Source organism: Streptomyces silvisoli, from assembly GCF_029269905.1.
GTDB lineage: Bacteria > Actinomycetota > Actinomycetes > Streptomycetales > Streptomycetaceae > Streptantibioticus_A > Streptantibioticus_A silvisoli_A.
This window is the reverse complement of record NZ_JARJBC010000020.1, coordinates 1-56,004: the sequence shown is the minus strand read 5'-3', so window position 1 is coordinate 56,004 and position 56,004 is coordinate 1. Positions and strand designations below refer to the sequence as shown.

57 protein-coding genes and 1 rRNA gene are annotated in these 56,004 nt (G+C 70.5%); 38 read left to right on the top strand and 20 right to left on the bottom strand.

Annotation, left to right across the window (positions count from 1 at the left end; all coding sequences use genetic code 11):
* Nucleotides 1-48: 48 nt before the first annotated feature.
* Together P3G67_RS26825 and P3G67_RS26820 are read right to left on the bottom strand one after the other, a co-directional pair.
* Nucleotides 49-1,008, bottom strand: coding sequence for an asparaginase (locus tag P3G67_RS26825; RefSeq protein WP_276095799.1), 960 nt, complete (start codon nt 1,006-1,008; stop codon nt 49-51).
* Nucleotides 1,009-1,078: 70 nt separating this feature from the next.
* Nucleotides 1,079-1,696 carry an RsiG family protein gene (locus P3G67_RS26820; protein ID WP_313881400.1) on the bottom strand — a complete coding sequence of 206 codons (618 nt, stop codon included), beginning with the start codon at nt 1,694-1,696 and terminating at the stop codon, nt 1,079-1,081.
* A gap of 354 nt (nt 1,697-2,050) precedes the next feature.
* On the opposite strand from P3G67_RS26820, the gene dtd reads away from it, so the two are divergent.
* Nucleotides 2,051-2,476, top strand: coding sequence for a D-aminoacyl-tRNA deacylase (gene dtd, locus P3G67_RS26815; protein WP_269858453.1), 426 nt, complete (start codon nt 2,051-2,053; stop codon nt 2,474-2,476).
* 56 nt (nt 2,477-2,532) lie between these two features.
* Here the strand turns inward: dtd and ygfZ are convergent, their stop codons facing one another.
* Genes ygfZ through P3G67_RS26800 form a run of 3 tightly spaced genes read right to left on the bottom strand, consistent with a single transcriptional unit; the run spans nt 2,533 to nt 4,561 of the window.
* The gene (gene ygfZ, locus P3G67_RS26810; protein WP_269858452.1) at nt 2,533-3,501 is read right to left on the bottom strand and encodes a CAF17-like 4Fe-4S cluster assembly/insertion protein YgfZ; all 969 of its coding nucleotides are present in this window, start codon (nt 3,499-3,501) and stop codon (nt 2,533-2,535) included.
* A 10-nt stretch (nt 3,502-3,511) separates the two neighbouring features.
* Nucleotides 3,512-3,964, bottom strand: a complete 453-nt coding sequence (locus P3G67_RS26805) for a Fur family transcriptional regulator (protein WP_269858451.1) — start codon at nt 3,962-3,964, stop codon at nt 3,512-3,514.
* A 33-nt stretch (nt 3,965-3,997) separates the two neighbouring features.
* The gene (locus P3G67_RS26800) at nt 3,998-4,561 is read right to left on the bottom strand and encodes an FABP family protein (protein WP_269858450.1); all 564 of its coding nucleotides are present in this window, start codon (nt 4,559-4,561) and stop codon (nt 3,998-4,000) included.
* Nucleotides 4,562-4,807: 246 nt separating this feature from the next.
* Here P3G67_RS26800 and P3G67_RS26795 point away from each other — a divergent pair, with 246 nt between their 5' ends.
* The gene (locus P3G67_RS26795; RefSeq protein WP_276095798.1) at nt 4,808-5,170 is read left to right on the top strand and encodes a DsrE family protein; all 363 of its coding nucleotides are present in this window, start codon (nt 4,808-4,810) and stop codon (nt 5,168-5,170) included.
* 60 nt (nt 5,171-5,230) lie between these two features.
* Nucleotides 5,231-5,536 carry a DUF3099 domain-containing protein gene (locus P3G67_RS26790; protein ID WP_269858448.1) on the top strand — a complete coding sequence of 102 codons (306 nt, stop codon included), beginning with the start codon at nt 5,231-5,233 and terminating at the stop codon, nt 5,534-5,536.
* 125 nt (nt 5,537-5,661) lie between these two features.
* Here P3G67_RS26790 and P3G67_RS26785 read toward each other — a convergent pair whose 3' ends face one another.
* The 6 genes from P3G67_RS26785 to P3G67_RS26760 form a co-directional block, all read right to left on the bottom strand.
* Nucleotides 5,662-5,949 (bottom strand): DUF1416 domain-containing protein, encoded by a 288-nt coding sequence (locus tag P3G67_RS26785; RefSeq protein ID WP_269858447.1) that lies wholly within the window; start codon nt 5,947-5,949, stop codon nt 5,662-5,664.
* Nucleotides 5,950-5,973: 24 nt separating this feature from the next.
* Nucleotides 5,974-6,810: a sulfurtransferase gene (locus tag P3G67_RS26780; protein ID WP_276095797.1), complete on the bottom strand. Its 837-nt coding sequence runs from the start codon at nt 6,808-6,810 to the stop codon at nt 5,974-5,976.
* A 420-nt stretch (nt 6,811-7,230) separates the two neighbouring features.
* A complete protein-coding gene (locus P3G67_RS26775; protein ID WP_276095796.1) occupies nt 7,231-7,944 on the bottom strand; it encodes an LmeA family phospholipid-binding protein in 714 nt (237 codons plus the stop codon).
* Between the two features lie 211 nt (nt 7,945-8,155).
* Complete coding sequence (locus tag P3G67_RS26770; RefSeq protein WP_276095795.1) at nt 8,156-9,118, bottom strand: hypothetical protein; 963 nt, start codon at nt 9,116-9,118, stop codon at nt 8,156-8,158.
* An 8-nt stretch (nt 9,119-9,126) separates the two neighbouring features.
* Entirely contained in the window at nt 9,127-9,423 is a 297-nt protein-coding gene (locus P3G67_RS26765; RefSeq protein WP_276095794.1) for a MoaD/ThiS family protein, read from the bottom strand.
* Nucleotides 9,424-9,638: 215 nt separating this feature from the next.
* The gene (locus P3G67_RS26760; RefSeq protein ID WP_391858356.1) at nt 9,639-10,481 is read right to left on the bottom strand and encodes an alpha/beta hydrolase family protein; all 843 of its coding nucleotides are present in this window, start codon (nt 10,479-10,481) and stop codon (nt 9,639-9,641) included.
* A gap of 274 nt (nt 10,482-10,755) precedes the next feature.
* On the opposite strand from P3G67_RS26760, the gene P3G67_RS26755 reads away from it, so the two are divergent.
* The 11 genes from P3G67_RS26755 to P3G67_RS26705 all read left to right on the top strand — a co-directional run bounded on the left by P3G67_RS26755 (nt 10,756) and on the right by P3G67_RS26705 (nt 21,125).
* Nucleotides 10,756-11,571, top strand: a complete 816-nt coding sequence (locus tag P3G67_RS26755; RefSeq protein WP_276095793.1) for a response regulator transcription factor — start codon at nt 10,756-10,758, stop codon at nt 11,569-11,571.
* 31 nt (nt 11,572-11,602) lie between these two features.
* On the top strand, nt 11,603-12,628 hold the full coding sequence (locus P3G67_RS26750) for a LacI family DNA-binding transcriptional regulator (protein ID WP_269858441.1): 1,026 nt from the start codon (nt 11,603-11,605) through the stop codon (nt 12,626-12,628).
* A 103-nt stretch (nt 12,629-12,731) separates the two neighbouring features.
* Entirely contained in the window at nt 12,732-13,772 is a 1,041-nt protein-coding gene (locus P3G67_RS26745) for a S1C family serine protease (RefSeq protein WP_276095792.1), read from the top strand.
* Nucleotides 13,773-13,782: 10 nt separating this feature from the next.
* A complete protein-coding gene (locus P3G67_RS26740; RefSeq protein ID WP_276095791.1) occupies nt 13,783-14,061 on the top strand; it encodes a hypothetical protein in 279 nt (92 codons plus the stop codon).
* Nucleotides 14,062-14,129: 68 nt separating this feature from the next.
* Nucleotides 14,130-14,876 (top strand): response regulator transcription factor, encoded by a 747-nt coding sequence (locus P3G67_RS26735; RefSeq protein WP_269858438.1) that lies wholly within the window; start codon nt 14,130-14,132, stop codon nt 14,874-14,876.
* Nucleotides 14,873-16,321 (top strand): sensor histidine kinase, encoded by a 1,449-nt coding sequence (locus P3G67_RS26730; protein ID WP_276095790.1) that lies wholly within the window; start codon nt 14,873-14,875, stop codon nt 16,319-16,321. Before P3G67_RS26735 ends, P3G67_RS26730 begins: the two co-directional genes overlap by 4 nt.
* Nucleotides 16,322-16,440: 119 nt before the next feature.
* On the top strand, nt 16,441-16,773 hold the full coding sequence (locus tag P3G67_RS26725; protein WP_269858436.1) for a hypothetical protein: 333 nt from the start codon (nt 16,441-16,443) through the stop codon (nt 16,771-16,773).
* 20 nt (nt 16,774-16,793) lie between these two features.
* The gene (locus P3G67_RS26720; RefSeq protein WP_269858435.1) at nt 16,794-17,102 is read left to right on the top strand and encodes a pore-forming ESAT-6 family protein; all 309 of its coding nucleotides are present in this window, start codon (nt 16,794-16,796) and stop codon (nt 17,100-17,102) included.
* A gap of 87 nt (nt 17,103-17,189) precedes the next feature.
* Nucleotides 17,190-17,600 (top strand): DUF6507 family protein, encoded by a 411-nt coding sequence (locus P3G67_RS26715; RefSeq protein ID WP_276095789.1) that lies wholly within the window; start codon nt 17,190-17,192, stop codon nt 17,598-17,600.
* The gene (locus P3G67_RS26710) at nt 17,597-20,254 is read left to right on the top strand and encodes a hypothetical protein (protein ID WP_276095788.1); all 2,658 of its coding nucleotides are present in this window, start codon (nt 17,597-17,599) and stop codon (nt 20,252-20,254) included. The genes P3G67_RS26715 and P3G67_RS26710 overlap by 4 nt, the downstream gene beginning before the upstream one ends.
* Nucleotides 20,255-20,267: 13 nt before the next feature.
* A complete protein-coding gene (locus P3G67_RS26705; RefSeq protein ID WP_276095787.1) occupies nt 20,268-21,125 on the top strand; it encodes an immunity 49 family protein in 858 nt (285 codons plus the stop codon).
* Nucleotides 21,126-21,513: 388 nt separating this feature from the next.
* Here the strand turns inward: P3G67_RS26705 and P3G67_RS26700 are convergent, their stop codons facing one another.
* Nucleotides 21,514-22,134 (bottom strand): RDD family protein, encoded by a 621-nt coding sequence (locus tag P3G67_RS26700; protein WP_276095786.1) that lies wholly within the window; start codon nt 22,132-22,134, stop codon nt 21,514-21,516.
* A gap of 36 nt (nt 22,135-22,170) precedes the next feature.
* Complete coding sequence (locus P3G67_RS26695) at nt 22,171-22,605, bottom strand: ATP-binding protein (protein WP_276095785.1); 435 nt, start codon at nt 22,603-22,605, stop codon at nt 22,171-22,173.
* Nucleotides 22,606-22,731: 126 nt separating this feature from the next.
* Here P3G67_RS26695 and P3G67_RS26690 point away from each other — a divergent pair, with 126 nt between their 5' ends.
* From P3G67_RS26690 to pstB, 15 genes are all read left to right on the top strand, one after another.
* Complete coding sequence (locus P3G67_RS26690) at nt 22,732-23,580, top strand: helix-turn-helix domain-containing protein (protein ID WP_276095784.1); 849 nt, start codon at nt 22,732-22,734, stop codon at nt 23,578-23,580.
* Between the two features lie 11 nt (nt 23,581-23,591).
* Complete coding sequence (locus tag P3G67_RS26685) at nt 23,592-23,789, top strand: DUF397 domain-containing protein (RefSeq protein WP_276095783.1); 198 nt, start codon at nt 23,592-23,594, stop codon at nt 23,787-23,789.
* Between the two features lie 60 nt (nt 23,790-23,849).
* Nucleotides 23,850-24,119, top strand: coding sequence for a hypothetical protein (locus P3G67_RS26680; RefSeq protein WP_276095782.1), 270 nt, complete (start codon nt 23,850-23,852; stop codon nt 24,117-24,119).
* Between the two features lie 13 nt (nt 24,120-24,132).
* Nucleotides 24,133-25,497 (top strand): EsaB/YukD family protein, encoded by a 1,365-nt coding sequence (locus P3G67_RS26675; protein WP_276095781.1) that lies wholly within the window; start codon nt 24,133-24,135, stop codon nt 25,495-25,497.
* A 9-nt stretch (nt 25,498-25,506) separates the two neighbouring features.
* Nucleotides 25,507-26,586, top strand: a complete 1,080-nt coding sequence (locus P3G67_RS26670) for a hypothetical protein (RefSeq protein WP_276095780.1) — start codon at nt 25,507-25,509, stop codon at nt 26,584-26,586.
* Between the two features lie 31 nt (nt 26,587-26,617).
* Nucleotides 26,618-30,586 (top strand): type VII secretion protein EccCa, encoded by a 3,969-nt coding sequence (gene eccCa, locus P3G67_RS26665; protein ID WP_276095779.1) that lies wholly within the window; start codon nt 26,618-26,620, stop codon nt 30,584-30,586.
* Nucleotides 30,583-31,992, top strand: a complete 1,410-nt coding sequence (locus P3G67_RS26660) for a DUF6177 family protein (protein WP_276095778.1) — start codon at nt 30,583-30,585, stop codon at nt 31,990-31,992. Before eccCa ends, P3G67_RS26660 begins: the two co-directional genes overlap by 4 nt.
* Before the next feature lie 3 nt (nt 31,993-31,995).
* The gene (gene mshD, locus P3G67_RS26655) at nt 31,996-32,922 is read left to right on the top strand and encodes a mycothiol synthase (RefSeq protein ID WP_276095777.1); all 927 of its coding nucleotides are present in this window, start codon (nt 31,996-31,998) and stop codon (nt 32,920-32,922) included.
* A gap of 302 nt (nt 32,923-33,224) precedes the next feature.
* The gene (locus tag P3G67_RS26650) at nt 33,225-35,462 is read left to right on the top strand and encodes an RNA degradosome polyphosphate kinase (RefSeq protein WP_276095776.1); all 2,238 of its coding nucleotides are present in this window, start codon (nt 33,225-33,227) and stop codon (nt 35,460-35,462) included.
* Entirely contained in the window at nt 35,443-36,603 is a 1,161-nt protein-coding gene (locus P3G67_RS26645) for a CHAD domain-containing protein (protein ID WP_269858421.1), read from the top strand. Before P3G67_RS26650 ends, P3G67_RS26645 begins: the two co-directional genes overlap by 20 nt.
* 77 nt (nt 36,604-36,680) lie before the next feature.
* Complete coding sequence (locus tag P3G67_RS26640) at nt 36,681-37,133, top strand: NUDIX hydrolase (RefSeq protein WP_276095775.1); 453 nt, start codon at nt 36,681-36,683, stop codon at nt 37,131-37,133.
* 154 nt (nt 37,134-37,287) lie between these two features.
* Complete coding sequence (gene pstS, locus P3G67_RS26635; protein ID WP_276095774.1) at nt 37,288-38,418, top strand: phosphate ABC transporter substrate-binding protein PstS; 1,131 nt, start codon at nt 37,288-37,290, stop codon at nt 38,416-38,418.
* A gap of 102 nt (nt 38,419-38,520) precedes the next feature.
* Nucleotides 38,521-39,504, top strand: coding sequence for a phosphate ABC transporter permease subunit PstC (gene pstC, locus P3G67_RS26630; RefSeq protein WP_269858418.1), 984 nt, complete (start codon nt 38,521-38,523; stop codon nt 39,502-39,504).
* Nucleotides 39,501-40,574 (top strand): phosphate ABC transporter permease PstA, encoded by a 1,074-nt coding sequence (gene pstA / locus P3G67_RS26625; protein WP_276095773.1) that lies wholly within the window; start codon nt 39,501-39,503, stop codon nt 40,572-40,574. Before pstC ends, pstA begins: the two co-directional genes overlap by 4 nt.
* Nucleotides 40,575-40,602: 28 nt before the next feature.
* Nucleotides 40,603-41,382, top strand: a complete 780-nt coding sequence (pstB, locus tag P3G67_RS26620) for a phosphate ABC transporter ATP-binding protein PstB (RefSeq protein ID WP_269858416.1) — start codon at nt 40,603-40,605, stop codon at nt 41,380-41,382.
* Nucleotides 41,383-41,525: 143 nt separating this feature from the next.
* Here the strand turns inward: pstB and P3G67_RS26615 are convergent, their stop codons facing one another.
* Both P3G67_RS26615 and P3G67_RS26610 read right to left on the bottom strand, forming a co-directional pair.
* Nucleotides 41,526-42,521, bottom strand: coding sequence for an inorganic phosphate transporter (locus P3G67_RS26615; protein WP_269858415.1), 996 nt, complete (start codon nt 42,519-42,521; stop codon nt 41,526-41,528).
* Between the two features lie 5 nt (nt 42,522-42,526).
* Nucleotides 42,527-43,147: a DUF47 domain-containing protein gene (locus P3G67_RS26610; protein WP_269858414.1), complete on the bottom strand. Its 621-nt coding sequence runs from the start codon at nt 43,145-43,147 to the stop codon at nt 42,527-42,529.
* 192 nt (nt 43,148-43,339) lie between these two features.
* Here P3G67_RS26610 and P3G67_RS26605 point away from each other — a divergent pair, with 192 nt between their 5' ends.
* The gene (locus tag P3G67_RS26605) at nt 43,340-43,693 is read left to right on the top strand and encodes a metal-sensitive transcriptional regulator (protein ID WP_269858413.1); all 354 of its coding nucleotides are present in this window, start codon (nt 43,340-43,342) and stop codon (nt 43,691-43,693) included.
* A 74-nt stretch (nt 43,694-43,767) separates the two neighbouring features.
* Here P3G67_RS26605 and P3G67_RS26600 read toward each other — a convergent pair whose 3' ends face one another.
* Nucleotides 43,768-43,974 (bottom strand): hypothetical protein, encoded by a 207-nt coding sequence (locus tag P3G67_RS26600; RefSeq protein ID WP_276095772.1) that lies wholly within the window; start codon nt 43,972-43,974, stop codon nt 43,768-43,770.
* A gap of 149 nt (nt 43,975-44,123) precedes the next feature.
* Between P3G67_RS26600 and P3G67_RS26595 the strand changes: the two genes are divergently transcribed.
* Nucleotides 44,124-44,300, top strand: a complete 177-nt coding sequence (locus P3G67_RS26595) for a hypothetical protein (protein WP_276095771.1) — start codon at nt 44,124-44,126, stop codon at nt 44,298-44,300.
* A 109-nt stretch (nt 44,301-44,409) separates the two neighbouring features.
* Nucleotides 44,410-45,948, top strand: a complete 1,539-nt coding sequence (locus P3G67_RS26590) for an FAD-dependent oxidoreductase (protein WP_269858412.1) — start codon at nt 44,410-44,412, stop codon at nt 45,946-45,948.
* Nucleotides 45,949-45,976: 28 nt separating this feature from the next.
* On the opposite strand, the gene P3G67_RS26585 is transcribed toward P3G67_RS26590, so the two are convergent.
* Together P3G67_RS26585 and P3G67_RS26580 are read right to left on the bottom strand one after the other, a co-directional pair.
* Nucleotides 45,977-46,672: a phosphatase PAP2 family protein gene (locus P3G67_RS26585; protein ID WP_276095770.1), complete on the bottom strand. Its 696-nt coding sequence runs from the start codon at nt 46,670-46,672 to the stop codon at nt 45,977-45,979.
* Nucleotides 46,673-46,876: 204 nt separating this feature from the next.
* The gene (locus P3G67_RS26580; RefSeq protein WP_391858355.1) at nt 46,877-47,893 is read right to left on the bottom strand and encodes an NlpC/P60 family protein; all 1,017 of its coding nucleotides are present in this window, start codon (nt 47,891-47,893) and stop codon (nt 46,877-46,879) included.
* A 279-nt stretch (nt 47,894-48,172) separates the two neighbouring features.
* On the opposite strand from P3G67_RS26580, the gene P3G67_RS26575 reads away from it, so the two are divergent.
* The 6 genes from P3G67_RS26575 (at nt 48,173) to P3G67_RS26550 (ending at nt 55,268) form a co-directional block, all read left to right on the top strand.
* Entirely contained in the window at nt 48,173-48,481 is a 309-nt protein-coding gene (locus P3G67_RS26575) for a hypothetical protein (protein WP_255932164.1), read from the top strand.
* An 82-nt stretch (nt 48,482-48,563) separates the two neighbouring features.
* Complete coding sequence (locus P3G67_RS26570) at nt 48,564-49,391, top strand: hypothetical protein (protein ID WP_276095769.1); 828 nt, start codon at nt 48,564-48,566, stop codon at nt 49,389-49,391.
* Nucleotides 49,381-50,685: a hypothetical protein gene (locus tag P3G67_RS26565; protein WP_276095768.1), complete on the top strand. Its 1,305-nt coding sequence runs from the start codon at nt 49,381-49,383 to the stop codon at nt 50,683-50,685. Before P3G67_RS26570 ends, P3G67_RS26565 begins: the two co-directional genes overlap by 11 nt.
* Nucleotides 50,682-52,208 (top strand): SCO6880 family protein, encoded by a 1,527-nt coding sequence (locus tag P3G67_RS26560; RefSeq protein ID WP_269858408.1) that lies wholly within the window; start codon nt 50,682-50,684, stop codon nt 52,206-52,208. Before P3G67_RS26565 ends, P3G67_RS26560 begins: the two co-directional genes overlap by 4 nt.
* A 67-nt stretch (nt 52,209-52,275) precedes the next feature.
* Nucleotides 52,276-53,640, top strand: coding sequence for an ATP-binding protein (locus P3G67_RS26555; protein WP_269858509.1), 1,365 nt, complete (start codon nt 52,276-52,278; stop codon nt 53,638-53,640).
* Between the two features lie 65 nt (nt 53,641-53,705).
* On the top strand, nt 53,706-55,268 hold the full coding sequence (locus P3G67_RS26550) for a type IV secretory system conjugative DNA transfer family protein (protein ID WP_276095767.1): 1,563 nt from the start codon (nt 53,706-53,708) through the stop codon (nt 55,266-55,268).
* Nucleotides 55,269-55,276: 8 nt separating this feature from the next.
* Here the strand turns inward: P3G67_RS26550 and P3G67_RS26545 are convergent, their stop codons facing one another.
* Together P3G67_RS26545 and rrf are read right to left on the bottom strand one after the other, a co-directional pair.
* The gene (locus P3G67_RS26545; RefSeq protein WP_276095766.1) at nt 55,277-55,786 is read right to left on the bottom strand and encodes a GNAT family N-acetyltransferase; all 510 of its coding nucleotides are present in this window, start codon (nt 55,784-55,786) and stop codon (nt 55,277-55,279) included.
* A gap of 96 nt (nt 55,787-55,882) precedes the next feature.
* Nucleotides 55,883-55,999 (bottom strand): 5S ribosomal RNA (gene rrf, locus P3G67_RS26540).
* Between the last annotated feature and the right edge of the window lie 5 nt (nt 56,000-56,004).

Sequence of the window (56,004 nt, the reverse complement as noted above, 5' to 3'; positions counted from 1 at the left end):
CACCCGATTTAGCCCCGGCCCCCCGCGAAAGAACCCCGTGCCCGCGCCTCAGAAGGTCGCGCGGATCTCGCCGACCTTCTCCGGGCCGCCCATCAGCGGAGCGTCTCCGATGCGGTCCACCACCGGTGCGTCCACGCCCAGCATCCGCAGGGCGCGGGCCAGTACCGGTCCGAGAGCCCGCCCGGCGCCGTCATCGATCTTGAAGGCGAGGGCCCGGCCGTCCGCCAGCGCCACGGCCTGCACCGCCTCGGCGCCCATCTTGGACAGCGTCCCCGGAACCTCGCGCATCAGCCAGGTGTCGGGGCGCCGGGTGCCCGCCACGTACTGCGGGTGGGCGCGCATCGCGTCGGCGACCTGGCGCCGGGCGGTACCCGGCTCGGCCAGTACACAGGAGCGGAAGGCGCGGGCCAGGCCGGTCAGGCTCAGCGCCATCAGCGGCGCACCGCAGCCGTCGATACCGATGTGGTCGACGCCCTCGCCGCTCGCGTCCCGGACCACCTCCAGGACGAGCTGTTGCAGCGGGTGGGAGAGGTCGAGGTAGCTCTCCAGCGGCCAGCCGTTGCGCACACAGACGGCGAGCATCGCGGCGTGCTTGCCGGAGCAGTTCATCAGCAGCGGGTCCCGGGTGCCGCCGCCGCGCAGCCAGTGCTCCGCCTCGGTCGGGTCGAGCGGCAGGTCGGGCGGGGTCTGCAGGGCGCCCTCGTCCAGGTTGGCGCTGGCCAGGATCTTCCGTACGCCATCGAGGTGGAACGTTTCTCCGGAGTGGCTGGCAGCGGCCAGCGCCAGCAGTTCCCCGTCCAGGTCCAGCCCGGCCCGCAGCAGCGCCTCCGCCTGCATCGGCTTGTTCGCCGATCGAGGGAAGACCGGCGCGGCCACCTCACCCAGCGCGACGTCCACCGCGCCGTCGGCGTCCAGCAGCACCAGCGAGCCCCGATGACGCCCCTCGACGAAGCCGGAGCGTATGACCTCGGCGAGAACGGGCAGCTCAGTGGTGTTACGGGACGTCATCGTCGGCCTTCCGGGGGTGGGACGGCCCGCTCCCGCCAGCGGGCCGGTGGCGAGTTCTCCCGAACGCGGTCTAGCCGTCGGAGAGCAGGTCGTCTACTCGTGCTTCGCCCTCACGGTACCTGCGGGCGATCTCGGCGCTGCAACCGTCCACCGTCACCTGGAGCTGTCGGCGGCGGCGGGACACCTGCTGCTCCCGCCCGACCAGCTTGGCCATCGCGGCGTCCAGCTCCTGGTCCGTGCGGGCGGCGAGGTCGGACAGCTCGACGTCGGCGAGCATCTCCTCGGCCAGCCGCCGGTACTCCTCGCTGTGCGGGGTGCCCAGCGTCACGTGCCGGGCGGAGCGCCCCCGCGACGGGCCGTCGGCGAGGATCTCCGGCAGCCGGTCCAGCAGCGGCCGCACCAGGAGCGTGCGGCCCGGCTTGGGGTCCTTCGAGTCCCTGGCCTCCCCCGGCGCCGTGCGCCGCCCCAGTTCGGCCCGCAGGATGTCGATCCTGCCCTGGAGCAGCCGCCGCAGGTACGACAGGTCGGCCTCCTCCTGCTGGGCGTCTCGGCGCAGCGTCCGTAGTTCGGGGAGGCGGTAGGTGGCCAGGGGGGGCATGGCGGCCTCCGAGGTGTTCTCGGCAGCCTCCCGCGAACGGGGTGTGTCCGGCCGCGGAGTGCGGGAATTGACGGCGTCGGCCTGCAACATGCGGGCTTCCTCGTTACGGGTGGTACCGGCGGTACGGGCAGGACTGGTGTGGGTGTGGCGATCGGTGTCGTGCGTGACGGCTGTGAGTGCGACGTCGGAAGTCTGTCCGGTATTGGTGATGGATATGCGCATACGCCCCCTTCATCGGGCACGTCCCTCCATTGGGCGGTGCGCACCGGCATCGCCTCGGATCAGATCGTGCCACCGCGCACCGACAACTCGCAGCGCCTGTGCACCCGAACGGCCCCGGCGCCCTTGGCAGACGCGCCTACTGGCAGGCGTACGCCCCGGGGCGTTGAGATGACGAATTCACCCCTGAGAGTGGCACTGCGCCCGACGCGCCACAATGGGGCCATGCGTGCCGTAGTCCAGCGAGTGACCGAAGCAGCCGTCTCCGTCGACGGCGAGACCGTCGGCAAGATCACCGGACCCGGACTGTGCGTCCTGGTCGGGGTCACCCATGACGACACCCCGCAGCAGGCCGCCCAACTCGCCCGCAAACTGTGGACGCTACGTGTACTGCCCGAGGAGCGGTCCTGCTCGGACATCGGGGCGCCGCTGCTGGTCGTCAGCCAGTTCACGCTCTACGGCGACGCCCGCAAGGGGCGCCGGCCCACCTGGAACGCGGCGGCACCCGGTCCCGTGGCCGAGCCGCTGGTCGACGAGGTGGTGGCCCGGCTGCGGGAGTTGGGGGCGCATGTGGAGACGGGGCGCTTCGGGGCCGCCATGCAGGTCTCGCTGGTCAACGACGGCCCGTTCACGGTGCTGTTGGAGATTTGACGTACGGCCGCTCGCGGGCGGGGGCGGGCTTTCCCCACCCGCCCACCCCCTGGCAACTACGGCTCGACGACGACCTCTTGGTTGGCCGGAACCGTGTCCGCGAGCAGGACCGCGTCCACGGGGACGTTGCGCTTGACCAACGCCAGGGCGATGGGGCCGAGTTCGTGGTGCCGCGCGGAGGACGTGACGAAGCCCAGTTGGCGGCCGTCCGGGCCGTCGTCGGCCAGCCGCACCGGTGCGCCGTGCCCGGGCAGCTTGACCTCGCTGCCGTCCAGGTGCAGGAAGACCAGACGGCGCGGCGGACGGCCGAGGTTGTGCACCCGGGCCACCGTCTCCTGGCCGCGGTAGCAGCCCTTGTTCAGGTGGACGGCGGACTCCAGCCAGCCCACCTCGTGCGGGATCGTACGGTGGTCGGTCTCCAGGCCGAGCCGCGGGCGGTGCGCCTCGATCCGCAGCGCCTCTAGCGCCAGCACGCCGATCGCCGGACCGGCCTGCTCGGCGAACGACTCCAACTCGCCGCGCGGCACGAAGACATCACGCCCGTACGCGGTCTCCCGTACCGCCCAGCCGTCCGGCACCTCGACGATGGAACCGGCGGGCAGATGGACGACGGCGTAGTCGTCCGTCAGGTCCGCGGTCTCCACCTGGTAGAAGAACTTCATGCTCTCCAGGTAGGCGAGCAACTCGCCCTGGGTGCCCGGCTCGACATGGATCCAGGTCGTGGTGCCGTCGTCCACCAGGTACAGCGCGTGCTCGACGTGGCCGTGCGCGGAGAGGATCAGCGCCTCGACGGCCTGCTGCGGCGGCAGTTCGCTGACGTGCTGCGTGACCAGCAGGTGCAGCCAGCTCAGCCGGTCGGCACCGCTGACGGTGACGACACCGCGGTGCGAGAGGTCAACGAAACCGGTCCCGGCGGCGAGTGCGCGCTGCTCGCGGAACAGGTCTCCGTAGTGGGCGGCGACGCCCTCGTCCGGCGCCTCCGCGGGGACCGCGCCGGGCAGCGAGAGCAGGGGACTCTTCGTCATGCGCACCAGCCTACGACCCGCTGGGGAGCGCCTCGGGAGCAGCGGCGGCGCGGGAGCAGTTCGCACAGCGCCCGAAGATCGCGAAGTGCTTCATGTCGGTGTCGAAGCCGAACGACCGGTGCAGCTCGGCGATGAGCGGCGCCGCCACCGAGACGTCCGCCTCGATGACCTCGTCGCAGTCCCGGCAGACCAGGTGCATGTGGTGGTGCCGGTCGGCGAGGTGGTACGTGGGCGAGCCGTGCCCCAGGTGGGCATGGCTGACCAGGCCCAGCTCCTCCAGCAGCTCCAGCGTCCGGTAGACGGTGGAGATGTTGACGCCGCTGGCGGTGCGCCGGACCTCCGAGAGGATGTCGTCCGGGGTGGCGTGTTCCAGGTGGTCGACAGCCTCCAGGACGAGCTGGCGCTGCGGCGTCAGCCGGTAACCGCGCTCGCGCAGGTCCTTCTTCCAGTCGGTGCTCACCACGCCACCGATTCTAGGGAAGAAGGCGGCGAAGGATTACTTGAAGAACGCGATGCCGTCGTCCGGCAGGTCCTTCAGGTCCTTGGCCCACTCGCGCGGGTCCACGACCTTCTTCAGGTGCGCCGACATGTACGGGCGCAGCGGCACGTCGGGGGTCGACTTCTCGCCCACCCACATCAGGTCGCCCTTGACGTAGCCGTACAGCCGCTTGCCGCCGGAGTACGGGCTGGCCGAGGCCAGTCGGGCCACCGCGTCGGTCACCAGGTCGATCTGCGGCTTCTGGTCGGCCAGCTCGCCGTACCAGATCTCGACGACGCCCTCGTCGCGCGACATCACGGCCTCGACCTTGCGGTCGGCGTCGACCCGCCAGAAACCGCTCTCGCTCTCCAGCGGACGGACCTTGTTTCCCTCGGCGTCCAGCACCCAGGTGTGCGAGGTGTACTCCAGGAAGGGGCGGCCGTCGTGGGAGAACGTGACCTCCTGCCCGAAGTTGCACTTCTCGGCACCGGGGAAGTCGCAGACGCCCGCGCCCTGCCAGTTGCCGAGGAGGAAGGCGAGCGGGACGAGGTCCGGGTGGAGGTCGGACGGAATCTCGATCATGGCGTGTGGCTCAGGCGATCTGTGAGAGGTCGGTCAGGTACGCGGGGTCAGCGCTGGCCCTGGAACAGCTTCTTCACGGACAGGCCCGTGAAGGCGATGACGGCCACAACGACCAGGGCGAGAAGGGCTTCGAAAAAGACCTCAAGCACGGTTGGTGCTCCTCGGGCAGGCTGCTGACACTTACGGACCAGGCCGAGTCTAGTCGGGGCGGCGGACCGCTGGCGCGGCGGGCGTAGGGTGAGCTGCGTGACCAAGCGGTTGGTGATCAAGGTGACGGCGGGCGCCGACGCGCCCGAGCGGTGCTCGCAGGCGTTCACGGTGGCGGCGGTGGCCGCGGCCAGTGGCGTGGAGGTCTCGCTCTGGCTGACCGGGGAGTCCTCGTGGTTCGCGCTGCCGGGCCGGGCGGCCGAGTTCGAGCTGCCGCACGCCGCGCCGCTGCCGGACCTGATCGACGGCATCCTGGCGGGCGGGCGGATCACCCTGTGCACCCAGTGCGCCGCCCGCCGTGACATCACCGAGGCGGACGTCATCGACGGCGTGCGCATCGCCGGGGCCCAGATCTTCGTCCAGGAGGCGATGGCGGACGGCGTTCAGGCGCTCGTCTACTAGCCGCCGGCTCTCCCCGTCCCACCGGCTGTCCGATGGCCCATACGGACGTACCGTTGAGGTATGTACGCGCGGCGTAGGCACTGGTACTTCGCCATGATGGGCACGTGTATCGGCCTGTTCGTCCTGGCCTGGGCGGTCGTGCGGCTGTGGTCGGTCCCGGCGGCGGTCGCCATGTGCGTGGTGGCGATGGTCATCCCGCCGGTCGCGGCGATGGTGGCGAACCGGCGCGGTCCCGACGACGGATGGTGGGACGTGCCCGACGACACCTGGCTCCAGGACGATCCGAAGGACGACACCTGGCGCGAGAGCGAGAAGGCCGCCAAGGAGCGCCTCGACCGACTGGACCGCGGCGACTCCGGCCAGTAGACCGCCGCACGACGGCCCTCACCACGGCCCGGCCCCCGACGAGCGCGACGGAGGGCCGCACCCCGCCAGGCGTCCAACCCTGGGGTGCGGCCCTCCGGCCGTGGTACCGCCCTTGAGAAGCCGTCTCAGAGGGCGATGGCGACCTCCGCCAGACCGCCCCGCTGGGCGACCACGGTACGGTCCGCCTGCCCGCCCGGCACCAGCGCGCGCACGGTCCAGGTGCCCTCCGCGGCGTAGAAGCGGAACTGCCCGGTCGCCGACGTCGGCACCTCGGCGGTGAACTCGCCGGTGCTGTCCAGCAGCCGGACGTATCCGGTGACGGGCTGGCCGCCGCGGGTCACCGAGCCCTGGATCGTGGTCTCACCGGCCTTGACGGTCGACGCGTCCGGGCCGCCTGCCTTGGCTCCACACATGTATGAACTTCCTTACCTAGGGGGTCAGTTGGCGCCGAGCTCGATCGGCACGCCCACCAGCGAGCCGTACTCGGTCCAGGAGCCGTCGTAGTTCTTGACGTTCTGCTGGCCCAGCAGCTCGTGCAGTACGAACCAGGTGTGCGCGGAGCGCTCGCCGATCCGGCAGTACGCGATGGTGTCCTTGCCCAGGTCCACGCCCGCACCCTCGTACAGCTCCTTCAGCTCCTCGTCGGACTTGAAGGTGCCGTCGTCGTTGGCCGACTTCGACCACGGGATGTTGCGCGCGGTGGGGATGTGGCCGGGGCGCTGCGACTGCTCCTGCGGGAGGTGCGCCGGGGCGAGCAGCTTGCCGCTGAACTCGTCGGGGGAACGCACGTCGACCAGGTTGAGCTGACCGATCGCCTTGACGGCGTCGTCGCGGAAGGCGCGGATCGAAAGATCCTGCTCCTTGGCCTTGTACTCGGTCTGCGGCCGGGACAGCACGTCCACGACCAGGTCGCGGGAGTCCAGCTCCCACTTCTTGCGGCCGCCGTCCAGCAGCCGGACGTCCTGGTGGCCGTAGAGCTTGAAGTACCAGTAGGCGTACGCCGCGAACCAGTTGTTGTTGCCGCCGTAGAGCACGACGGTGTCGTCGTTGGCGATGCCCCGCTCCGACAGGAGCTTCTCGAAGCCGGCCTGGTCCACGAAGTCGCGGCGCACCGGGTCCTGGAGGTCCTTCTTCCAGTCGATCCGGATGGCGTTCTTGATGTGGTTCTTCTCGTACGCCGAGGTGTCCTCGTCAACTTCGACGATGACGACCTTGGGGTCGTCGAGGTGGCTCTCGACCCACTCGGCGTCGACGAGGACGTCGCTGCGGCTCATGCTGTTCTCCTCCGGGGCAGTTGCGGCGGGGCGTTTGCGGTGCGGGTGGCCCCCGTACGCGGGCGCTGCACGGCGCGCGAGGGCGCGGCGGGGTGCGGTGCGGGAAGAAGGGCGGATACGCCGGGCGGGGAGGCCTCGGGGCGGTGGGCCCTTCAGCGGACGCGACAGAGCATGGCGGCGACGCGGCACAGGTCGACTGCCCGCCGCTTCGTGAGATCCGCCTGTCGCTTCATGGCCCCGATCGTAGGGAAGCGTGCGCCGGGTGTCACCGGTGTGTCGACATTCGAGACGAGATCGTCCGGATGGCGGAACAAAACGGGCCCAGATGGGCCTGCGCGGCCGGTCCGGGGCAGCCGGGCGGCCGTCGGAGGACTAAGGGACGGACGCCCTGTCTCAGCAATCGGACCGTACGGTCCCGGGTCAGCCCAGCTTGACGTTGGACCCGGACAGCGACACCTGGAGTCCGTCAGGAGTCGCCTCGGCGCTGTCCAGCCTTATCCCACTGGGCAGCCCGGACAGCTGACCGCCGAAGTCGGTCTGCTGGCGCACCAGTTGCTCCGCGCTGACCGGCAGCGAAATCCCCATGATCGAAGGCATGCCGTCGGCGTGCAACTGCACGGCGTCGCCGTTCTTGATGACCACATGGCTCATCACGCTGACCTGCTGGGTGCCCACCAGCGGCAGGTCGACGCTGCCGGTGACCTTCAGCCGCCCCTTGCCGTTGGCGTCCTGGCCGCCGTACGAGACGGTGATGCCGTTCGACGCGCTCTTGGACAGATCGGCGTACGAGATGAGCGCGGTGCCGGTGGCGGTGTCCGCGACCGCGCTGGTGACCTGGCCGCTCATCAGGTCGCCGCCGAGGTGCACGCCGTGCCCGTCGGCGGTCAGCTTGGCGACCCGCAGCGAACCGGAGTCGGAGGTGGCCTGCAGTCCGGTGAAGGTCACCGCGACCTCGTCCAGCTTCTTGTCCATGACCTGGGTCAGGAACGGGAAGCCCTTGATGGAAACGTCGGGCTTGTCCGCCAGCCCCTGCGACCGCTGTATCTTCTCCGCCGCCTTGGACTGCGCGTACGAGAGCGCAACGCGGTCGGCGGCCACGAACAGGCCGCCGAGCACCACGACGAGTATCAGCAATATGCGTATCCCGCGCCCGCGCATCTCTCCTCTTCCCCCACTCCCCGGCGTCTCCAGGCGTGGTTGCTCGGCGTCGCGACCATACCTGGCGGACCTGTCCGCCTCCCCGGGCTGGGCACCAGGGCCGGCGGCCGGTGTCACAGATCACTACGTCCGGCGGGTGCGGGCGGTTCCCCGGGAACCTCCCCGGCCGACGGACGCGGTCCGTGCGCTACGAGCCCAGCGCGCGCCCGAGAGCGTAGACGACCGGCGCGGCGACCGTCAGCGGCAGCGCCACACCCGCGGTGAAGTGCACGAAGCGGGACGGGAAGTCATAGCTGGCCACCCGCAGGCCGATCAGCGCGCAGACCCCGGCGGCCACCGCGATCAGCACCGCGGACGTGGTGCCCATGCCGGTCAGCCGGTCGGTGGCGACCCCGCTGCCCGCCGCCGCCAGCACGGCGACCGCCACCGAGACAACCGAAGGCAGCGGCAGCGCCCGCGCCACCGCCGCCACCGCGACCGCCACCGCGCCCACCACCACGGGATGGCCGCCCACCTTGCCGTCGACCGCCAGGTACCCGGCGGCCAGCACGGTCAGTGCGGTCGAGGCGGCGGTCGCGGTCAGGCTCGCCAGCCGCTCGTCGGCGCTGCCGCGGTGCCGCATCTGCTGCACGAGGATCAGCAGGACCCACACCCCGAGGGTGCCGAGGATGACGGCCGGGGCCTGGTCGGCCGGGGCGGCCAGCAGTCCGACGTCAGCGGCCAGCCCGGCCAGGAAGGCCAGCGCGATGCCCTGGCGGGCGGGCCACATGCCGTTCAGCCGGAACCATCCGGCGGCCGTCACGGCCTGCAGCAGCACGGCCGCCACCGCCAGCGCCGGACTGCCCAGAGCCGCGCCCGCGGCGGTGAGCGCGGCGAGCACGGCGGTCAACAGCGCGGGCTGGATGCCGGGCGGGATGATCGGCGATCCGGTCCGGACGGCAGCGGGAGCGGGAGCGGGTTCCGGCTCCGGCACGGGCAGGGGTTCCGGCTCCGGCTGGTACGCGTCGTAGCCGTACGGCGGCGGGGACGGCGGCGAGTAGGCCGTCGCCGTCTGCTCCGGCATCTGCTCGTGCGCGTAGTAGTTGTACGCGGGGTCGTACTGGCCGCCGTAGCCGCCGTGACCGTTGTCGTTCCACTGTGGTGTCGTCATCGCGTCGCTCATCCTCCCGCGAACGGCGGGAGCACCTCGACGGTGCCGCCCTGGGCAAGCCGGATCGTGGCATGGTCACGGGTGCCGACCGGCGCCCCGTCGACGAGGAACGAGGACCTGGCCAGGACGCGGGCGAACTCGGGCTGGTGCGCGTGCCGGTCGCCCGCGGCGCGCAGCGCCTCGGCGAGGGTCACCGCTTCGTACGGCTCCTCCGGGGTGCCGGCGGCGGCCTTCGCGGCCGCCCAGTAGCGGATCGTGCCGGTCGCGGGCGCGGCTTCCGCGCCCGCGTGGTTCGGGGCGCCCATGGCGGCTCCTCGGCGGTACGTCGTGGGTTTTGGGGTTCAGGGTAATTGGCGGGGCCGCTCGCGCCGGCGTTCCGGGGCTCTCCCCGTTTCCCGTCAGCTTTTACGTGCCGCCGTGCTCCGCCGTCTTCGCGGGGACATGCGCAGCGCGGCAGACAGCGGACCGCCTCCCGTGCGCGACGGCGAGCGCAGGCCGACGGCAGAGGGGTGGGCGGTTGCTAGGTCTCAGCCACCGCGCACCGGTCCGTCACCCACTCCCCGATCCGCCGCAGAAGCCCCGCGGACGCGGAGTTCTCCGCGTGGCCGAAGCCCGGCTCGATCCAGAGTTCCGCGGCACCGGCGGCAGCCGCCGCCAGCGACCGGGGATGGTCCAACGGAAAGTACGCGTCACGGTCCCCGTGCACGATCAGCAACGGCGTGGGCGCGATGAGCCCCACCGCCTCGACCGGGGAGACCGGAACGGGATCCCACCCCTCCGGGTGGATCCGGGTTTTCAGGCCGTACCGGGACACCGTGCGGCCGACCGGACGCGTCACCACCCAGTGCAACCGCCGCATCGGCGCCGTCCCCCGGTAGTACCAGCGCGCGGGCGCGCTCACCGACACCACCGCGTCGACCGGGGCCTCCCGCACCGCCGCCTGCCGCAGCACCACGGAACCGCCCATGGAGAAGCCGACGGTGGCGACCCGCCGGTACCCGAGCCGACGCGCCCAGCCCACCGCCGCGTCCACGTCCAGCACCTCCCGGTCGCCGACCGTGGAGCGTCCGCCGGACCCGCCGTGCCCCCGGAAGGAGAACGTGACCACCCCGCCGAACCCCCGGAACGCCTGCGCCGCGCGCCGCACCGCGGGCCGGTCGAGCGAGCCGGTGAAGCCGTGCGCCAGCACCACCGCGAGGTCGTCGGAACCGTCCAGCGCGCCCTGGTGCCCGGCCTCGATCCGCACCCCGTCCCGTGTCAACAAGATGTGACGAGAGGGTCTCTTTCGGGTGTATTGCCGACTACGTGAAGTGATCGAGGAAACACCGAACCGTGCCAACTCGTTCTCACCCGTGGCGTCCATGTCGGCTATTCTCCTGAGGCAAGAGGATCCGGGCAGCGCCGCCCCCGGGTCCTTTCGTGCTTTCGGGCACTCCAAAAGCCGCAGGGCGCCACGTCCTCGCAGGGACCGAGGAGGGTTCGCGAATGAGCAAACCGGGCAGTACACGTACTTCAGACGGTGCGTATACGACGCCGTATACAGCCGACGGCACGGCCGGGCCACGCCGGCTGGGTGGGCACAGCGCGTCCGGCGTGCCGTGCCCCTGCCTTGACCGGACGACGGAGGGGAGCCTCCGGTGAGTTCACTGCTCCTGCTGACCAACGCCCTGCAGCCGTCCACCGAGGTGCTGCCCGCGCTCGGCCTGCTGCTGCACAGCGTGCGCGTCGCCCCCGCGGAGGGTCCCGCGCTCGTCGACACGCCCGGCGCCGACGTGATCCTCATCGACGGCCGCCGCGATCTGCCGCAGATCCGCAGCCTGTGCCAGCTGCTGCGGTCCACCGGTCCCGGCTGCCCGCTGATCCTGGTCGTCACCGAGGGCGGTCTGGCCGCGGTCACCGCCGACTGGGGCGTGGACGACGTACTGCTGGACACCGCGGGTCCGGCCGAGGTCGAGGCACGGCTACGGCTGGCCACCGGCCGCCAGCAGATCACCGCGGACGACAGCCCGCTGGAGATCCGCACCGGCGACCTGTCGGTGGACGAGGCCACGTACAGCGCCAAGCTCAAGGGCCGGGTCCTGGACCTGACGTTCAAGGAGTTCGAGCTGCTGAAGTACCTCGCCCAGCATCCGGGCCGGGTCTTCACCCGCGCCCAGCTCCTCCAGGAGGTCTGGGGGTACGACTACTTCGGCGGCACCCGCACGGTCGACGTCCACGTACGGCGGCTGCGCGCCAAGCTCGGTCCCGAGCACGAGGCGCTGATCGGCACCGTCCGCAACGTCGGCTACCGCTTCGTCGTACCGGAGAAGGTCGAGCGCGCCACCGAGGAGGCCAAGGCCGCCCAGGCCAAGCAGACCGGACGGGCCGCGCCGGAACGGAACAACGCGGCGCGGGAGGAGGCCGCCGCGGGCGCCGGGCCGACCGCCCGCACGACCGGTGAAGACGGCCGGTAAAGTCGGCGGTTCACCCGCGTAGACTACGCCCGTGCCCAAGGTGACGCGCGACGACGTGGCCAGGCTTGCGGGGACCTCGACCGCGGTCGTCAGCTACGTCATCAACAACGGACCGAGGCCGGTCGCACCGGCCACCCGCGAACGCGTGCTCGCGGCGATCAAACAGCTCGGCTATCGCCCGGACCGGGTGGCCCAGGCGATGGCCAGCCGCCGCACCGACCTGATAGGGCTGATCGTCCCTGACGCCCGCCAGCCGTTCTTCGCGGAGATGGCGCACGCCGTGGAACGGGCCGCCGCCGAGCGCGGAAAGATGGTGCTGGCCGGGAACTCCGACTACCTCGACGAGCGCGAGGTGCACTATCTGCGCGCCTTCCTCGGCATGCGGGTGGCGGGCGTGATCCTGATCAGCCAGGGTCCGAGCGAGAACGCGGCGGCCGAGATCGAGGCCTGGGACGCCCGGGTGGTACTGCTGCACGAGCGGCCCGCGGCGATCGACGACGTCGCCGTGGTGACCGACGACATCGGCGGCGCGCAGCTGGCCACCCGGCACCTGCTGGAACACGGCCACGAGTACGTGGCCTGCCTCGGCGGCATAGAGGGCACCCCCACGGTGGGCGACCCGGTCACCGACCACGTCGAGGGTTGGAGACGCGCGATGCAGGAGGCCGGGCGGTCCACGCAGGGCCGCCTCATCAACGCCCCTTACAACCGCTACGACGCCTACCGGATCGGTCTTGACCTGCTGTCCCGCCCGGACCGGCCGACCGCCGTGTTCTGCTCGACCGACGACCAGGCGATCGGCCTGCTGCGGGCGGCCCGGGAGCTGCGCATCGACGTGCCGCGCGAGCTGGCCGTCGCCGGCTTCGACGACGTGAAGGAAGCGGCACTGACCGATCCCGGGCTGACCACGGTGGCCTCGGACCGCGAGGCGATGGCCCGCTCGGCCGTGGACCTGGTGCTGGACGACGGGCTGCGGTTCGCCGGATCGCGCAGGGAGCGGCTCAAGCAGTTCCCGTCGCGTCTGGTGATCCGCCGCTCCTGCGGCTGCGCGACGTAGGCAACAGGTAGGCCGCGGCCTTTATTTCGGGCATAACTACTTCTGTCGGGCTTCTCAGCTGGCGCTCAGACGGCTCTCATGATCAGCGCCGAAAGTCATTGCCATGACGGACAGCACCCACTTCAGCAGCGGCTCGCAGCACAGTGCCGAAAGCCTCTCCGGCGGCGCGTACCCTCCCCCGCCGCCCTACCACCCGTCGCAGCCGCTGGCCGAGCCCGGCGGCCCCAGGCCCCGGCGCTCACGCCGGTCCGTCGCACTGGTCGCCGCGGTCGCCCTGGCCTCCGGTCTGATCGGCGGCGGCGCCGCGGTGCTGATAGGCAACGCGACCCGCACCGACACCGTCTCGTCGTCCGTCGTCGGTTCCCCGACCTCCGCCAAGTCCCTCGGCAGCGTGAGCGCCGTGGCCTCCGCGGTCAGCCCGAGCATCGTGGAGATCACCGCCAACACCGGCTCCGGCCAGTCGATCGGCTCCGGGGTGGTCCTCGGCTCCGACGGCACGATCCTCACCAACAACCACGTCATCGCGGGCGCGGACACCGTGAAGGTGAACTTCACCAACGGCAAGAGCGCCTCCGCCAAGGTCATCGCGACCGACGCCTCCAAGGACCTCGCGGTGATCAAGGCTCAGGGCGTCAGCGGGCTGCCGACCGCCACGCTCGGCAACTCCGACTCGCTCGCCGTCGGTGACCAGGTGGTCGCCATCGGCTCCCCCGAGGGCCTGTCCAACACCGTCACCAGCGGTGTGGTCTCCGCGCTCAACCGCGATGTGACCGTACCGGTCGAAGGCGGCGACTCCAGCGGCGGCGACTCCGGCAACGGCAACGGTTTCGGCGGCTGGGGCCGCGGGGGCGGACAGCAGTGGCCGTTCGAGTTCGGCGGCGGCCAGTACAACGGCCAGGTCGGCGGGAACACCACCACCTACAAGGCGATACAGACCGACGCCCCGCTCAACCCCGGCAACTCCGGTGGCGCGCTGATCAATCTGAGCGGCCAGGTCGTCGCCATCAACTCCGCGATGTACTCGCCGAGTTCCGGCAGCGGCAGCTCGTCCAGCGACGCGGGCAGCATCGGCCTGGGCTTCGCCATCCCGATCAACACCGTCAAGTCGTTCCTCAACAGCAACCACATCAGCTACAACAGCTGAGGAGCCGTTCATGGCCCGCCTCACCGTCGGCGCCTACCGCGCCCGCCACGCCCTGGCCGCCGCCGTAACCTGGTGCTCGGGCGGTGACCGCTCGACCGTCCCGGTCCACCGTGCCGTGCACCCCGGGCTCAGCGCGGGCCCGGCCGATCTCGACCTGGCGATCGCGCTGGCAGGCTCGGTACCCGCCACCCGCCCCGCGGAGATCGCCGCCACCGCGCCACGGCGCGGACGTACGACCAAGCACGCCACCGCGCGCCGACGCACCGCCCCCGCATCCGTGCGAGGCTGAAGCGAAAGCCGCGCAGGCCGTGAGCTGGACCCCACACCCGTTACGAGCGACAGCGAGGTACGCAGACGATGAGCCCCGCCGAGAGCGGCGAACAGCCGTCCCGGATCCTGGTCGTGGACGACGAGCCCGCGGTACGCGAGGCAATCCGTCGCAGCCTCGCGTTCGAGGGGTACGACACGGAACTGGCCGCCGACGGCTTCGCCGCGCTCGAACAGGTCGAGGCGTACCGCCCGGACGCCATCATCCTCGACGTGCTCATGCCGCGCATGGACGGTCTCACCACCGCCCGCCGACTGCGCCACAACGGCGTCACCACGCCCATCCTGATGCTCACCGCGCGGGACACCGTGGGCGACCGGGTCACCGGGCTCGACGCCGGTGCGGACGACTACCTGGTCAAGCCCTTCGAGCTGGACGAGCTGCTGGCCCGGCTGCGCGCCCTGCTGCGCCGCACCTCGTACGCGGCCGCGGCGGCCGCCAGCGCCGCCGACACCCCCCAGGACGCCGCGCTGGTCTTCGCCGACCTGCGGATGGACCCGGCCACCCGCGAGGTCACCCGCGCGGGCCGCCCGGTGGAACTGACCCGCACCGAGTACACGCTGCTCGAACTGTTCATGAGCCACCCGCGCCAGGTGCTCACCCGCGAACAGATCCTCAAGGCGGTGTGGGGCTTCGACTTCGAACCCAGCTCCAACTCCCTCGATGTGTACGTGATGTACCTGCGCCGCAAGACCGAGGCGGGTGGCCAGCCGCGACTGGTGCACACGGTGCGCGGTGTCGGCTACGTCCTGCGCTCCGCCGAGGCCAGGCCATGAGCCGTCTGCGCCTGCTCAGACGCTGGCGCTTCAAGGCACTCCCGCTGCGCTCCCGGTTGGCGCTGCTGGTCGCGGCGGCGGTGGGGTTCGCGGTCGCCGCCGTGGCGGTCGCGGCGTGGTTCACCGCGCAGCGGCAGTTGCTTAACCAGTTCGACAAGTCGCTGGCGAGCACCAACCCCCGGCTCACCACTGAGCGGTCGTTGTGCACCCCCGACTCCAAACCCGGCCCAGGACCGGTGGTGGGTCCCGAGACGTACGTACAGGTCGTGCAACCGGCCGGGCCGGCCTGCGTGGTGGAGGGCAAGGCCGTCGAAGTGACGCGGTGGGACCTGGCCGTCGCCAACACGGTCGCCCTCGGCACGTGGGAGGCCGGGTCGCGGCCCGTCTTCCACGACGCCAAGACGACCGACGGCAAAGAGGTCGTACGGGTCTACACCCGGGTGATGCCGGTGTTCCAGCCGGGTATCGGCAGGCAACCCGCCGCCGTCTCCGTGTCACGTCCACTGAAGGACATCACCAAACCCCTCGACCATCTCGCCGTCATCCTCGTCGTCGTCGCCGGAATAGGAGTCATCGGCGCCACCAGCGCCGGTCTGGGCATCGCCCGCGCGGGCCTGCGCCCGGTGGACCGACTCACCGACGCCGTCGAACACATCGCCCGCACCGAGGACCTGGCGGTCCGCATCCCCGTCGAGGGGGAGGACGAGATCGCCCGGTTGTCCACGGCGTTCAACTCGATGACCGCGCAACTGGCCTCCTCCCGTGAGCGCCAGCAGCAGCTGATCGCCGACGCGGGCCACGAACTGCGCACCCCGCTGACCTCGCTGCGCACCAACATCGAGCTGCTCGCCCGCAGCGAGGAGACCGGTCGGCCGCTGCCGCCCGAGGACCGCAAGGCGCTGCTCATCTCGGTCAAGGCGCAGATGAGCGAACTCGCCCTGCTCATCGGCGACCTACAGGAGCTGTCCCGTCCGGACGCGGTGCCCGGCAGCGCCCCGTTCCAGACCGTGGGCCTGCACGAGGTGGCCGAGCACGCCCTCGAACGCGCCCGGCTGCGCGGCCCCGACCTCACCATCAAGGCGCACCTCACGCCCTGGTACGTACGCGCCGAGCCGTCGTCCCTGGAGCGGGCGGTGGTCAACCTGCTCGACAACGCGGTGAAGTTCAGCCCGTCCGGCGGCACCATCGAAGTGATGCTGGTCAACGGCCAGTTGAGCGTACGGGATCAGGGACCTGGCATCCCCCCGGAGGACCTCCCGCACGTCTTCGAGCGCTTCTGGCGCTCCCCGTCCGCCCGCGCCCTGCCCGGATCGGGCCTGGGCCTGTCCATCGTCGCCCGCACCGTCCAACAGGCGGGCGGCGAGGTCGCGCTCCAATCCGCGCCTGGCGGCGGCACGGTGGCGGTCGTCCGCCTACCGGGCACGTCGGCGGCGCCGCCTGAGTGACCCGGGACGGTCGGCGCAACCGGGTTGACCGAGGGGGAACCGAACCGCTGGGATGGACGTGGTGATGGGAGAATGGAACTGGCCTGAAAGGCCGGGGCCGAAAAGCATCGGGGGCTGATGTGAAGTTCGACATGGGGAACACCACCCTGTCCACGTTGATCAAGCAGACCCAGGGATCGAGTGAGGATCTGGGGTCGTTGATCAAGCAGTTGATCGCTGCGGCGCAGCCGTTGGAGGGGAAGTTCAACGGTGCGGGGAAGGCGGCGTTTGACGCGTTCAAGGCACAGTCGGACCGGATCACGGCGGATTTGAACAGTTCGCTGGGTTCGATCCTGGGCGGTCAGTCGGGCATGAACAAGTCGTTCACCACGGGTGACACGCAGATGTCGGATGACGCGCGGTCGGCGATGGGTTCGGCGAACTTCGACGCGGCCCGGTTCTCCGGCCGCTGAGACACAGGGGGATTGGGTTCATGGGTAACGCTGACCGTCGTAGCTATGACACGGGTGCGTCCGCCGAGGCGCAGACGAATCTGGCGGGTGTGATCTCGCAGTTGGAGACGGTGATCAACGCGCGGGACCAGCAGGTGAAGGCGGCGATGGCCGACTTCCAGGCGGACGGTGTCTCGGACGAGTACCACGGCAAGGAACAGCGGTGGAACCGCGCGGCCAACGAGGTGCGGCAGATCATCCACCTGGTGCGCTCCACGCTGGAGAAGAACGACGGCACGGCGCAGCAGACGCTGTCGCACGCGAAGTCGGCAGTGGACGGTATCGGCTGACGTCTGGTGGCCTTGACGGCGCGCTCTGGCGTCAGCCGCTAGGTTTACCTGTTTTACGGGGATTTCACGGGGAGGGGCGGCAGCGGTATGTCGCATCCAGCGGGTAGGTGGAACATCGATCCTGCCGGTGTGAGCACGGTGGTGGGTAAGACCGGTGACATCGCCAAGGGTCTTCAGGACCAGGTCACCGCATACGGCACCCATCTGCAAAGTGCGGCCAAGGACGCGGGCACGATCAGCAAGGGCGGCTCAGGCGACTACGGCGGCAAGGACGGCATGGGCCTGGTCGCACTCGCGCTGTCCAACTTCGCCGAAGCCACCAAGGGCCAGTTGGAGTTCATGGCCGAGCGCAGCGGCAAGTCGCTGACCGGCGCGGTGGATGCCACCAAGGACTACCTCAACGGTGATCTGGAGATGGCCGCCCAGGCGCAGAGCAACGCGCTGAAGGACACCACACCGCCTCCAGTCGCCCTGCCGCCCGCTGGGGGCAAGAAGTGAGCGGCGAGCTGATAAAGCCCGAGGAGATACCCCAGTTCACCGGCAACGTCGACCAACTCGAATCCGACGTCACCGACCTGCGCAACGACGCGGGTGCGATCGCCGGGACGGGTTCGGATGTCCACTCCACCTTCCAGGGGCTGTCCGCGTTCTACGAAGCCCCCGAGGCCGAGCAGCTTTTCGCCACCACCAAACCGGTCGCGGACGCGGGCAAGACCTTCGGTGACGACCTGAAGACGGTCGCCGGGGCGCTGTCCACGTACGCCAGCGAAGTCAAGCCGATCGCGGCCAAGCTCAAGCAACTGCGCTCGGACGCCGAGGCGTTCGTCGCGGACGCCAAGAAGGACCACGACTGGCAGTACGACAGCCACAAGGTCGACCGCAACAACGATCTGCGCAAGCAGGTCGACGCCGCCGTCGCCGCCTTCTGGGACGCCGAGATCCGCTGCGCCAACGCGATCGACGCGATCTTCGGTGGCACCCGCTACGTGCACAACGACGGCAGCAACAAGTCGAACATGTACGGCTACACCGCCGACCAGCTCGACGGCGCCAAGGGCCTGCCGTGGGGTGACGCGGTCGATCTGAAGTACCACTGGTACCGCATCGACCACTGGGCCAAGTCCTTCGTGTGGGACGGCCTGATCGTCGACGGCATCTGGGGCACCCTCAAGGGCCTGGGCGGGCTGGTCGGACTGGAAGGCTGGGACACCTTCGTCAACTCCTGGAAGGGCCTCGGCGAGTTGGCCGTTGGCCTGGCCAGCTACTCCGTCCCGTTCGGCTACCTCGTCCCCGACTCCGCACTGCCCGGCTGGGTACAGGAGAGCCGCAAGACCACCCGCGCGTTCGGCAAGAGCCTGGTCGCCTGGGACGAATGGGGCAAGGACCCCGCCCGCGCCGCGGGAGGCGTCGTCTTCAACGCCCTGACCCTGCTGGCGGGCGGCGAAGGCGTGGCCGCCAAGGCCGGAACGGTCGGCAAGGTCGTCGGCGTGCTGGGCAAGGCGGGCAAGTTCATCGACCCCATGACCTACGTCGCCAAGGGCGCAGGCGTCGCGTTGAAGGGCATCGGCGACCTCCCCAAGGTAGCCGCCGCCATGGACGCGTTGAAGGGCCTGAAGGACCAGGCCGTCTTCAACGTCAAGGGCCTGATCAACGTCGACGCACTCAAGGCCCGCTTCGGCTCCCTGCCGGACGGCACCGTCCCATTGCCCGACGGCGGTCACATCGACGCCAACCTCAACTACCACGCACCGGACGGGACCGTCCACGAGCCGGTACACGAGCCGTCCGCGACGGACCGCGCCACGGCCCCGACGACCGACGTCCACGTCGAGGTACCCGCAGAACGCCAACTGGTCACGGTGGGGGGCGGCAGCCACGACCTCGCCCCCACTCTCGGCCACGACGGCGGAAACGTTCCGTCCGACATGAGCCACGGCGGCGGCAACCACGAGCCACCCAACGCGATGGCCCACACGGACCACCAGGTACACAACAGCACTGGTGGGGGCCGCGAGCCACAGAATGGTTTCACCCAAACAAGTCACGACGCGCACAACTCGGCCGGCGGAGGTCACGGCACAACCACCACTGAACACGCTCCCGGCCACTCCGGCAGCAACGTTCCATCGGGTACCGAAGGGCACCACGTGCCCTCAGGGCCGACCCACGGCCCTGATGTTCCAGGCGACCACTCAGTGCCGGGCGAGCATGACCACGGTGGTTCCGGTGGCCACCACGGCCACCGCCCGTACGACCAACTCACACAAGACGAGCAGCGCGAAGTCGTTCGGCAGCAAGTCCAAAAGGCCAACCACGATCCCGAGTGGTTCAAGAAGCATTACAACGTCGACGGCCATCGGCACAGGATTGAGAACACTGACGAGAGCGGCTACCCGCTGGCGAAGCTGAAGAAGGTCACACCCGACGCACAGCATCCCAAGGGGTGGATCGCAGCAGACGATGCCCCGCCGCCAATCCCGCCGAAGTACAAGCACGTCAATCCCATAGTCGGAGACAGGGCGACGGTATCCCCTGAACATCTCGGCCAGCTCGATGAACAAGCCGCCCGACGAGACCACGCAGTCGCGGCAGATCAGGCCGCGGAGCACCACCTGGACGCGGCCAAACAGGCACACGAGGCCGCCAAACACACGCACGACGCCAACGCCATAGAGGCAGCGCACAACCACCTGGAGCAGGCAAAGGAATCTCACAGCCCCCTGCATTCCGCGATGAACAAGGCGAGCGAGGAATTTGGGGACAACTCAGCCGAATACCACGCAATACCGCACCACTATCCGGATGCGGTCCGGGTCGACAACCGGGCGACGGGAAACAACCGCTTCGACCAGATATGGCAGCGGCACGACGGACACTACGTGGTCGTCGAGGCCAAGGGTTCGCCTAGGGCCGAACTCGGACATCGCCAAGGCCTCACCGGCCGCAGCGTCAAGCAAGGGACGCGGGAATACTTCGAGACCATCCTTAAGGAAATGCGCAAGCGGGCCGCTACCGATCCGCAGGAAGCAGCACTTGAGCGGCAGCTACGCAAGGCCCTCAAACAGGGCAAGGTCGATTACGTACTGGTCAAGGCGGTGCCCAACGGAAGCGAGTATGCTGGTTACTTGATGAAGCACTTCGACATCGGCTAGAGGAGCAATACAAGTGGCTGTTATCGTGCCACGCCACGAATTCCCCACCGCCAATGCGGCACGGGGCGTAGAGGTGCTCAGCGAGGGCACGAAGGAAGAAATCGCCGACCTGGAAGAGTCGCCCGACTTCGACAGTGCACTGGACGCCGCCCTCACCGAGGCCCAGACGCGCTGTGTCCTCGACCCCACGGCGAACGAGCTTGAGACGTGGGAAGCCTATGTCGCGGCCATGCAGATCGGTTCCGCGATGTTCGCGTCAGCGACCGCAACAGAGGACACGGTGCAGTGCCGGGTCGCGCACAAAACGAGGACGATCCCAGCCACCGGCGTCCAGTACTACACGGATGCCGGAAACTGGATCACCTCATTCTGGCTTGCCATCATCTGCCGCGAACAAGCTCGCATGACCCAGCTGTGCAACGTCCCTATCGACGTACTGCGCGAATCCGGTGCGGTGTTCGACGAGTACATCTACTCATGGGTGGACACGCTCCAGGCGTACTGGCTCGAACGGCCGGAACTGGGCGACAAGTTGGTCGCTGCCATGGAGGGAACCGACCCCGAGGTGCTGCAGGTCGCCGACCGTGAACTGATCCTGAAGATCCTGTATCCGCCGATCAACCTCTTCTACCGCTTCCTGCGCCAGGACCACGAGCAGTTCAACTCCGAGCTGGCCAAGGCCCTGCAGTGGCACAAGGAGTACTGGACCAAGGACGAGGAGCGGGCAACCAGCAGCGAGGGCCTGGTCGCGCTCGGACCGCTGGCCATTGCATGCCTCGCCTACGACGCCGGTGTGCCCATCGAGGTCGAGTCCGAATACCTGCCTAAGCATCTGCTACGGCGCAGTTGGCTGGGCGAGTTCGAAACCTGAGATCTCAACCTGACGGAACAGTAACTGCGTTGGCGCAATACGTTCAACCGCGCACTGAGTACGTCCCTGACCGCTGCGAAGTCGCGCTGCGTCCTCGACCTCACGGCGAACGTGCAGCGCGCCGTGGGTGAGGCGGGCAGGCGGTTGGAGGAGGCGCTCAGCGGGGCGAATCGGGCCCGGCGCACCTCGTGCCCCCACGCTAGTTGATCTGACCGGCAACGATGACCACCGCGCTGTCTGGCGGAGGGACTTCCTGCTGGTGACCAGTTCGCACGTTGCCGTGCTTGCTTTGAGCATCGACGACTGAGGCCCTGGCCCCCCTCTCCTGCCGACAGCCTCAGCGGCGGGTGGCGGTAGCGAAGGAGGCCGAAAGCCGTACCGAGGCCCCCTAGCCCCGCTGCCGGATGACGGCCGTCTGTACGGCCTTGTCGTGTAGGCACTGGTAGAACGGGCGGTCCCAGAGGAGCCACAGCGCGTTGAGCAGGCCCACGAACGGGATGAACGTCATCACCAGGTGGAGGAGCCAGCGGCCCAAGGCCTGGCCGAAGCCGAGGCGTTCGGTGGGGCTGGTCAGTGGGACGGCGCGAGTGCCCGCGCAGCGCTTGCCCAGTGTGCGGCCCCACAGGACGGTCTGTACCGGGTCGTACAGCACGACGAACGCGAGCATCACCACTAGGTGGCACACCAGCAGCGCGCCGCTCTCCGGCGCGCTCCCCGGGCGGCCCGTCGCCCGGCCGATGAGCAGGAACACGATGCCCACGAGCACGGCGCCCAGGAAGACGAACAGGAAGTCGAGGGCGTGACCGCCCAGCCGCTGACCGGGGTTGGCCAGCACCGGTGGGTTACGCGGATCCTGCTGCACGGCGGGCCACGCCTCCGGCGGTAGGTAGCCCATGGGCGGTGGCGGATACGCCCCGGACGGGGTTCCGCCCATGGGCGGGTACGGGGCCTGGCCCGGGTAGGGCGGAGTTGGGTAGCGGGGCGGTTCTGCGTTGTATGGGCTGCTCATCGCACGCCATTCAAACAGGCCTGCCCGCTGCGGCGGTCACGCCGCCATGTCGAACGCGTCGCGCCTCAGGATCTCGAACCACAGCAACTTGCCTCGTCTGCCGCCGAGTTCCTCGCCCATCTCGTATCCGCCGTAGTTGTCCGCCCAACGCCGTACGAGCATCAGGCCGCGGCCCTGCTCGCTGTCCGGTTCCGGCACCGGGAGCGTGCCGTTCGCGAACGGTGGCGGGATGGTGGGATTGGTGTCCCATACGCCGATGCGCAGCCGGTTAGCCATGCTGCGGACGCGGAGCAGGGACGGGCCGCTGGAGTGGCGGTAGGCGTTGGTGACCAGTTCGCTGGTCAGCAGCTCTGTCGGGTCCAGGAGTTCGCCCAGGCCGTGAGTGGTCAGTACGGTACGGAGTGTGAGGCGTGCGATGCGTACCGCACGTGCGTCGTGCGGGAGTTGGAGCGTGTACGTCCAGAGGTCCACGATGGCTCCTGAGGAGAGTGGAGTGGCTTGCGTCACAACATAGCGAGAGGTCGTGATAGATCTACCATTCATTCGGAGAGATAACTCTCAAGTGACCTCTTGTGGGTGACAGCGAGGGGGAGAACGATGCCGACCGGCAAACCACCGACTCTGAGGCAGCAGCGTCTCGGTGCCGAACTGCGCAAACTCCGCGAACGAGCGGGCTTGTCGTCCACCGACGCAGCCAGGCTTCACGGCGTCAACCAGGCACGCATGAGCATGATCGAGGCCGGTCGCTACGCCGTGAGTGCGGATCGCGTGCGGACCTTCGCAAGGAACTACAGGTGCCCTGACAGGGAACTGGTCGACGCCCTGGCCGCGATGACCGGAGGACGCACACGCGGGTGGTGGGACGAGTACCAGGAGTTGCTGCCGAACGCCCTGCTCGACCTCGCTGAACTCGAACACCACTCAACCGCCTTGCGTATCGGCCTTATCGTCCACGTCCCGGGCCTGCTCCAGACCGCAGACCACGTTCGCGCGGGTCTGCGTGAGACCGTTCCGCCGTTGCGGCCGTACGAGGTGGAGCATCTGGTCTCGTTCCGCATCAAGCGGCAGGCGGTGCTCTACCGCGACCGGATGCAGTACACAGCGATCGTCCATGAAGCCGCTCTACGGATGGAACGCGGTGGGCCGGAGGTCGCCCGCCGACAACTTGAGTACCTCATCGAGGCGAGTGAGCAGGACAACATCACGATCCGCGTGATTCCCTTTGGCGCCGCTGCGTTCACACCGTCGGGCCAATCCATCACGTACGCCTATGGCCCCGTGCCGCAGCTCGACACCGTCGAACTGGACACGGACCACGGCTGCGACTTCCTTGATTCAGAAACGCAGTTGACCAACTACCGTTCCGTACTGGATCGCATGGAGGGAAGCTCCTTGCCGCCCGAGAAGTCCCGCGACCTGATCCGCCAGATAGCACAGGACACGTGAGAGGAACGCAAGTGCTCGCGCTCGACTGGCAAAAGTCCTCCTACAGCGACAGGGCAGCCAACTGCGTCAACGTCGCCATATCCTCCGGCAGAACACCGCGGATCCACCTCCGCGAAAGCGACGCCCCGGAGGCCATCGTCACCACCACCCCCGCCCACCTCGCCAGCCTGCTGCAAAAGATCAAGGCAGGCGAGCTCGACCAGCCGTAGTTGCCGCGCCCCGGGGAGGGCTACCCTCGTCACCCCACACACCCAGCGGAGCGGAAAGCGATGGCACGCGACTTCGACAGTCAGCTTCTTGAGTCCGTGGCCGTGCGGCGGAGGCGGTTGCGGGACGCGTTGCTGCACGGGGCGATGCGGACTCGGCGGAGCACCGACGAGAACCTGCGCAAGGCGTTCGCCGGGGTGGCGTTGGCGGCGGTGATGTGTGCGGGGTGTGTGGGGTGGTCGTTCGTCTCGCATCGGCTGGCGCACCAGACGCAGCCCGGTCTGGTGCCGGTCACCTCGTCCCCGGGCCCCGCCAGCGGCTCGCCGCGATGATAGGTTCGGCGAAATGGTGAGTACGGGGGCCAAGCGTGCTACGCGGTTGAGTCGGGTCACCCTGGTGGGTGAGCGGCGACGCGTGGATCTCGTGCTGCCCTCAGAGGAGCCGATCGGACGGCTGCTCCCCGAAGTCCTGGTGCTGTTGGACGACGCGGTGAGTTCGCCGCCGGTCCCCCGCCACCTGGTCACCGCGCACGGAACCGTGCTGCCGCAGGACAGTTCGCTGGCCTCCGCCGGAGTGGCGGACGGTGCGGTGCTGCGCCTGGTGCGCACCCAGTACGCGCCCGCGGCGCCCGTCGTGCACGACGTCACCGACGAGGTGGCGGACGACCTGGACCTGCGGGCCTGGCGCTGGCGGCCCGCCGCCCGGCGGTGGACCGCCGGGGCGCTGGTCCTCGTACTGGGCCTGGTCGCCGCGCTGTTGGCCTGGGGTGATGTGGGCGCGACCGCCGTCGCCCCTTGGCTGCTGGCGATCGGCGCCGCCGCGCTGGCGGGCGGCGCGGTAACCGCCAAGGTGGGCAACCGGGGTCTGGGCACCGCCCTGATGGTGACCGGCGGCGCGCTGGGCGGCTGCGGCACCTGGGCGCTGTCCGACGCACACGGCTGGCCGGTCGCCGCGCACTGGGGCGGGCTGGTCGGCGTACTGGTGCTCACCCTCGCGCTGCTCGGGCTGTTCTCCCCGGTCGGCCGCGGCGGTCTGGTCGGCGCGGGCGCGCTGACGCTGACCGGCGCGGCGTGGGAGGCGGTCGCCGCGCTGACCGGCGCCGCGCACGGCGCGGTGGACCAGGCGCGGCTCGGCGGAGTGCTCACCGTGGCCTCGGTCGTCGCGCTGGGCGTGCTGCCGCGCTGTGCGCTGGTGGCGGCCGGGCTGACCCGGCTGGACGACCGGCGGGCGGGCGGCGCGTCGGTGAGCCGGTACGAGGTGAACACCGCGCTGGCCGCCGCGCACCGCGGGCTGTCGGTGGCGACGGTGACCGTCGCCACCTCCTGCGCGGCGGCGGGCTGGCTGCTGCTGGCCGCGCCGAACGCCTGGACCGTGCCGATGACCGTGCTGCTGGCCGTGGCGCTGCTCTCCCGTTCCCGGGCGTTCCCGCTGATCGCCGAGGTCGTGGCGTTGCAGGCGGCCACCGGGGTGCTGCTGACCCGGTTGGTCGCGGTGTGGCTGGCGCACTCGGCGCACGCCTGGCCGGTGCTGGTGATGTGTGCCGCCGCGCTGCTGCCGCTGGTGGTGCTGGCCGTCGAGCCGCCGGAGCACGTACGGGTACGGCTGCGCCGGGCGATGGACCTGGCCGAGACGCTCAGCGTGGTGGCGCTGTTCCCGCTGGTGCTCGGCGTGTTCGGGGTGTACGGGCAACTGCTCGGCGCCTTCGGGTAGGACGTTCACGTGAGTAGAGGGGAGGGGCCGCGAGTGCCCGAGGACGACTGGCAGCGTGCCGTGCTCAACGATGTCGCCACACCGGCCTCCGAGCCCACCCCGCCACCGGCGGCCCCGGCCCCCGTACCCCCGCCGCCGGAGGTGGCCGACGTACCGCCGCCCGCCCCTGAACCGCCCGCGCCCGCACCGACGTTGCCGCCGGAGGCTGCGGCGCTGCTCACGGGTAAGCCCAAGAAGGGCGACTCGGCGGGCCGCCGGATCAAGCGCGCGCTGGGCGGAGTGTTCTCCTCGGCGGCCCGCGAGACCGCCGAAGTCACCGGTGTGGCACGGCAGTTGCAGCAGCCGATCACCACCGGTCGGCAGATCGTGGTCACCAGCGTGCACGGCGGGGCGGGCAAGAGCACCGTCACCGCGCTGCTCGGCTCCGCGTACGCGCACTACCGGCCCGACCCGGTGCTGGTGATGGAGGCCAATCCGACGCTGGGCACACTGCCGGTGCGGCTGGCCGCGCCGTCGCTGCGCTGGACGATGGGCGATGTGGCCAGGGTGGTGGCTCCGTCGATGCGGTTCGACCAGGTCATCGGGTACCTGGTCGGGCTGCCCGAGGGCGGCTGGCTGCTGCCGGGCAGCAAGGGGCAGATCGGCGCGCAGGTGAGCCTGGCGGAGTACCAGACGGTGGCCGTGGCGCTGCGCCGCTACTTCGCGATCACGGTGGTGGACTGCGAGACGCTGCCGGGCGAGTTGGCCCGTAGCGCGCTGGCCGGTGCGCAGGCCCGGGTGCTGGTGGCACCGGCGACGGTGGAGGGCGTGGCGGCGGCGCGCACCGTGCTGGAGTGGATGGGCAGCGTGCCGCGTCCGATGCTGCCCGGCACCGTGGTGGCGCTCAACTCCACCTCGCCGCACACCGCGATCGACCTCGAAGCCGCCATGCGGTACCTGCGGGTCGGCGACACACCGGTGGTGCACGTGCCGTACGACCGGCATCTGGCCGCGGGCGGGGCGGTACGGCTGTCGCTGCTCGGGCAGGAGACGCGGGACGCCACCGCGCGGCTCGGCGCCGAGCTGCTGGACCGGGCCGTGCGCAGGTGACGTACCAGAACCCCGTATTCCGGAGGCGGTCATGACGATCCGGCTGGTGCACCGTCCGGCGCGGACCACACGCCATCTGGTCGGCAGCGAGCCGCGCACCGTGGAGGCGCCGCCGAACCTGCCGGAGGGCAAGACCGGTGGCGCCGCGCACACCCTGATGCCGATCGCCGGGGTGATGAGCTCGGTCGTGATGATGACGGTGCTGCGCAGCGGGCAGTACGCGGCCGTCGGCGCCATGGTGCTGGTGGTGACCGTGCTGGGCAGCATGGGGCTGCTGCTGTCGCAGCGCGGCAAGGCGCAGCGCACCCGGCGCTCCCAGCGCGAGCGGTACCTGGAGTACCTGGAGCAGTTGCGCGAGGAGTTGGCGGCCGACGAGCGGGCGCACCGCGAGGCGTCGCGGATACTCAACCCGCCGCCGGAGGCGCTCTACGACGTGGTGCGCGACCCGGCCCGGCTGTGGGAGCGGCGCCGCCTTGACCGGGACTTCCTCCAGGTGCGCATCGGCACCGGCGAGTTGGCGGTGCGCGAGTTGACGCTGGCCAAGCCGGGCAGCAGCGTGCTGACCCCGCCGGACCCGTTCATGCTCAACGAGGCCAACGCGCTGCTGCACCGCTACCGCACCGGAAGCGATCTGCCGCTGCCGGTGCCGCTGGACCGGGCGGGCAACGTCAGTGTCGTCGGCCCGCGCGAGGACGTGCTGCGTGCGGTGCGCACCCTGCTGGCGCACGCGTCGGTGTTCCACGCGCCCGACGACGTGGCGATCGCGCTGGCCTGCCCGGCCGAACGGCTCGCCGACTGGGAGTGGTTGAAGTGGCTGCCGCACGCGGTCGACGCGGAGCAGTTGGACGGTCCGGTACCGGCCCGCCGGATCGCCCCCGACCTCGGCCAGCTCGGCGTACTGCTCCGCGACGACCTGCGGCAGCGCGCCGCGTACGCCGCCGAGGTGCGGCGCGGGCTGTCCGACAAGAGCGCGCTGGCGCAGACGCCCCGACTGCTGGTGATCAGCGACGGCTACGGCGCGGTCGCGGACGAACTGCCGCGCACCGACGAGGCGGTGCCGCTGGAGGCGATGGGCGTCACCGTGCTGCACCTGGTCGCCGAGCGGGTGGCCGAGCCGGGTCAGGTGGCGGTGCGGATCACCACCGCCGACGGCCAGGCCACGGTGGAGGACCTGCGCGGTGAACGGCCCGTGATCTCCCAGGGGTTGGTGGACGAGGTCGGCATCGCCGGGGTGGAGGGGCTGGCCCGGATGCTGTCCCCACTGCGGCTCTCGGCCGACTCGGTCACCGAGGACGGGCCGGTCAGCGGTCCGCTTGACTTCCCCGCTCTGCTGGGCATCGACGATCCGGCCGCGCTGGACCTGGAGCGGCTGTGGGCGCCGCGCGGGGAGCGGGGCTTCCTGCGGGTGCCGATCGGGGTCGCGGACGACCGGCAGCCGGTGCTGCTGGACCTGAAGGAGTCCGCCGAACTCGGTATGGGGCCGCACGGGTTGTGCGTCGGCGCCACCGGCTCCGGCAAGAGCGAGCTACTGCGCACGCTGGTGCTGGCGCTGGCCGTGACCCATCCGCCGGACGCGCTGTCGATGATGCTGGTCGACTACAAGGGCGGCGCGACCTTCGCGCCGTTCGCCGAACTGCCGCACGTGGCCGGGCTGATCACCAACCTGGAGAACGACGCCGGGCTGATCGAGCGCGCGCACGCCAGCCTGGCGGGCGAGATCCAGCGCCGTCAGCAGGTGCTCAAGGACGCGGGGAACGTCGCCGACATCTCGCAGTACGCGGCGGAGCGCGCGGTGCGCCCCGAACTTCCGCCGCTGCCGCACCTGCTGGTGGTCATCGACGAGTTCGGTGAACTGCTCACGGCCAAGCCGGACTTCATCGAGCTGTTCTTGTCCATCGGCCGGATCGGCCGCAGCATCGGCGTCCATCTGCTGCTGTCCAGCCAGCGCATCGAGGGCGGCAAGCTCAAGGGCCTGGACACCTATCTGTCGTACCGGCTGGGGCTGCGCACCTTCTCGCCCGAGGAGTCCCGCACGGTGCTGGACACCCCGGACGCCTTCCATCTGCCGCCGCTGCCCGGCTTCGGCTACCTGAAGGTCGACACCAGCGCGTACGAGCGGTTCAAGGCGGGGTACGTCTCCGGCCCGTACCGCGGCCCGACCCGGCAGGAGGAGGCAGCCGAGGGGCCCAGCGCGCTGCCCTACCCCGCGTACAACACCCTCGCCGCCCCCGAGCCGGGCGCCGCCGACGCCGAGCCGGTGGTGCCGCGGCGCACCGTGGGCGCCACCGAACTGTCGGTCATGGTCGAGCAGTTGCGCCGCGCCGCCGAGCCGGTGCGGCGGATCTGGCTGCCGCCGCTGCCGGAGGCGCTCACCCTGGACTCGGTGGCCGGTCCGGTGGACCTCACCGCCCGCGGGCTGCACCTGACGCGGCGGCCGGGGCCGATGCGGGTGCCGCTGGGCCTGCTGGACGATCCGACCCGGCAGTGGCAGGGGCCCTGGCACCTGGACCTGACCAGGGCGGGCGGGCACGCGGCGATCATCGGCGGGCCGCAGTCCGGCAAGACCACGCTGCTGCGCTCCCTCGTGCTGTCGCTGGCGTTGACGCACACCCCGCAGGAGGTCGGGGTCTACGGGCTCGACCTGGTCGGCGGCGGACTCCAGGCGCTGTCCGGGCTGGCGCACGTGGGCGGTGTCGCGGGACGCTCGGACCGGGAGCGGGTGCGGCGCACCGCGGAGGAGGTGCGCGGGATGCTGGCCGCCCGCGAGGAGATCTTCCGCGAGCACGGTGTGGACTCCGTCGAGCAGTTGCGCGCGGCGCGGGCCGCCGGTCAGCTCGGCGAACTGCCGTCCACCGACATCGTTTTGGTGGTCGACGGCTTCGGCGCGCTGCGTGACGACTTCGACGACATCGACGGCCTTGTCACCGACCTGCTGCAACGCGGCGGCGGCTATGGCATCCACGTGGTCGCGGCGATGCTGCGCTGGAACGACGTGCGGATCGCCGCCCAGTCCACCTTCGGCACCCGGATGGAACTGCGGCTGAACGACCCCAGCGATTCCAGCATCGACCGCAAGCTGGCCGGGGCACTCTCCCCCGACCAGCCCGGGCGGGTGCTGACCGACGGCAAGCTGGTCGCGCAGGCAGCGCTGCCCCGCATCGACGCACTGGCCACGGCGGACGGGCTGGGCGCGGTGGTGGAGCGGACCGCCCGTGCCATCGGTGACGCCTGGCCCGGCGAGCCCGCCCAGCCGGTCAAGGTGCTGCCCACCCGGCTGTCGGCCGGCGCGCTTCCGTCGGTGGGCCGCGAGCCGCGCAGGGTGCCGATCGGCGTGGACCAGACGGCGCTCGCCCCGGTGCTGCTCGATCTGTTCGACCGCGACCAGCACCTGCTGGTGCTCGGTGACGACGAGTGCGGCAAGACCAATCTGCTGCGGTTGATCGCCCGCGGGCTGCTGGACCGCTACTCCGACGAGGAGTTGGTGTTCGCCGTGATGGATCCGCGGCGCGGCCTGCGCGAGGTGGTGCCCGAGCCGTACCGGGGCGGCTACGCGCACAACACCCGGGTCTGCGGCGGGCTGGCGACCGGCATCGCGGGAGAACTCGACAAGCGGATCCCGGAGGAGCTGACGGACGGCGCCACGTTCACCGGCCCGCGGATCGTGGTGCTCATCGACGACTACGACGTGCTGACCACCGCGGGCCAGCAGCCGCTGGCGCCGTTCCTGCCCTACGTGCCGTCCGCGCCCGACATCGGTCTGCACTTCGTGGTCACCCGCCGGGTCTCCGGCGCGGCGCGCGGGCTGTACGACCCGTTCCTGCTCGCGCTGCGGGAGAGCGGCACCACCGGGCTGCTGCTGTCCGGGGACCGGTCGGAGGGCCAGCTGTTCTCCAACCTGTACGCCACGGCCCAGCCCGCCGGACGCGGCACCCTGGTGCGTCGCGGCGAGGCCCCGCGCCTGATCCAGACCGCGCTCGTCCCGGAGGACCCCGCCACGTGACCAAGGACGCCATCGCCCTGACCCCGCGGATGCCGGACATCCGCACGATCGCCGGTGCGCTGCTCGCGGCGGGGCCCGAGCTGCGGCTCCAGTCGCTGGCGGACGGCGCGGTCGTCCAGCTGTGCGACGACGCGGGCCGCCCGCTGCTGTCCGTGGAGGCGCCGGTGCTGGTGGAGGTGCCGGGCGAGACCCGGCGGCTGCTCGGGCCGCAGGCGGACGACCGCACCCCGCTGTGGTGGACCGAGGCGCGGGCCTCCACCGCGGTGCCCGGGGGTGAGCGGCTCGCCGCCGCGTTCGCCGGGCATCTGGCCCGCCACCTCGACGGCACCACCTGGCCGCCGGACGCCGCCGACGTGCCGGACGCCCCGCTGGACGGCACCGCCACGGTGGCGCCCGCACCGGCCGCCGCGCAACCCGCCGTCGACGTGCTCACCGACCGGGTGGCCGTGGTGATCCAGGAGCGCCCGGTCATCGCCATGACCACCTGGCTCTCCGATGTGCTGCGGGCCTGTGTCGGCAGCAACCGGGCGTTGCAGATCGTCTCCCCGGCGGGCTCCCGGCTGAGCCTGCCCACCCGGCTGGCGCTGTCCGGCCCGCCGCACCGCTGGGTCATCCGCGATGAGGCGGGCGGCTACCACGACGGCCTGTCCGGTGCCCAACTGCACTGGCGGGACGGCGCGTTCCGGCCGGTCGAGGGAGCCGGGCCGGCCGAGGCGTTCCTCGGCGCCGTCGCCACCGACGAGCGGCAACTGCTGCTGTCGTTCCGCACCTGCCACCCCGCCGAGGAGCAACTGGTGCTCGGCGGCGCCCTGGAGAGCGCCTGGCGGGCGTTGACCGGTTCGCTCCCGGTGGGCTGGGGCACCGCCGAGCCGGTGGGCTCGCCCTGGTCCCGGCAGGAGATCACCGCGCTGGCCCGGGGCCGCGCGCCGGACGGCACCTGGCTGGTCGTGGTCGGCGGCCAGGACCGCCCGGCGCACGCCACGATGCGGGTGGCGCGCACGCGGGACGGGGTGGAGGAGGACATCAGCCTGGTGGTCGGCGGCACCGACGGCGGCCTTCCGCCGGCCGACCGACTGCGGTCCCTGGCGGATGAGTTGACCTCGCGGTACGGGTTGCGGAACCTGCTGGTGCAGCGTCGGTCGGCGCGCGGTGACCTCACCGTGCCCGCCCGGCTGGAGGCGCTTCCGGTTCCGCTCGCGTTCGCGGTGGGGCCCGCGGAGGTCGACGAGATCGGTCTGGACCGGGCCCGCCGTCCACCGCTCGGCCAGGCGCCGCACACCCTGGGGGCGGCGGCCCCGGGCTTCTACTACGAGCTGGGTGACGGGACTTCGGCCGCCGGTTGGGCACACCTGGAGCAGCTGATGCGGCATCTGCGGAACCCCGTGGGCGGCCCGCCTAAACTCTGAACCATGACGGACCCAGCGAAGCCTGCCGCACCGCGTCGGATCGAGACCCTGGACGAGGTGCCGCCGGACACCGCCCGCGAGGTGCTGGAACTCATCGAGCGTGCGGCGGCCCAGGACGGCCAGTCCGCGGTCTCCGAGCAGGGACGGCTGAACCTGCGCGGCGGACGGCGCCCGGGGATCCGGCATCTGCTGCTGTACGTCGGCGAACGGCTCACCGGGTACGCGCAGTTGGAGGAGAGCGACCCGGTCGAGGCGCCCGCCGCCGAGCTGGTCATCGACTCCGGTGCGCGCGGGCGCGGCCACGGGCGGGCGCTCGGGCACGCGCTGCTGGACCTGTCCGGCAAGCGGCTGCGGGTGTGGGCGCACGGCGGCCACGCCGCCGCCCGGCATCTCGCCGCGCAGCTCGGGTTGGCGCTGTTCCGGGAGCTGCGGCAGATGCGGCGCCCGCTGCCGGGTGGGGCGGCGCTGCCGGAGCCGGTGCTTCCGGAGGGCGTCAGGCTCCGGACGTTCCGGCCCGGGGAGGACGACGCGCAGTGGCTGGCGGTGAACGCGGCGGCGTTCGCACACCACCCTGAGCAGGGCTCGCTCACCCAGCGTGACCTGGACGACCGCAAGGCCGAGACGTGGTTCGACCCGTCCGGGTTCCTCCTCGCGGTGCGTGGTGAGCGGATCGTGGGCTTCCACTGGACCAAGGTGCATGCCGACGAGAAGCTCGGCGAGGTCTACGTACTGGGCGTCGCCCCCGAGGAGCAGGGCACGGGCCTCGGCAAGGCGCTGACCGCGGCGGGGTTGCGGCACCTCGCGTACGAGCGGAAGATGCCGACCGCGATGCTGTATGTCGACGCCGACAACGCTCCGGCCGTCACGGTGTACGAACGGCTTGGGTTCACCACCCACGAGGTGGATCTGATGTACCGGACGGAGACCTGATCCCGCGGGGGTGCGCCCTCGTGGCGGGGCGGTTTTCGTCAGCGGACCCGCACGTCCGCGTGGCGGAAAAATCTTTGGGATGCGCCCCGCTAAACAGGACGCCATGTTGCCGTTACCGGTGATTCAAACTGCCTTGCGAGCATCGGTGAATGCAGCCCGCTGTGCCGACCCCACGCGCGCATCGCGACGGACGCCCCCACAAGATGCGACTTCTTGGCCCCGACACGTCCGACCTGCCGGTTTCGCTCCCGAAGCGGGAGAATGGGGAACACCTACCGGAAGTGGAGGAGGCCGGCATTTTGATGCCCGCGCGAAACCCGTCCCCTACGGCCGACACACCTTCCCTGGGCTCCATCGGAGCCCGTCGCAGCCTGGGCGTACCCGACCTGGACGGCGACCCGGACGACGTTCCGGATCTCGGCCAGACAGGCGCTCCCGCCACCACCGCCGCGCCCCGTGCGGCGGAGGCAGAGCTTCCGCCAAGCCGCTTCCTGGACCGGGAGCGTAGTTGGCTGGCGTTCAACGAACGCGTTCTGGAGCTCGCGGAAGACCCCGCGACGCCGCTGCTGGAGCGCGCCAACTTCCTGGCGATCTTCGCCGGGAACCTCGACGAGTTCTTCATGGTGCGCGTCGCCGGTCTCAAGCGGCGCATCGCCACCGGTGTGGCCACCCGGTCCGCCTCCGGGCTCCAGCCGCGCGAGGTGCTGGAGCAGATCTGGAGCCGGTCCCGCGAGCTCATGGCCCGGCACGCGGCCTGCTTCCAGACCGACATCGCGCCCGAACTGGCCGGGCACGGCATCCACGTCATCCGCTGGCACGAGCTGACCGAGAAGGAGCAGGCGCGGCTGTTCACCCTGTTCCGCCAGCAGATCTTCCCGGTGCTGACCCCGCTGGCGGTGGACCCGGCGCACCCGTTCCCGTACATCTCGGGCCTGTCGCTGAACCTGGCCGTGGTGGTGCGCAACCCCGCCAGCGGGCACCAGCACTTCGCGCGGGTGAAGGTGCCGCCGCTGCTCTCGCGCTTCCTGGAGGCCGGGCCGCAGCGGTACGTCCCGCTGGAGGACGTGATCGCGGCCCACCTGGAGGAGCTGTTCCCCGGCATGGAGGTGCTCGCGCACCACATGTTCCGGGTGACCCGCAACGAGGACCTGGAGGTCGAGGAGGACGACGCGGAGAACCTGCTCCAGGCGCTGGAGAAGGAACTGATGCGGCGTCGCTTCGGCCCACCGGTGCGCCTCGAGGTCGAGGAGTCCATCGACCCCTACGTACTCGACCTGCTGGTACGGGAGTTGAAGGTCTCCGACGCCGAGGTCTACCCGCTGCCCGGTCCGCTGGACCTGACCGGCCTGTTCGGCATCGCGGCGCTCGACCGGCCCGAGTTGAAGTACCCGAAGTTCGTGGCGGGCACCCACCGCGACCTGGCGGAGGTCGAGACGTCCTCGCCGCCGGACGTCTTCGCCGCGCTGCGCGAGCGCGACGTGCTGCTGCACCACCCGTACGACTCGTTCTCCACCTCCGTGCAGTCGTTCCTGGAGCAGGCCGCCGCCGACCCGGACGTTCTGGCGATCAAGCAGACGCTGTACCGCACCTCGGAGACCTCCCCGATCGTTGACGCGCTGATAGACGCCGCGGAGTCGGGCAAGCAGGTGCTGGTACTGGTGGAGATCAAGGCGCGCTTCGACGAACAGGCCAACATCAAGTGGGCGCGCAAGCTGGAGGAGGCGGGCTGCCATGTGGTCTACGGCCTGGTGGGGCTGAAGACGCACTGCAAGCTGTCGCTGGTGGTCCGCCAGGAAGGCGACGTACTGCGCCGCTACAGCCATGTCGGCACCGGCAACTACCACCCCAAGACGGCCCGGTTGTACGAGGACCTCGGGCTGCTGACCGCCGACCCGCAGGTCGGCGCGGACCTGTCCGACCTGTTCAACCGGCTGTCGGGCTACTCGCGCCGCAACTCCTTCCGCCGGCTGCTGGTCGCCCCGCGCTCGCTGCGCGACGGGCTGATCTCGCGGATCGAGAAGGAGGTCGAGCACCACCGCGCGGGACGCCCCGCGTTCGTCCGGATCAAGGTCAACTCCATGGTGGACGAGGCCGTGATCGACGCGCTGTACCGCGCTTCGCGGGCGGGCGTACCGGTCGACATATGGGTGCGCGGCATCTGCGCCCTGCGCCCGGGCGTGCCGGGCCTGTCGGAGAACATCCGGGTGCGCAGCATCCTGGGGCGCTTCCTTGAGCACTCCAGAGTGTTCGTCTTCGGCAACGGCGGCGAGCCCGAAGTGTGGCTGGGCAGCGCCGACATGATGCACCGCAACCTGGACCGCCGGATCGAGGCGCTGGTCAAGGTCTCCGACCCGGCGCACCGCGCCGCCCTCAACCGCCTTGTGGAGACGGGGGTTTCGGACGACACCGCGTCCTGGCACCTCGGCCCGGACGGCAACTGGACCCGGCACAGCACGGACGCCGAAGGCCGTCCGCTACGACACGTACAGGAAATGCTCATCGATGCGCGGAGGCGCCGGCGTGGCCCAGCGACACCCTGACAGCGCTCCGGCCGTCATCGCCCCGGTGGCCGGCCGCACGGCTGGCGAGGTGCTGGCCGGTTACCTCGGCGAGCACGCGGCCGAGTTCCTGCGCGGGCTGCGGCTGCGCACCGACGACGAGGCGGCGGGGGCACGCGCGCTGCGCCACGCGTCGCGCCGGATCAGCGCGGTGCTGCTGACCTACGAGCCGCTGGTCGACCCCGGCTGGGCGGAGTCACTGCGGTCCGAACTGCGCTGGCTGTGCGGCACGTTGGCGCGCGAGCAGCGGTACGGCGCCGATCTGGCCCGGCTGCGCACGGCGTTGCACCGGCTGGTCTCCGGTGTGCCGGGCCCCGACAACGATGCCGGGTCGGTGACCGGTGAGGGTGCGCCGGACAGTCCCGGCGAGCCGGTGGCGGCCGGGGACGGGCCGGGGCGGCGCGGCACCGGTCGGTCGGGCGCCCGGCGCGGACCCGTACTCTCCGCGCCCGCGGCGCCGCAGGGGCCCGCCGGGCCGCCGGGGCGTGGGCCGCTGGCGATCGGGGCGGCACGCGCCGGGGCCTTGCTGGAGCGGCAGTTGACGCTGTCCAGGACCCGGGCGCACTCGGCCACCCTGCAGGCCTTCGGCTCCGCACGGTTCCACGCGGTGGCCGACGCCGTCGCGCTGCTCGCCTCGGATCCGCCGCTCACCTCGGCCGCCTCGGCGCCCGCCGACCAGTTGCTGCCGCCGCTCGCCGAGCACGCCTACCGGCGGCTGGCCGAGGCGGTCGAGGCGCTGCCGCTGGCGCTCGCCGGCTACCCGTACAACACCCACGCGCTGCGGGCGACGCTGGTCGACGCGCCCGTCGACGAGCAGCAGGACCTGCCCTGGCACCAGGCGCGCGGGCTGCTGCGGGTGTGCCGGTACGCGCTGGAGCCGCTGCCCGAGCCGCCGTCCGGGATCCCGGAACCGGGCCGGCTGTACGGTGCCGGGCGGGCGCTGGACCGGCACCGGGACGCCGCCGCTGCCGCCGCTGCCGCCGCGTCGGCCGCCCGTACGCCGCGGATCACCCCGACCACCGGGTACGCGCTCGGCGTGCTGCACGCCGACCAGCGGGCCGAGGTGGAGGCGGCGCGGTACGCGTTCAGCCGGATATGGCTGGGGATCTCCCCGATCGCGTAGCGGCCCGCAGCGTTTCGTCAGGTCAGTCAGCAGCCACGAGCGGCCGTGCAGGCCGCGCTCATCTGTGAAGGAAGGCCATGGGACAGCCCGCCACCCAGACGCCGATCCGTGCCGCGGGGGCGGTGCTGTGGCGTCGTACGCCCGCCAGCGGCCTCGGGCACCGCGAACCCCTCGGCCGGGTGGAGATCGCGTTGATCCACCGGCCGCGCTACGACGACTGGTCGCATCCGAAGGGCAAGCTCAAGAGCGGTGAGGCCGTCGCGCAGGCCGCGCTGCGGGAGGTGAAGGAGGAGACCGGCATGGACTGCCTGCTCGGTCCCCAGCTGCCCGCCTCGTACTACCTGGTGAACGGGCGGCCCAAGGAGGTCCGCTACTGGGCCGCCGAGGCGATCGGCGGCACCTTCCTGCCCAACCGTGAGGTGGATCTCCTGCTGTGGCTGCCGCCGGCCGCCGCCCGCAACCGGCTGACCCACGAGCGGGACAGGCCGTTGGTCGACGCGCTCGTTCGCACGCTGGGCAACATCACGTAACCGGGGCGTACCGGACTGGTGGCCGTATGCCACTCCGATGGGCGAGGTTCACCCTGCGTTCACCAACCCCCGTCGGCCACTTCATCTGATCTGCTTACTTTCGGCCGTACCGGTGAACCTCCGTCACCGGGCTCCAGGGAAGGAACACTCGAAGGTGAAGCTCACTCGCAAGACCGGACTGCGCTCCTTGGCCGTCGGCGCGATCGCGGTCTCCAGCGCGTTGGTCCTGACGGCCTGCGGATCGGACAACAACAGCGGCTCCAGCAGCCCGTCGGGCGGCTCGTCGAACGCCGCCGCCTCCATCAAGTGCGGTAGCAAGGCGAACCTGCTCGCCTCTGGTTCGACCGCCCAGAAGAACGCGATGGACGTCTGGGTCAAGAACTACATGCAGGCGTGCTCCGGTACGCAGATCAACTACAAGCCCACCGGCTCGGGCGCGGGCGTCACCGAGTTCCTCCAGGGCAGCACCGCCTTCGCGGGTTCCGACTCGGCGCTGAAGGCTGACGAGGTCACCAAGTCGAAGGCGGTCTGCAAGGGCGGCCAGGGCATCGACCTTCCCATGGTCGGCGGCCCGATCGCGGTCGGCTACAACCTGCCGGGCGTGGACAACCTGGTGCTGGACGCCCCCACGCTGGCGAAGATCTTCAACTCGCAGATCGTCAAGTGGGACGACCCGGCGATCAAGAAGCTCAACCCGAACGCCAAGCTGCCGTCCACCTCGATCCAGGCGTTCCACCGCTCCGACGAGTCCGGCACCACGGACAACTTCACCAAGTACCTCAAGGGCGCCGCGGCCAGCGACTGGCCGTACAGCGGCGGCAAGGCCTGGCAGGCCAAGAACGGCCAGTCCGCACCGCAGTCCTCCGGTGTGGCCGCGCAGGTCAAGCAGACCGCGGGCGCGATCGGCTACTTCGAGCTGTCCTACGCCACCGCCAGCAACATCCCGACGGTGAAGATCGACACCGGCGCGTCCGCCCCGGTCGCGGCCACCTCCGACGCCGCCTCCAAGATGATCGCGGACGCCAAGGTCGTCGGCACCGGCAACGACCTGGCGCTGCAGCTCAACTACGCGACCAAGGCCGACGGCGCCTACCCGATCACCCTGGTCACCTACGAGATCGCCTGCGACAAGGGCAACAAGCCCGACACCCTGGACGCCACCAAGGCGTTCCTGAACTACATCGCCAGCGACGACGGCCAGAAGGGCCTGAGCAGCCAGGGCTACGCCCCGCTGCCGGCCGAGATCGCCACCAAGGTCCGCTCCGAGATCTCGTCCCTGTCCTGACCGCCTGACCGCCTGGCCGGTCCCGTGCCCCCCACGGGACCGGCCCCATCCGGTGCACCGCCGCCAGGGGCCGATCGCCCCGCCAGACCGGAGCCAATCCCCATGGACATAGTGAACACATCCGGGGAACACCCCCCGCCCTCCCGGCAGCCCGCCGTGACCCGGCCCGGTGACCGGGTCTTCCTCGGCCTGTCGCGCGGATCCGGCATCCTGCTGCTGGTGATCATGGCCGCGATCGCGGTCTTCCTCACCGTGCGGGCGATCCACGCGATCTCGCTGGACCACTCCAACTTCTTCACCACGTTCGAGTGGAACGCCAGCCTCACCCCGCCGTCCTTCGGCATCGCCGTGCTCGCCTACGGCACGGTGGTCAGCTCGCTGATCGCGATGATCATCGCGGTGCCGGTCTCGGTCGGCATCGCGCTGTTCATCACGCACTACGCGCCGCGCAGGCTGGCCTCGCCGCTGGCGTACCTGGTCGACCTGCTCGCCGCCGTCCCCAGCATCGTCTACGGCCTGTGGGGCGGCCTGTATCTGGTGCCGCACCTGCAGGGCCTGAACCTGTGGCTGAACGAGTACCTGAGCTGGACCGGGATCTTCCACAAGTCCGACCCGAGCAGCGCGGCCCGTTCACTGTTCACCGTCGGCATCCTGCTGGCGATCATGATCGTCCCGATCATCACCAACGTCAGCCGTGAGGTCTTCCGGCAGGTGCCCAGGGCGCACGAGGAGGCGGCGCTGGCGCTGGGCGCGACCCGCTGGGAGGTGGTGCGGATGTCCGTGCTGCCGTTCGCCCGCTCCGGCATCATCTCCGCCTCAATGCTGGGCCTCGGCCGCGCGCTCGGCGAGACCATGGCGGTGGCCACCGTGCTGTCCGCGTCGCCGGTGCTCAGCCTGCGGCTGCTCGACCCGGTCGGCGGAACGTTCGCGCAGAACATCGCCGCGAAGTTCGCCGAGGCGGACAACTTCGGGCGGGACGCACTGATCGCCTCCGGTCTGGTGCTGTTCGTCATCACCCTGCTCGTCAACGGCGCGGCCCGGCTGATCATCGCCCGCCGCAAGGAGTACTCGGGGGCCAACGCATGAGCGACGTCGCCTACCAGGACGCGCCCGCCACCGCGCCGTCGCAGTCGCCGCTGGCGCACCGCCGGATACCGCGCTGGGCTCCGGCCGGATTCGCGGTCGCCGCCGTCGCCCTCGGCTGCGGCATCGGCGCGGGCGCCGGTCTCGCGAGCCGTCTGCAGTGGGGCCTGATCTCGCTGCTGCTGTTCATCGGTCTGACGTACGCGATCACCGCGGGCGTCGAGGGCCGCCGTCAGGCCAAGGACCGGGTGGCGACCAGCCTGGTCTGGGCCTGCTTCGTGGTCGCCGTGGTGCCGCTGTACTCGCTGTTGCAGACCACCATCAGCAAGGGCGTGAAGGTGCTGGACGGCAACTTCCTGTCCCACTCGATGGGCGGCGTGATCACCACCCAGCCGGGCGGCGGTGTCTACCACGCGGTCATCGGCACCCTGGAGCAGGTCGGCCTGGCCTCGCTGATCGCGGTGCCGGTCGGCCTGCTGACCGCGATCTACCTCGTGGAGTACGGGCGCGGCAAGCTGGCGAAGGTCGTCACGTTCTTCGTGGACGTGATGACCGGTGTGCCGTCGATCGTGGCGGGTCTGTTCATCCTCGCCTTCTGGATCATCATCCTGGGCTTCGGCTACTCCGGCTTCGCCGGCGCGCTGGCGCTGGCGATCCTGATGATGCCGGTGGTGGTGCGCTCCACGGAGGAGATGCTCAAGCTCGTGCCCAACGAGCTGCGGGAGGCGTCGCTGGCGCTGGGCGTGCCGAAGTGGCGCACGATCCTCAAGGTCGTGCTGCCCACGTCGATCGGCGGCATCCTGACCGGTGTCATGCTGGCCGTCGCACGTATCGCCGGTGAGACGGCGCCGGTGCTGCTGTTGGTCTTCGGCAACCAGTTGATCAACAACAACCCGTTCAGCGGTGCCCAGTCCTCACTGCCGTACTACGTGTACGAGCAGTACACCAACGGCAACGACGCGTCGTTCGACCGGGCGTGGGCGGCTGCGCTGGTGCTGATCGCCTTCGTCATGATCCTGAACCTGGTCGCCAGGGGCATCGCCCGCTGGAAGGCCCCCAAGACCGGCCGCTGAGCCTTACCGCAGAAGAGAAGTGATCCACATGGCCAAGCGCATCGACGTCAGCGGCCTTTCCGCCTACTACGGCACCCACCGCGCCATCGAGGACATCTCGATGACCGTGGAGCCGCGCTCCGTGACCGCCTTCATCGGGCCGTCCGGCTGCGGCAAGTCCACCTTCCTGCGCACCCTGAACCGGATGCACGAGGTCACCCCCGGTGGCCGCGTCGAGGGCAAGGTGATGCTGGACGACGAGAACCTGTACGGCGCCGGGGTGGACCCGGTGGCGGTGCGGCGCACCGTCGGCATGGTGTTCCAGCGGCCCAACCCGTTCCCCACCATGTCGATCTACGACAACGTGGCGGCGGGACTGCGGCTGAACGGGACGGCGCGCAAGAAGTCGGAGCTCGACGGGATCGTCGAGAAGTCGCTCAAGGGCGCCAACCTGTGGAACGAGGTCAAGGACCGGCTGAACAAGCCGGGCGCGGGGCTGTCCGGCGGTCAGCAGCAGCGGCTGTGCATCGCGCGGGCGATCGCCGTGGAGCCGCAGGTGCTGCTGATGGACGAGCCGTGCTCGGCGCTCGACCCGATCTCGACGCTGGCCATCGAGGATCTGATCGGGGAGCTGAAGGAGCGGTTCACGATCGTGATCGTGACGCACAACATGCAGCAGGCGGCCCGGGTCTCGGACCGCACCGCGTTCTTCAACCTGGCGGGCGTGGGCCAGCCGGGGCGGCTGATCGAGATCGACGAGACGCAGCGGATCTTCTCCAACCCGTCCGTCCAGGCCACCGAGGACTACATCTCCGGCCGCTTCGGCTGAGCCGCGCGGTCGCCTGACGCTCGGGCTTCGGATCTGCCTGCGGTGCTGCATGGCGGTGCCACCGCAGGCCAAGGGCCCGCCCCCTCCGGGGGCGGGCCCTGTTTTCCGTCGGAGGGCCGGGGCGAGCCCCGGCGAGGGCTCACTCAGGCGAAGAGGAGTTTGACCACCAGGTACGCGAGTGCGGCGACACCCGCGGCGGCCGGCATGGTGATGAACCAGCCCAGGACGATGTTCTTGGCGACGCCCCAGCGCACCGCCTTGACCCGCTTCGTCGCGCCGACGCCCATGATCGAGGACGTGATGACGTGGGTGGTCGAGATCGGCGCCTTGAAGATGTACGACGTGATGTAGAGGATCACCGCCGATGTCGTCTCCGAGGCGAAGCCCTGCGGCGGGTCCAGTTCGATGATCTTGCGGCCGAGGGTCCGCATGATCCGCCAGCCGCCCGCGTACGTGCCCAGCGACAGCATCAGCGCGGTGACGATCTTGACCCAGATCGGGATGCCGCTGCCGGACTGGACGCCGGAGATGGTGAGCGCCATCACCACGACACCCATGGTCTTCTGCGCGTCCTGCAGGCCGTGGCCGAGCGCCATGCCCGCCGCCGAGACGGTCTGCGCGACCCGGAAGCCGCGCTTGGCCTTGTGCGGATTGGCGCGGCGGAAGAGCCACAGGATCAGCAGCATCACCAGGTAGCCGACGATCAGGCCGACGATCGGCGAGAGCACCATCGGGATGATGATCTTGTCGATCACGCCCGACCAGTGCACGGTGCTGGCCCCGGCCAGCGCGGCGCCGACCAGTCCACCGAACAGGGCGTGGCTGGAGGACGACGGCAGCCCGTAGTACCAGGTCGTGAGGTTCCAGACGATGGCTCCGGCCAGCGCGGCGAACAGGATCGCCATGCCGTGTCTGCCGCTCGGCGCCTCGATCAGCCCCTTGCTGACCGTCTGCGCGACCCCGCTGCCCAGGAAGGCACCCGCCAGGTTCATCACCGCGGCCATCGCCAGCGCCGCCTTGGGCGTAAGGGCCCGGGTGGAGATGGAGGTCGCGATCGCGTTCGCGGAGTCGTGGAAGCCGTTGGTGTACGTGAAGAAGAGCGCGACGCCGATGACGACGACGAGTGCGAAGGTGTCCACCGCGGTCAGGACTCCTTGACCGCGATGGTCTCCACCGTGTTCGCGACGTGCTCGAACGCGTCGGCGGCCTCTTCCAGCACGTCGACGATCTGCTTGAGCTTGAGTACGTCCATGGCCTCGTACTTGCCGTTGAACAGGTGCGCGAGCAGCTTGCGGTGGATCTGGTCCGCCTGGTTCTCCAGCCGGTTGACCTCGATCCAGTACTCGGTGAGGTTCTGCATCGTGCGCAGGTTCGGCATCGCCTCCGCGGTCAGCTCCGCGGCCCGCGCCAGCACCTCGATCTGCTGCTCGACGCCCTTGGGAAGCTCCTCGATCTGGTAGAGGACCACCAGGTCGACGGCCTCTTCCATGTAGTCCATGATGTCGTCCAGCGAACCGGCGAGGCTGTAGATGTCCTCGCGGTCGAACGGCGTGATGAACGACGAGTTCAGCTGGTGGAAGATGGCGTGCGTCGCGTCGTCGCCCGCGTGTTCCGCGGCGCGCATCCGGTCGGCGATCTCGGCGCGTGCGGAGGAGTCCGCCCCGAGCAGTTCCATCAGAAGCTTCGATCCTGTGACGATGTTGTCCGCTGACGCGGCGAACATGTCGTAGAAGCTCGTCTCCCTGGGGGTCAGACGAAGGCGCACTGGGGGTCCTCGGGGTGCTCTGGGGTCGGTCTCGTCGATGCTAGGTGCATCATCCGGCCACTGCGAAGCGGCGTCATCCAGTGTCGCCCATAGGACAGAGTGCTCCATACAGGTGGGTCCCAACCGGGACCGATTCGGTATCATATACCCGCAGGGGGTATAACGGGCACGCCAGGACCGGAGGACGAGGGCATGACGGTTGACGACACGGCGCGGCCCCCGGCGGACCCCGCCGCCGCGCACTCCTCGGCCAGCCCGCCGGGGCCGCACGGCTACTCCAAGCAGAAGGACCAGCACCTCAAGCGGCTGCGCAGGATCGAGGGCCAGATCCGCGGCCTCCAGCGCATGGTCGAGGAGGACGTCTACTGCGTCGACATCCTCACCCAGGTCTCGGCGGGCACCAAGGCGCTCCAGTCGTTCGCGCTGCAGCTGCTGGAGGAGCACCTACGGCACTGTGTGGCCGACGCGGCGATCAAGGGCGGCCCGGAAGCGGACGCCAAGGTGGCCGAGGCCACCGCCGCGATCGCCCGACTGCTCAGGACCTAGCAGACACCCAACAGACGCAGGATTTAACGGACATTGCGGACTTACCGCACTCCGAAGGTCCACGCGAAGCGGCCTCACCGCACCCGCTGGCCGTGCAACGGCACCCGCGCCGCACCACCACCGGTCCGGCGCACCTCAAGCACCTCGTCTATCCGCGCGGTGCTCAACCGTTCCTCGCCGACCGCCGATGCCGCGATCATCAACTCGCCGCACAGCTCGATCTCGGCGAGGGCCACGCGGTCCTGATGGTCCGTCGTCTGGGACCCGCACGACGACCCCACGTGCGCCACCTCCTCGTCCAAGAACGCCGGGGTTCCGGATGTCCAGCCTAGGGAGCGGCGCGCAGGCGGCGCATGGCACGTAAGGACCATTTCGCCCCGCTCTCGAACGCCGGGTTCCGAGCCTCGACGCGACCAGGTAGCGTTGTTGCGTGCTCAACCAGCATGAGGACCGGCACACCGAATCCCCCGCCCTGCTCCATCGGACGACGACGGTCGAACGAGGTGCGTTCGCCATGGGCCGCTGCAGTTGCGGCTGGACGGGTCCCGCACGGCGGGCCCGGGACAGCGCACGGCGTGACGCGGCACGCCACATCGACACGCCCTGAGCGCAGTTGGCGCCCGGCACACCCTGACGCCGATTGACAGTACGGCGGAACCGTTGACCCGCCGGCGGCAGTCCCCATCCGTAAAACCCCTAGCCAAAGGATGCTGCGGATGGTCGACCGGCGATCACTGCTGCGCGGGAGCGCTGGCCTCGGCCTGGCCGCCGTCGCACTGCCCTCCTGCGCCACCACCGGAGCGGCCCACGCCGCCCCGGTCAACGCCCGTAACGCCAGCGCCAAGGGCGCCTCCGCGCCCGACTGGTCGGCGCTCGCCCGCGGGCTGCACGGCAAGTTGATACGGCCCGCGGACGCGGACTACGACATCGGCCGCAGGCTGTACAACACGCGCTTCGACGGGCAGCGCCCGGCCGCCCTGGCCTACATAGCCAACACCGCCGACATAGCGGAGTGCCTGGCCTTCGCCCGCCGCACCGGCGTCCCGGTCTCCATACGCAACGGCGGCCATTCCTATGCCGGTTGGTCCTCCGGCAACGGGCGCCTGGTGATCGACGTCTCCAAGCTGTCGGCCATCTCCGTCTCCGGCGGCGCCGCGACCATCGGCGCGGGCGCCAAGCTGATCGACGTCTACAACACCCTCGGCGGGCACGGCGTGACCATACCCGCCGGCTCCTGCCCGACGGTCGGCGTCTCCGGCCTCACCCTCGGCGGCGGCCACGGGGTCACCGCCCGCGCGTACGGGCTGACCTGCGACAACCTCACCGGCGCCACCCTGGTCACCGCCGACGGCAAGACCATCACCGCGGACGCCCGCACCAACGCGGACCTGTTCTGGGCGCTGCGCGGCGCGGGCAACGGCAACTTCGGCGTCGTGACCGAACTGCGCTTCCGCACCCACCCCGCGCCCGCCTGCGTCACCGCCTACATGACCTGGCCCTGGTCGAAGGCGACCGCGGCGATCAGCGCCTGGCAGGAGTGGGGTCCGGACCAGCCGGACGAGATCTGGTCGTCGCTGCACCTGGACTGCGCGGCCGGCGGCTCGCCCACCCTGTCGGTCGCCGCCTTCTCCCTCGGCTCGTACTCCGACCTGCAGAACGCGGTGGACCGACTGGCCCAGCGGATCGGCGGCCCGGCCAGGAGTGTTTCGCTGCGCCGCCACACCTACCTCGACGCGATGAACTCCTACGCGGGCTGCACCGACCGCACTCCGAGCCAGTGCCATCTGCCGGGCCGCACTCCGGGGCGCACGCCCAGCGGTCAACTGGACCGGGAGACCTACACCGCGCGCTCCGACTTCTACGACCGTTCGCTGTCCGCGGCGGGCGCGGCCGCGCTGGTGGCCCAGTTGGAGCGGCTGCGGTCGGCCTCCGGCGGCGGTGCGGGCAGCGCCGCACTGACCGCGCTGGGCGGTGCGGTGAATCGGGTGGCGCCGGGGGCGACCGCGTTCGTCCACCGCCGCTCGCGATTCCTCGCGCAGTACATCGCCTCCGGCCCGCTGAGCGGGACCGGCTGGCTGGACGGCGCGCACCGGGCGATGCGCCCTTACGCCTCCGGCGCGGCGTACCAGAACTACATCGACCCGACGCTGACCGACTGGCGGCGCGCCTACTACGGCTCGGCCGCCGACCAGCTGGCCGCGGTCAAGCGCAAGTACGACCCGAACCGCCTCTTCGACTTCCCGCAGGCGATCTAGCGGTTCACGGGGCCTCGCCGCCGACGCGTCAGGCGGCGAGGTCCTTGTCGCACGCCGTCGGCTCCGGGTACGGCTCCCCGCGTACCGGCGCCTTGCGCACCGTCTTGGCGGACCGGACCAGGGCACCCGCCCAGGTCCGGGCGAGCGCCGTCATGGCCGGCCCGAGCAGCAGCATCGCCAGCGGGGCGAGCAGCAGCGCGGTCGCCGTGCCCAGGGCGAAGCCGCCGATCACATCGGTCGGATAGTGCACCCCCACGAACACCCGGGTGAACCCCTCGGTCATCGCCAGGGCGATACCGGTCAGCCCGGCCCTGCGGTGGACCATGAACAGGCCGACGCCGACCGCCATGGTGAACGCCGAGCGGTCGCTGACGAACGAGAAGCCCGACGTGCCGTGCAGCAGCACATCGAGGTTCTGGTGGTCGGCGAACGGCCGGGGCCGCTGCACCAGGGAGCGCACCGGGACGTTCAGCAGTACCGCGATCAGGGCAGCGAGCCCGGCCCACACCACGCCCGCCACGGCCGACGGGGCGTCATCCCCCTGTCGCCGGGCACCCCGCCACCAGCTGACCAGCAGCAGCACGGCCATCGCCGCGACCAGACCGTACTGGCCGATGAACTCAACCGTGCGGTCCAGCCAGCCGGGGGCGTACCGGGCCAGGTCGTTGATGTTGTAGAGCAGACCGACGTCGGGGTTCTGACCGTCGAACGCCAGCTCGTTCATGGTGAGCCGCCCCTCCGCCTAGTAACCGATCGCCGGTCGCGCACCAACCCCCGTTGTCGGCACAGTTCGTTCGTCGTTCCATTGAACGGGCAACACGGCAGGAAGCGTTCCGCCCTTACCGGAAGATCACCAGGAAGTTATACAAGGGAGACCCCGGCGAGCCCACCAGTGGCCACGGCTTGACCGCCGGTGACCACCGCCCCGTCAGTGCGACGCCGACGGCGATGGCAGGGCCTGCGCCCCGGCCTGCGTCACCCGTGTCGCGCCGATGTAGTCCGGTACGTCGATCGGGTCGAACCGGATGCTCGCCCCCGTGTGCGGAGCGTCGATCATATAGCCGCCACCGACGTAGATCCCCACGTGATGGATGCTGCGCGGGTCCGTCAGATCGGTGGCGAAGAACACCAGATCGCCCGGCAGGAGTTCATCACGACCGGGATGTGGACCGGCGTTCCACTGGTCGTTGGCCACCCGCGGCAGCTCGATCCCCACCGAGTGGTACGCGGCCTGCGTCAACCCCGAGCAGTCGAACCGCCCGTTGTCCGCGGCCGTCCCGGTACCGCCCCACAGGTACGGCGTGCCCAGCTTCGACTGGGCGAACTCGATCGCACCGGCCGCCTGCTGCGTGGGCGGGACCCGGCCCACCGGCGCCGAGAAGCTCTGCGCCAGGGTGCGGATCGACTTCACGTAGTCGCGGGTCTCGGCGTACGCCGGGATGCCCTGGGCCGCGATGACCGCATAGGCGCCCGCGTTGTAGGCGGCCAGCATGTTGTCGGTGTTGTCACCCGGCACGCCCTTGACGTCCTGGGCGAGTTGGCAGTCGTACGCGGCGGCCGACGGGATCGCGTCGGCCGGATCCCACACGTCGGGCTTGCCGTCGCCGTTGGCGTCGATGCCGTGGGTGGCCCAGGTGTCGGGCATGAACTGGGCGATACCCTCGGCCCCGACACCGCTGCGCGCGTTGGGGTTCCAGCCGCTTTCGGTGTACAACTGGGCGGCCAGCAAAGGCGGACTGATGGCGGGACACATCGTGCCGTACCGCTCCACCAGCGGCTGGTACGCCGCGGGCACCGCGCCCGGCGCGAGACCGACCGCGCCGCCACCGCCGAGCAGCGACGCGGCGGCCGAATAGGTACCGATGACCAGCAGCGCGAGGAACGAAAAGCACACCCCGACGGCGATGATGACGATGAGCCAGGTCTTGCGCACTGTCCCGCCCAAGACGGCGTCCCTCCCTCGCCCCACATGCCGGTTCGTTGCTCTGAGCTACTTACCGTGATACACACAGTAATGACTACCGTAGGCTTCACAGTAGGCCCGGGGCCCCGTCGGACACCGGCCTGGGCCCCAGTGTGACCGTCAAGTCGCGAATCACACGGGGAATCCGCCGAGAAAGTCGCTCAGTCGACATCCACTGGCGACATTGTCGGCCAATATAGAGTCTGGATCCTTGCGCCTCCGCAAGGGTCCCAACTGATCATGCGGGGCGGTGAGTTATCCATGTTCCTGGCAGCCGGCAAAGGCGACATCAACACCATCATCGGCGGGATCGCACCAAACTGGGGTCCCTTCGGCAACCTCGGGAACGAGGCACGGGTGATGGTCGAGGTCGTGATGGCGGTGGCCATCCTGCTCTGCCTGGCGATCGCCATCTGGGGCGCGGCCAAACAACGCATCGGCGCCACGGCGCTACGCGATACGTTCAGCGCCGAGCAGGGTAAGGGTCTGATCATCGCCGGGCTGACCGGCGTGTTCATCATCGGCTCGCTCGGCACCCTGTTCACGATCGTGTACGGGATGGCGGTCTAGCCGCACCCGCGCCCCCAACGCCTACGTACGCCCCCGAAGGGCCCGTCCCCGGCCCCCAATCCCCCATCTAGGCTGCGTGCTGATGCCCACTCATCCGAGCCACCACGACCCTGACGACGCCACCACCACCCGGACCCGGCTGCCGGAGGGCGAGTCCGCCGCCCTGGCGGCGGGTCGCCGACCGGTCCGCACCTCGCGGACCATGGTGACCGTCGTCGGCGTGGTCGTGCTCCTCATCGCGGCACTGGCGTTCGCCACGAGGGGGTCGTCGGGCGGCGGCGCGGGCAGCGGGGGCGACGGCGCCAAGGGCGGTGGCCAGGCCGCCCCCACCGCGCCCACCGGAGTACGGCCGGTGAGCGGCAACACGTCGGGCATCGCCACCGGCTTCCCGAAGACCCAACAGGGCGCCCAGTCCGCCGCCGCGAACTACGCGGTGGCGCTGGGGGGTGACGGGATGTTCAAGACGAACACCCGGCACGCCGTCGTCGACGCGGTGTACACCGCCGACGCCGCGGCCAAGCTGAAGCCGACTCAGGACCAGGCGTACTCCAAGGACTTCCTCAGCAAGCTGGGGCTCGATGCCAACGGCAACCCGCCGTCCGGGATGACCTTCATCTCCCGCACCATTCCCGTGGGCACCAAGGTCGAGCAGTACGGCACGGACACCGCCACCGTCTCCGTCTGGTACACCGGCCTGATCGGCATGGCCGGAAACAGCTCCACCGACCCGGTCCACACCGACTGGATGACCTGGACCTTCAACCTGGTGTGGACGGGCTCCGACTGGAAGGTGGCCAGCGACTCGCAGAAGAACGGCCCGGCTCCCGTCCCCGGCGACGACACCGCGGCCACCGCGGCCGACATCGCCAAGGCGGTCTCGCAGTACGGAGGGTTCACCTATGCCAGGTAGGCCGCGTTACCGCATCGCCGGGCGGGTCGGAGCGTTGGCGGCCGTCCAGGCCGGGCTGGTACTGCTCGCGACGCGCGTGTGGGCTGCGCCCACGCCGAAGCCGTCCGGGTCCCCCTCGGTCTCGCCGAGCCCCAGCACCGGATGCGTCAACGCCGGTCCCGTGAGCGCCTACTGCCAGGGCGGCACGGGGAACACCGGACCCAGCACCCCCAGCCTCACCTCCACCCTCGACCCCCTCTCCTCGCTGGCCAAGGGCTGTGCCGACGCCGCCTCGTGGATCGTGGAGAAGCTCAGCCACCAGATCACCTCCACCTCCCAGGTGGACTTCACCAACCCCACCTTCCTGCGCCAGTACGCCGTCGTCTTCGCCGCCTCCACGATCCTCACGCTCGTGCTGTGGCTGCTCGCCGTCGCCAAGCGCGCGGTGCGCGGCGTACCGCTCACCGAGGCGCTGAGCGAGGCCGTCGGCTTCCTGTGGCTCACCGTGCTCGCCTCCGCCTTCACCCCGCTGGTCCTCTACACCGTCGTCTCCGCCGTGGACGCCGTCACTCAGGTCATCGGCTCGGGTACCGGCGCCCACAGCGACGTGTTCTTCGGCGCGTTCTCGGACGCGCTCAAGAAGGGCAACAGCATCGGCGGCGGCCCGATCATGCTGATCGTCGTCTCCCTCGTCTCGGTGGTCGCCGCGGGCGTGCTGTGGATGGAACTCGTCATTCGCGCCGCCCTCCTCTATGTCGGCGCGCTGCTGGGCACCGCCGTCTACGCGGGCCTGGTCGACAAGAACATGTGGCACCACGTACGCCGCTGGGCCGGAGTCATGATCGCGGTGATCCTGGTGAAGCCGGTCATCGTGGTCGTCCTCGGCCTCGCCGGAGCGCTGTCCGGGTCCGGCGGGCCGACGTCGTTCTCCGCCGTCGTCTCCGGCCTCGCCATCATCTTCCTGGCCATCTTCGCCAGCGCGATGATCTACCGCTTCGTACCGGGCTTCGGCGACGACGTGGTCAAGCTGCGCGGCGACCACAAGGCCGCCGGCAACCCGGCCGCCGCCCTCATCTCCTCGCCCGCCGCCCTGGTCAAGCAGGGCATCAAGACCCACAGCACCCGCGGCGTCCCCCAGGAGCAGACCGCGTCCGGCGGCGCCCAGCCCGCCGGCGCCGTCTCCGGCGGCATCGCCGCCCACAGCACCCGCGGCGGCAACACCCCGGCCACCCCTCCGGCCCCGGCGCCCGGCCGCGCCCCCTCGCCTCCCGCACCACGCACGTCAGACGTTAAGAACGGAGGGGACCGGTCGTGACGACCCAGCCGATCGCGCAGCGCCGCACCTACCTCATCGGCAAAGCGCGCCCGAACGCCATCGTCGGCAAGAACCGCGACACCGGCGAGATCACGCTGCTGGTCATCGGGGCGTTCATCGGCATGGTGTGGGGACTGGCCGTCACCATCCTGCCGCTGCGCATCGCCGGGCTGATCGGCTTCCCGCTCATGGCCTTCGCCGCGGTCTTCATGCCGTACCGGGGCCGCACCTTCTACCGCTGGTTCGAGATCAACCGCAGCTACCGCCGCACCCTGCGGCGCGGCGCCACCTACCGCTCGGCCGCCTCCGAGGCGGGCACCCGGCTGGACGGCCGGGAGGTGGAGGTCGGCCCGCCGCCCGGCATCGGCCAGGTCCACTGGCTCGCCGCGCCCTTCGGGCCGGACGAGATCGCGGTACTGCTCCACCTCGACCGGCGCACCGTCACCGCCGCCATCGAGATCGAGGGCCCCGGCGTCGGACTGCGCGACAGCGAGGACCAGGAGGCGCTGGTCGAGCGCTTCGGCACACTGCTCAAGCATGTCGCCAACGGCGACGGCTTCGTGACCCGGCTGCAGATGCTGGCCCGTACGCTGCCCGCCGACCCCGACGCGCACGCCAAGGACGTCGCCCAGCGCGGGGACGACAACTCCCCGGCCTGGCTGCGCGGTTCGTACGACCAGTTGCAGTCGATGGTCTCCACCTCGTCCGAGCAGCACCGCGCCTACCTGGTCGCCTGCATGCACTACACCCGGGACCTTGCCGCCGAGGCGCAGGCCATGGCCAAGGCCACCGGACACACCCGGGACGAGGGCCTGGCCATCGTCATGGCCCGCGAACTCAACGACATCTGCGCCCGCCTCACCGAGGCCGACATCCGGGTGCGCCAACCACTCGGCCAGGCCAGGCTCGCCTCGCTGCTGCACTCGATGTACGACCCGGACCACCCCATCGACCACATCCAGGCGATGACCCGCCGCAACGCCTGGCCCGCCGAACTCGACGCCACCCAGCCCACCTACCTCCAGGCCAAGACCCGCGAGTCGACCACGAGGGCGCCCTGGTGCCACGCCACCGCCTGGGTCAAGGAGTGGCCGCTGACGCCGGTCGGCGTCAACTTCCTCGCCCCGCTGCTGGTCCACACCCCGGACGTGATCCGTACCGTCGCCGTCACCATGGACCTGGAGCCCACCGACGTGGCGATCGAGCGGATGCTCACCGAGAAGACCAACGACGACGCGGAGGCCAGCCGCGCCGCCAAGATGAACCGGGTCGTCGACCCTCGCGACGTCGCACACCACACCCGGGTCGACCAACGCGGCGAGGACCTCGCCGCGGGCGCCGCCGGAGTGAACCTGGTCGGCTACATCACCGTCTCCGCCCGCTCTCCCGAGGAGTTGGCCCGCGACAAGCGCACCATCCGCGCCTCCGCCGGAAAGAGCTACCTCAAACTGGAGTGGTGCGACCGCGAGCACCACCGGGCCTTCGTCAACACCCTGCCGTTCGCGACCGGCATCCGCCGCTGAGGGGATGGCCACCATGCACAGCACCAGCCGTCCCACCGGCAGTCGGTAAGGAGAGCGCGTCATGGCCATGCTGGATCCGATCTCCGTCATCACCGACGCCTTCACCAGCTTCCTCTTCGGCAGGGTGGAGACCACCCGACTGCCGGTGCGTACCTCCACCGGCCAGGCCCAGGCCGTCTACCTGCCGACCGCCGCGCCCGGCCTCGGCGACTCCGGCGTGATCATCGGCCGCGAGGTGTACTCCGGCAAGGGCTACATCTACGACCCGTTCCAGCTCTACGGCCAGCAACTCCCCGCCCCGCACTGGCTGGTACTGGGCGAGTCGGGCAACGGCAAGTCGGCACTGGAGAAGACCTACGTACTGCGTCAACTGCGGTTCCGCGACCGGCAGGTGGTCGTACTGGACGCGCAGGGCGAGGACGGGGTCGGCGAATGGAACCTCATCGCACAGCAGTTGGGGATAACACCCATCCGCCTCGACCCCATGTCCGCGCTCGACGGCGGCATCAAGCTCAACCCACTGGACCCGTCGATCACCACCACCGGCCAGCTGGCGCTGCTGCGTACGATCATCGAGGTCGCGATGGGCCGCGGCCTGGACGAACGCTCCGGCTTCGCGCTGAAGGTCGCGCACGCCCACGCCGTGGAGTCGGTCACCGAACGCCAGCCCATCCTCACCGACATCGTGGAACGGCTGCGCCACCCCGCCGAGGTGTCGGCGGAGTCGATGAACGTCGACATAGACGACGTACGGGCCTGGGGCCTGGACGTGGCACTGGTGCTGGACCGGCTGGTCGACGGTGACCTGCGCGGCATGTTCGACGGTCCGACGACCGCGGGAATCGACCTGGACGCCCCGCTGATCGTCTTCGACCTGTCGCACATCGACCGCAACTCGATCGCCATGCCCATCCTGATGGCGATCGTCGGCGTCTGGCTGGAACACACCTGGATCAGGCCCGACCGGGTCAAGCGCATCTTCCTGGTGGAAGAGGCCTGGCACATCATCAACAGCCCGTTCGTCGCCCAGCTCTTCCAGCGGCTGCTGAAGTTCGGCCGCCGCCTCGGCCTGTCGTTCGTCGCCGTCGTCCACCACCTGTCCGACGTGGTGGACGGAGCGGCGGCCAGGGAGGCCGCGGCGATCCTCAAGATGGCGTCCACCCGCACCATCTACGCCCAGAAGGCCGACGAGGCCCGCGCCACCGGACGCGTACTGGGCCTGCCACGCTGGGCGGTGGAGATCATCCCCACGCTGACACCCGGCATCGCGGTGTGGGACGTCAACGGAAACGTACAGGTCGTCAAGCACCTCATCACCGAGGCCGAACGCCCCCTCGTCTACACCGACCGGGCGATGACGGAGGCATCCGCGGAACGCACCAAGGCCGAGGTCGACCTGGAGAAGCAACTCGCCGACGACGCGGTGGCCTGACCGGCGCTTCTGGCACCAACCGCGGCACGGTGGCGTGACGAGTGACGGCACGAACGGGTGAGGGCATGACGCAGCAGCGCCGCGAGGGCGGCATTCCGGACGGCCTGCTGGTGGCCATCATCGGCTTCCTGCTGGCTGTGACCGTCCTGGTGTGGACCGGCACCGGACTGAGCGGGCTGATCGCCCACGGCCGCTGGCCGGACGACCTGCACTTCACCCGCACACCGGTGGCGATGCGCGAACTCATCAGCGAGCCGAAGGACATGTCCGCCGCCTGGCCCCAGGTCCCGACCACCGACCTGCCCCGCCCCGGCCTCTTCTGGGGCGTGTTCATCGGCGAACTGCTGGTCCTGCTGGTGCTGACCGGCTTCGTCATCGGCACACTGACCCGCTACCGCGCGGTACGGGCGGCGGCCAGGCAGGCGAAGAACGCACCGCCCGCCGCCCACCCCACCCCGCTGCCCCGGCAGAAGCGCACGGAGACGGCACCACCCGAGCCCGCGGTCGAAGCCGTGCCGCACGACGGGGAGTTGCCGGTGCGCACGGCCGAAGTACCGCTGGCGGTACCGGCCGAACCCCCGGCCCCTGCCGTCCCTGTAGTGCCAACGGCACCAGCAGCGCCCGTGGCGCCTCGCGCGGACCGGTTGCCGGACGGCCAACTCGTCGGCAGCCATGTGCTGTTCGCCAGTCCGCGCGGCAGCGACAAGGGCAAGCGCGTCATCGAACCCACCGTCCTCGACGCCGAGGGGCCGGTGATCGTCACCTGTGCCGACGACCAGACCTGGCAGCAGACCGTCAGCGCCCGCGCCAAGCTCGGCCCGGTCCATCTCTTCGACCCCGAGCACCTGGTCGACGCCCCGGGCCGGTTGCGCTGGGCCCCGCACCACGGCTGCCAGGACCCGGCCATCGCCGCCTCCCGGGCCCGCGCGCTGCTGGCCCCGCTGCGCACCCACGACGTGACCGCCAACGACGCCGCCGCAACCCTGCTGCGCTGCTGGCTGCACGCGGCCGCCGTCGACGGCCAGCCGTTCCGGCAGCTGCACCGCTGGGCGTCCGGCTCCGGTGCGGCCGACCCGGTGCGCATCCTGCGCACCGCGCGGGACGCGGCGAGCGGCTGGAGCGGTGATCTGGAGGCTACCCTGCACGCCCATCCGGAGCGCAGGGACACCGCGCAGGGCCTCATCCAGCAGGCACTGTCCGGCCTCAACTCCATTCACATCAGGGACGCTTGCAACCCGGGACGAGCTGATGGGCTCGATCTGGAATCGTTTGTGAACGAGCGGGGAACACTGTATGTAGTGGGTGAGCCGCGCGAGGATCCGCGAGCCCACCCGGGTGCGATGCCCCTGCTCACCGCACTCGTATCAAGCGTGGTCGAGCACGGCCGGCGCATGGCCGCAGGGTCATCCCCCGGTCGGCTCGACCCACCAATGACCTGCGTCCTCGATGACATCGCGACGCTCGCCCCGATTCCCGAACTCCCGGCTCTGATGGCCGAAGGGCCTGCGGCGGGGATCCCGGTGCTCGCGGTACTCCGCTCCGAGGAGCAGGCCAGGCACCGCTGGCCGCGTCAGGAGGCCGAATCGATCTGGCGATCGGCCAACTCCCGGCTCAGCGAGGGGCGTTAGTCAAACGGTCAGTACGGACGCGCGAGCTCCATCTCGTACCCGGTGATGGACGGGTCCGGTGGATGCGGCGCGGATACGCCGGTCTTGCTGAACCCGAGCCGGGTGTAGAAGGCGAACGCCCGCGGATTCGCACCGGTCACCCACAACCGCACCCGCTCAACCTCATGCTGCCGCCATGACCACTCAACAGCCGCCCGCAGCAGGCGCTCCGCGGTATCGCTCCCGCGCACATCGGGCCGTACGTACATCCCGACGACATGGGTCTGCGGGATCGGATACTCGGTGCCGGTCTCCATCAGCACGGTCGCCGAACCGACCCAGAGGCCGCTGCCGTCCTCGGCCACGAATCCGGTGCTCTGCTGGGCACGGCGCTGCCACTCCTCGTCGGTCAGCTCCGCCTCGCGCTGGTAGGTCGAGGCGAACGCGAGACGCGCCACCGGGTCGCTCAGCGCCGCAAGGCGAAGTTCCTTGATCCGCCGCCACTCTTCGGGGGCCGCTGTCCGGATGCCATATACCATCCGGGGATCATCGCACCGGGGGCCGTGGCGGGACAACGCAAAAAAGCCGTTCCCCCGGGGCCAGTCAAGGCCCCGGGGGAACGGCTATCACAATTTGTTCGGCGGTGTCCTACTCTCCCACAGGGTCCCCCCTGCAGTACCATCGGCGCTGAAAGGCTTAGCTTCCGGGTTCGGAATGTAACCGGGCGTTTCCCTAACGCTATGACCACCGAAACACT

What these genes read in the sequence shown, in the direction of transcription:
- P3G67_RS26745 (WP_276095792.1), top strand. Translation starts at nt 12,732, where the DNA reads ATGACGGACAGCACCCACTTCAGCAGCGGCTCGCAGCACAGTGCCGAA.
- P3G67_RS26730 (WP_276095790.1), top strand. Translation starts at nt 14,873, where the DNA reads ATGAGCCGTCTGCGCCTGCTCAGACGCTGGCGCTTCAAGGCACTCCCG.
- P3G67_RS26585 (WP_276095770.1), bottom strand. Translation starts at nt 46,672, where the DNA reads ATGAACGAGCTGGCGTTCGACGGTCAGAACCCCGACGTCGGTCTGCTC.
- P3G67_RS26545 (WP_276095766.1), bottom strand. Translation starts at nt 55,786, where the DNA reads ATGGTATATGGCATCCGGACAGCGGCCCCCGAAGAGTGGCGGCGGATC.
- P3G67_RS26790 (WP_269858448.1), top strand. Translation starts at nt 5,231, where the DNA reads ATGTACGCGCGGCGTAGGCACTGGTACTTCGCCATGATGGGCACGTGT.
- P3G67_RS26780 (WP_276095797.1), bottom strand. Translation starts at nt 6,810, where the DNA reads ATGAGCCGCAGCGACGTCCTCGTCGACGCCGAGTGGGTCGAGAGCCAC.
- P3G67_RS26715 (WP_276095789.1), top strand. Translation starts at nt 17,190, where the DNA reads ATGTCGCATCCAGCGGGTAGGTGGAACATCGATCCTGCCGGTGTGAGC.
- P3G67_RS26675 (WP_276095781.1), top strand. Translation starts at nt 24,133, where the DNA reads ATGGTGAGTACGGGGGCCAAGCGTGCTACGCGGTTGAGTCGGGTCACC.
- P3G67_RS26650 (WP_276095776.1), top strand. Translation starts at nt 33,225, where the DNA reads ATGCCCGCGCGAAACCCGTCCCCTACGGCCGACACACCTTCCCTGGGC.
- pstB (WP_269858416.1), top strand. Translation starts at nt 40,603, where the DNA reads ATGGCCAAGCGCATCGACGTCAGCGGCCTTTCCGCCTACTACGGCACC.
- P3G67_RS26605 (WP_269858413.1), top strand. Translation starts at nt 43,340, where the DNA reads ATGACGGTTGACGACACGGCGCGGCCCCCGGCGGACCCCGCCGCCGCG.
- mshD (WP_276095777.1), top strand. Translation starts at nt 31,996, where the DNA reads ATGACGGACCCAGCGAAGCCTGCCGCACCGCGTCGGATCGAGACCCTG.
- P3G67_RS26800 (WP_269858450.1), bottom strand. Translation starts at nt 4,561, where the DNA reads ATGATCGAGATTCCGTCCGACCTCCACCCGGACCTCGTCCCGCTCGCC.
- P3G67_RS26740 (WP_276095791.1), top strand. Translation starts at nt 13,783, where the DNA reads ATGGCCCGCCTCACCGTCGGCGCCTACCGCGCCCGCCACGCCCTGGCC.
- P3G67_RS26590 (WP_269858412.1), top strand. Translation starts at nt 44,410, where the DNA reads ATGGTCGACCGGCGATCACTGCTGCGCGGGAGCGCTGGCCTCGGCCTG.
- P3G67_RS26680 (WP_276095782.1), top strand. Translation starts at nt 23,850, where the DNA reads ATGGCACGCGACTTCGACAGTCAGCTTCTTGAGTCCGTGGCCGTGCGG.
- P3G67_RS26820 (WP_313881400.1), bottom strand. Translation starts at nt 1,696, where the DNA reads ATGTTGCAGGCCGACGCCGTCAATTCCCGCACTCCGCGGCCGGACACA.
- P3G67_RS26640 (WP_276095775.1), top strand. Translation starts at nt 36,681, where the DNA reads ATGGGACAGCCCGCCACCCAGACGCCGATCCGTGCCGCGGGGGCGGTG.
- ygfZ (WP_269858452.1), bottom strand. Translation starts at nt 3,501, where the DNA reads ATGACGAAGAGTCCCCTGCTCTCGCTGCCCGGCGCGGTCCCCGCGGAG.
- P3G67_RS26550 (WP_276095767.1), top strand. Translation starts at nt 53,706, where the DNA reads ATGACGCAGCAGCGCCGCGAGGGCGGCATTCCGGACGGCCTGCTGGTG.
- P3G67_RS26700 (WP_276095786.1), bottom strand. Translation starts at nt 22,134, where the DNA reads ATGAGCAGCCCATACAACGCAGAACCGCCCCGCTACCCAACTCCGCCC.
- P3G67_RS26720 (WP_269858435.1), top strand. Translation starts at nt 16,794, where the DNA reads ATGGGTAACGCTGACCGTCGTAGCTATGACACGGGTGCGTCCGCCGAG.
- P3G67_RS26760 (WP_391858356.1), bottom strand. Translation starts at nt 10,481, where the DNA reads ATGGACGCCACGGGTGAGAACGAGTTGGCACGGTTCGGTGTTTCCTCG.
- P3G67_RS26770 (WP_276095795.1), bottom strand. Translation starts at nt 9,118, where the DNA reads ATGACGACACCACAGTGGAACGACAACGGTCACGGCGGCTACGGCGGC.
- P3G67_RS26735 (WP_269858438.1), top strand. Translation starts at nt 14,130, where the DNA reads ATGAGCCCCGCCGAGAGCGGCGAACAGCCGTCCCGGATCCTGGTCGTG.
- P3G67_RS26565 (WP_276095768.1), top strand. Translation starts at nt 49,381, where the DNA reads ATGCCAGGTAGGCCGCGTTACCGCATCGCCGGGCGGGTCGGAGCGTTG.
- P3G67_RS26690 (WP_276095784.1), top strand. Translation starts at nt 22,732, where the DNA reads ATGCCGACCGGCAAACCACCGACTCTGAGGCAGCAGCGTCTCGGTGCC.
- P3G67_RS26765 (WP_276095794.1), bottom strand. Translation starts at nt 9,423, where the DNA reads ATGGGCGCCCCGAACCACGCGGGCGCGGAAGCCGCGCCCGCGACCGGC.
- pstC (WP_269858418.1), top strand. Translation starts at nt 38,521, where the DNA reads ATGGACATAGTGAACACATCCGGGGAACACCCCCCGCCCTCCCGGCAG.
- pstA (WP_276095773.1), top strand. Translation starts at nt 39,501, where the DNA reads ATGAGCGACGTCGCCTACCAGGACGCGCCCGCCACCGCGCCGTCGCAG.
- dtd (WP_269858453.1), top strand. Translation starts at nt 2,051, where the DNA reads ATGCGTGCCGTAGTCCAGCGAGTGACCGAAGCAGCCGTCTCCGTCGAC.
- P3G67_RS26785 (WP_269858447.1), bottom strand. Translation starts at nt 5,949, where the DNA reads ATGTGTGGAGCCAAGGCAGGCGGCCCGGACGCGTCGACCGTCAAGGCC.
- P3G67_RS26570 (WP_276095769.1), top strand. Translation starts at nt 48,564, where the DNA reads ATGCCCACTCATCCGAGCCACCACGACCCTGACGACGCCACCACCACC.
- P3G67_RS26825 (WP_276095799.1), bottom strand. Translation starts at nt 1,008, where the DNA reads ATGACGTCCCGTAACACCACTGAGCTGCCCGTTCTCGCCGAGGTCATA.
- P3G67_RS26555 (WP_269858509.1), top strand. Translation starts at nt 52,276, where the DNA reads ATGCTGGATCCGATCTCCGTCATCACCGACGCCTTCACCAGCTTCCTC.
- eccCa (WP_276095779.1), top strand. Translation starts at nt 26,618, where the DNA reads ATGACGATCCGGCTGGTGCACCGTCCGGCGCGGACCACACGCCATCTG.
- P3G67_RS26575 (WP_255932164.1), top strand. Translation starts at nt 48,173, where the DNA reads ATGTTCCTGGCAGCCGGCAAAGGCGACATCAACACCATCATCGGCGGG.